The sequence below is a fragment of the Marinobacter sediminum genome (assembly GCF_016820575.1).
Lineage (GTDB): Bacteria > Pseudomonadota > Gammaproteobacteria > Pseudomonadales > Oleiphilaceae > Marinobacter > Marinobacter sediminum.
The window spans coordinates 1-57,039 of record NZ_JAEMQH010000004.1 but is presented as its reverse complement, the minus strand read 5'-3'; the positions used below and the strand labels follow the sequence as shown (position 1 = coordinate 57,039).

General features: G+C 57.1%; 48 protein-coding genes and 1 tRNA gene (1 of these 49 only partly in view). 19 read left to right on the top strand and 30 right to left on the bottom strand.

Annotated elements, in window-relative coordinates; all coding sequences use genetic code 11:
• Together FGO67_RS15715 and FGO67_RS15710 are read right to left on the bottom strand one after the other, a co-directional pair.
• A protein-coding gene (locus FGO67_RS15715; protein ID WP_203301635.1) for a response regulator transcription factor crosses the window boundary here: on the bottom strand, nt 1-506 show its 5' portion. 235 nt of this gene lie to the left of the window's left edge; 506 of the gene's 741 nt are visible here — the first part of the coding sequence; its start codon is at nt 504-506; its stop codon lies off the left edge, out of view.
• Nucleotides 507-619: 113 nt separating this feature from the next.
• A complete protein-coding gene (locus FGO67_RS15710) occupies nt 620-2,806 on the bottom strand; it encodes a DNA topoisomerase III (protein ID WP_203301634.1) in 2,187 nt (728 codons plus the stop codon).
• Nucleotides 2,807-2,932: 126 nt separating this feature from the next.
• On the opposite strand from FGO67_RS15710, the gene FGO67_RS15705 reads away from it, so the two are divergent.
• Together FGO67_RS15705 and FGO67_RS15700 are read left to right on the top strand one after the other, a co-directional pair.
• Nucleotides 2,933-3,289: a BolA family protein gene (locus FGO67_RS15705; RefSeq protein ID WP_203301633.1), complete on the top strand. Its 357-nt coding sequence runs from the start codon at nt 2,933-2,935 to the stop codon at nt 3,287-3,289.
• On the top strand, nt 3,286-3,909 hold the full coding sequence (locus tag FGO67_RS15700; RefSeq protein WP_041342551.1) for an L-threonylcarbamoyladenylate synthase: 624 nt from the start codon (nt 3,286-3,288) through the stop codon (nt 3,907-3,909). The genes FGO67_RS15705 and FGO67_RS15700 overlap by 4 nt, the downstream gene beginning before the upstream one ends.
• 21 nt (nt 3,910-3,930) lie before the next feature.
• On the opposite strand, the gene FGO67_RS15695 is transcribed toward FGO67_RS15700, so the two are convergent.
• The 3 genes from FGO67_RS15695 to FGO67_RS15685 form a co-directional block, all read right to left on the bottom strand.
• Complete coding sequence (locus FGO67_RS15695; RefSeq protein ID WP_203301632.1) at nt 3,931-4,596, bottom strand: hypothetical protein; 666 nt, start codon at nt 4,594-4,596, stop codon at nt 3,931-3,933.
• Nucleotides 4,597-4,728: 132 nt separating this feature from the next.
• Nucleotides 4,729-5,943, bottom strand: coding sequence for a hypothetical protein (locus tag FGO67_RS15690; protein WP_203301631.1), 1,215 nt, complete (start codon nt 5,941-5,943; stop codon nt 4,729-4,731).
• 256 nt (nt 5,944-6,199) lie between these two features.
• Nucleotides 6,200-7,393, bottom strand: a complete 1,194-nt coding sequence (locus FGO67_RS15685) for an MFS transporter (RefSeq protein ID WP_203301630.1) — start codon at nt 7,391-7,393, stop codon at nt 6,200-6,202.
• Between the two features lie 613 nt (nt 7,394-8,006).
• On the opposite strand from FGO67_RS15685, the gene FGO67_RS15680 reads away from it, so the two are divergent.
• A complete protein-coding gene (locus FGO67_RS15680; RefSeq protein ID WP_203301629.1) occupies nt 8,007-9,515 on the top strand; it encodes a reverse transcriptase domain-containing protein in 1,509 nt (502 codons plus the stop codon).
• A 55-nt stretch (nt 9,516-9,570) separates the two neighbouring features.
• Here the strand turns inward: FGO67_RS15680 and FGO67_RS15675 are convergent, their stop codons facing one another.
• Genes FGO67_RS15675 through FGO67_RS17385 form a run of 3 tightly spaced genes read right to left on the bottom strand, consistent with a single transcriptional unit; the run spans nt 9,571 to nt 12,190 of the window.
• On the bottom strand, nt 9,571-10,704 hold the full coding sequence (locus FGO67_RS15675; RefSeq protein WP_203301628.1) for a beta family protein: 1,134 nt from the start codon (nt 10,702-10,704) through the stop codon (nt 9,571-9,573).
• Nucleotides 10,701-11,924 (bottom strand): ImmA/IrrE family metallo-endopeptidase, encoded by a 1,224-nt coding sequence (locus FGO67_RS15670; RefSeq protein WP_203301627.1) that lies wholly within the window; start codon nt 11,922-11,924, stop codon nt 10,701-10,703. Before FGO67_RS15670 ends, FGO67_RS15675 begins: the two co-directional genes overlap by 4 nt.
• Nucleotides 11,921-12,190 (bottom strand): type II toxin-antitoxin system HigB family toxin, encoded by a 270-nt coding sequence (locus tag FGO67_RS17385; RefSeq protein WP_374787871.1) that lies wholly within the window; start codon nt 12,188-12,190, stop codon nt 11,921-11,923. The genes FGO67_RS15670 and FGO67_RS17385 overlap by 4 nt, the downstream gene beginning before the upstream one ends.
• Before the next feature lie 294 nt (nt 12,191-12,484).
• Here FGO67_RS17385 and FGO67_RS15660 point away from each other — a divergent pair, with 294 nt between their 5' ends.
• A complete protein-coding gene (locus tag FGO67_RS15660; RefSeq protein WP_203301625.1) occupies nt 12,485-13,108 on the top strand; it encodes a recombinase family protein in 624 nt (207 codons plus the stop codon).
• A 267-nt stretch (nt 13,109-13,375) separates the two neighbouring features.
• On the top strand, nt 13,376-14,647 hold the full coding sequence (locus FGO67_RS15655) for a hypothetical protein (RefSeq protein WP_203301624.1): 1,272 nt from the start codon (nt 13,376-13,378) through the stop codon (nt 14,645-14,647).
• A gap of 15 nt (nt 14,648-14,662) precedes the next feature.
• Here FGO67_RS15655 and FGO67_RS15650 read toward each other — a convergent pair whose 3' ends face one another.
• Together FGO67_RS15650 and FGO67_RS15645 are read right to left on the bottom strand one after the other, a co-directional pair.
• Nucleotides 14,663-16,045 (bottom strand): tyrosine-type recombinase/integrase, encoded by a 1,383-nt coding sequence (locus FGO67_RS15650; RefSeq protein WP_203301623.1) that lies wholly within the window; start codon nt 16,043-16,045, stop codon nt 14,663-14,665.
• A 78-nt stretch (nt 16,046-16,123) separates the two neighbouring features.
• Nucleotides 16,124-16,200, bottom strand: a tRNA-Arg gene (locus FGO67_RS15645).
• A gap of 86 nt (nt 16,201-16,286) precedes the next feature.
• Between FGO67_RS15645 and FGO67_RS15640 the strand changes: the two genes are divergently transcribed.
• Nucleotides 16,287-16,988 carry a TIGR04283 family arsenosugar biosynthesis glycosyltransferase gene (locus FGO67_RS15640; protein ID WP_238942510.1) on the top strand — a complete coding sequence of 234 codons (702 nt, stop codon included), beginning with the start codon at nt 16,287-16,289 and terminating at the stop codon, nt 16,986-16,988.
• Nucleotides 16,981-17,619: a TIGR04282 family arsenosugar biosynthesis glycosyltransferase gene (locus FGO67_RS15635; protein WP_203301622.1), complete on the top strand. Its 639-nt coding sequence runs from the start codon at nt 16,981-16,983 to the stop codon at nt 17,617-17,619. Before FGO67_RS15640 ends, FGO67_RS15635 begins: the two co-directional genes overlap by 8 nt.
• A 1-nt stretch (nt 17,620) precedes the next feature.
• Here FGO67_RS15635 and FGO67_RS15630 read toward each other — a convergent pair whose 3' ends face one another.
• Together FGO67_RS15630 and FGO67_RS15625 are read right to left on the bottom strand one after the other, a co-directional pair.
• Nucleotides 17,621-20,473 (bottom strand): insulinase family protein, encoded by a 2,853-nt coding sequence (locus FGO67_RS15630; RefSeq protein WP_203301621.1) that lies wholly within the window; start codon nt 20,471-20,473, stop codon nt 17,621-17,623.
• 35 nt (nt 20,474-20,508) lie between these two features.
• Entirely contained in the window at nt 20,509-20,808 is a 300-nt protein-coding gene (locus FGO67_RS15625) for a hypothetical protein (RefSeq protein WP_041342907.1), read from the bottom strand.
• A gap of 385 nt (nt 20,809-21,193) precedes the next feature.
• Here FGO67_RS15625 and FGO67_RS15620 point away from each other — a divergent pair, with 385 nt between their 5' ends.
• Entirely contained in the window at nt 21,194-23,179 is a 1,986-nt protein-coding gene (locus FGO67_RS15620) for an SDR family oxidoreductase (protein WP_203301620.1), read from the top strand.
• A 51-nt stretch (nt 23,180-23,230) separates the two neighbouring features.
• Here the strand turns inward: FGO67_RS15620 and rnt are convergent, their stop codons facing one another.
• Nucleotides 23,231-23,884 carry a ribonuclease T gene (gene rnt / locus FGO67_RS15615; RefSeq protein WP_203301619.1) on the bottom strand — a complete coding sequence of 218 codons (654 nt, stop codon included), beginning with the start codon at nt 23,882-23,884 and terminating at the stop codon, nt 23,231-23,233.
• 44 nt (nt 23,885-23,928) lie between these two features.
• Nucleotides 23,929-24,960: a dihydroorotase gene (pyrC, locus tag FGO67_RS15610; RefSeq protein ID WP_203301618.1), complete on the bottom strand. Its 1,032-nt coding sequence runs from the start codon at nt 24,958-24,960 to the stop codon at nt 23,929-23,931.
• Nucleotides 24,961-25,125: 165 nt separating this feature from the next.
• On the opposite strand from pyrC, the gene FGO67_RS15605 reads away from it, so the two are divergent.
• The gene (locus tag FGO67_RS15605; RefSeq protein WP_203301617.1) at nt 25,126-26,049 is read left to right on the top strand and encodes a flagellar protein MotY; all 924 of its coding nucleotides are present in this window, start codon (nt 25,126-25,128) and stop codon (nt 26,047-26,049) included.
• Here the strand turns inward: FGO67_RS15605 and FGO67_RS15600 are convergent.
• A complete protein-coding gene (locus FGO67_RS15600) occupies nt 26,046-26,972 on the bottom strand; it encodes a histone deacetylase family protein (protein WP_203301616.1) in 927 nt (308 codons plus the stop codon). The genes FGO67_RS15605 and FGO67_RS15600 overlap by 4 nt on opposite strands.
• 209 nt (nt 26,973-27,181) lie before the next feature.
• On the opposite strand from FGO67_RS15600, the gene FGO67_RS15595 reads away from it, so the two are divergent.
• On the top strand, nt 27,182-29,926 hold the full coding sequence (locus tag FGO67_RS15595; protein ID WP_203301615.1) for a bifunctional acetate--CoA ligase family protein/GNAT family N-acetyltransferase: 2,745 nt from the start codon (nt 27,182-27,184) through the stop codon (nt 29,924-29,926).
• Between the two features lie 21 nt (nt 29,927-29,947).
• On the opposite strand, the gene rdgC is transcribed toward FGO67_RS15595, so the two are convergent.
• From rdgC to FGO67_RS15555, 8 genes are all read right to left on the bottom strand, one after another.
• Complete coding sequence (gene rdgC, locus FGO67_RS15590) at nt 29,948-30,874, bottom strand: recombination-associated protein RdgC (protein ID WP_203301614.1); 927 nt, start codon at nt 30,872-30,874, stop codon at nt 29,948-29,950.
• A 104-nt stretch (nt 30,875-30,978) separates the two neighbouring features.
• Entirely contained in the window at nt 30,979-31,179 is a 201-nt protein-coding gene (locus tag FGO67_RS15585) for a DUF2788 domain-containing protein (RefSeq protein ID WP_138440459.1), read from the bottom strand.
• A gap of 25 nt (nt 31,180-31,204) precedes the next feature.
• On the bottom strand, nt 31,205-31,975 hold the full coding sequence (gene yaaA, locus FGO67_RS15580; protein ID WP_203301613.1) for a peroxide stress protein YaaA: 771 nt from the start codon (nt 31,973-31,975) through the stop codon (nt 31,205-31,207).
• 12 nt (nt 31,976-31,987) lie between these two features.
• Nucleotides 31,988-32,221: a glutaredoxin family protein gene (locus tag FGO67_RS15575; RefSeq protein WP_203301612.1), complete on the bottom strand. Its 234-nt coding sequence runs from the start codon at nt 32,219-32,221 to the stop codon at nt 31,988-31,990.
• Nucleotides 32,221-32,970 carry a YciK family oxidoreductase gene (locus FGO67_RS15570; protein WP_203301611.1) on the bottom strand — a complete coding sequence of 250 codons (750 nt, stop codon included), beginning with the start codon at nt 32,968-32,970 and terminating at the stop codon, nt 32,221-32,223. The genes FGO67_RS15575 and FGO67_RS15570 overlap by 1 nt, the downstream gene beginning before the upstream one ends.
• A 56-nt stretch (nt 32,971-33,026) precedes the next feature.
• Nucleotides 33,027-33,692, bottom strand: coding sequence for a phosphoglycolate phosphatase (gph, locus tag FGO67_RS15565; protein ID WP_203301610.1), 666 nt, complete (start codon nt 33,690-33,692; stop codon nt 33,027-33,029).
• Nucleotides 33,682-34,398 carry a bifunctional 2-polyprenyl-6-hydroxyphenol methylase/3-demethylubiquinol 3-O-methyltransferase UbiG gene (ubiG, locus tag FGO67_RS15560; RefSeq protein ID WP_203301609.1) on the bottom strand — a complete coding sequence of 239 codons (717 nt, stop codon included), beginning with the start codon at nt 34,396-34,398 and terminating at the stop codon, nt 33,682-33,684. Before ubiG ends, gph begins: the two co-directional genes overlap by 11 nt.
• A 33-nt stretch (nt 34,399-34,431) precedes the next feature.
• Entirely contained in the window at nt 34,432-35,772 is a 1,341-nt protein-coding gene (locus FGO67_RS15555; protein ID WP_203301608.1) for a TRZ/ATZ family hydrolase, read from the bottom strand.
• A gap of 108 nt (nt 35,773-35,880) precedes the next feature.
• Between FGO67_RS15555 and mtnA the strand changes: the two genes are divergently transcribed.
• Nucleotides 35,881-36,957 carry an S-methyl-5-thioribose-1-phosphate isomerase gene (gene mtnA / locus FGO67_RS15550; RefSeq protein WP_238942509.1) on the top strand — a complete coding sequence of 359 codons (1,077 nt, stop codon included), beginning with the start codon at nt 35,881-35,883 and terminating at the stop codon, nt 36,955-36,957.
• On the opposite strand, the gene FGO67_RS15545 is transcribed toward mtnA, so the two are convergent.
• The 4 genes from FGO67_RS15545 to FGO67_RS15530 form a co-directional block, all read right to left on the bottom strand.
• Complete coding sequence (locus FGO67_RS15545; RefSeq protein WP_203301606.1) at nt 36,946-37,746, bottom strand: helix-turn-helix domain-containing protein; 801 nt, start codon at nt 37,744-37,746, stop codon at nt 36,946-36,948. The two genes, mtnA and FGO67_RS15545, sit on opposite strands and share 12 nt — an antisense overlap.
• Nucleotides 37,747-37,763: 17 nt before the next feature.
• Nucleotides 37,764-39,938 (bottom strand): carboxy terminal-processing peptidase, encoded by a 2,175-nt coding sequence (locus tag FGO67_RS15540; RefSeq protein WP_203301605.1) that lies wholly within the window; start codon nt 39,936-39,938, stop codon nt 37,764-37,766.
• 238 nt (nt 39,939-40,176) lie between these two features.
• A complete protein-coding gene (locus FGO67_RS15535; protein WP_275297958.1) occupies nt 40,177-42,327 on the bottom strand; it encodes a 3-hydroxyacyl-CoA dehydrogenase NAD-binding domain-containing protein in 2,151 nt (716 codons plus the stop codon).
• A gap of 31 nt (nt 42,328-42,358) precedes the next feature.
• Entirely contained in the window at nt 42,359-43,567 is a 1,209-nt protein-coding gene (locus FGO67_RS15530) for an acetyl-CoA C-acetyltransferase (protein ID WP_203301604.1), read from the bottom strand.
• Nucleotides 43,568-43,756: 189 nt separating this feature from the next.
• Between FGO67_RS15530 and FGO67_RS15525 the strand changes: the two genes are divergently transcribed.
• Nucleotides 43,757-44,020, top strand: a complete 264-nt coding sequence (locus FGO67_RS15525; RefSeq protein WP_203301603.1) for a late competence development ComFB family protein — start codon at nt 43,757-43,759, stop codon at nt 44,018-44,020.
• A 9-nt stretch (nt 44,021-44,029) separates the two neighbouring features.
• Here the strand turns inward: FGO67_RS15525 and FGO67_RS15520 are convergent, their stop codons facing one another.
• Nucleotides 44,030-46,522 (bottom strand): DUF349 domain-containing protein, encoded by a 2,493-nt coding sequence (locus FGO67_RS15520; RefSeq protein ID WP_203301602.1) that lies wholly within the window; start codon nt 46,520-46,522, stop codon nt 44,030-44,032.
• A gap of 170 nt (nt 46,523-46,692) precedes the next feature.
• Between FGO67_RS15520 and FGO67_RS15515 the strand changes: the two genes are divergently transcribed.
• A complete protein-coding gene (locus tag FGO67_RS15515; RefSeq protein WP_203301601.1) occupies nt 46,693-47,169 on the top strand; it encodes a regulatory protein RecX in 477 nt (158 codons plus the stop codon).
• A 13-nt stretch (nt 47,170-47,182) separates the two neighbouring features.
• Here FGO67_RS15515 and mltF read toward each other — a convergent pair whose 3' ends face one another.
• Entirely contained in the window at nt 47,183-48,631 is a 1,449-nt protein-coding gene (gene mltF / locus FGO67_RS15510; RefSeq protein ID WP_420844522.1) for a membrane-bound lytic murein transglycosylase MltF, read from the bottom strand.
• A 336-nt stretch (nt 48,632-48,967) separates the two neighbouring features.
• On the opposite strand from mltF, the gene purL reads away from it, so the two are divergent.
• Nucleotides 48,968-52,876 carry a phosphoribosylformylglycinamidine synthase gene (gene purL, locus FGO67_RS15505; protein WP_203301599.1) on the top strand — a complete coding sequence of 1,303 codons (3,909 nt, stop codon included), beginning with the start codon at nt 48,968-48,970 and terminating at the stop codon, nt 52,874-52,876.
• A 417-nt stretch (nt 52,877-53,293) separates the two neighbouring features.
• Nucleotides 53,294-53,605, top strand: a complete 312-nt coding sequence (locus tag FGO67_RS15500; protein ID WP_203301598.1) for a YqfO family protein — start codon at nt 53,294-53,296, stop codon at nt 53,603-53,605.
• Here the strand turns inward: FGO67_RS15500 and FGO67_RS15495 are convergent, their stop codons facing one another.
• Nucleotides 53,606-54,163, bottom strand: coding sequence for an NUDIX hydrolase (locus tag FGO67_RS15495; protein WP_203301597.1), 558 nt, complete (start codon nt 54,161-54,163; stop codon nt 53,606-53,608). It lies immediately after the preceding gene.
• A gap of 98 nt (nt 54,164-54,261) precedes the next feature.
• Here FGO67_RS15495 and FGO67_RS15490 point away from each other — a divergent pair, with 98 nt between their 5' ends.
• Genes FGO67_RS15490 through purT form a run of 4 tightly spaced genes read left to right on the top strand, consistent with a single transcriptional unit; the run spans nt 54,262 to nt 56,816 of the window.
• A complete protein-coding gene (locus FGO67_RS15490; protein WP_203301596.1) occupies nt 54,262-54,849 on the top strand; it encodes an NUDIX hydrolase in 588 nt (195 codons plus the stop codon).
• A 10-nt stretch (nt 54,850-54,859) separates the two neighbouring features.
• The gene (locus FGO67_RS15485; RefSeq protein ID WP_203301595.1) at nt 54,860-55,393 is read left to right on the top strand and encodes a gamma carbonic anhydrase family protein; all 534 of its coding nucleotides are present in this window, start codon (nt 54,860-54,862) and stop codon (nt 55,391-55,393) included.
• Nucleotides 55,390-55,572, top strand: a complete 183-nt coding sequence (locus FGO67_RS15480) for a DUF1289 domain-containing protein (RefSeq protein WP_203301594.1) — start codon at nt 55,390-55,392, stop codon at nt 55,570-55,572. Before FGO67_RS15485 ends, FGO67_RS15480 begins: the two co-directional genes overlap by 4 nt.
• A 44-nt stretch (nt 55,573-55,616) precedes the next feature.
• On the top strand, nt 55,617-56,816 hold the full coding sequence (purT, locus tag FGO67_RS15475; protein WP_203301593.1) for a formate-dependent phosphoribosylglycinamide formyltransferase: 1,200 nt from the start codon (nt 55,617-55,619) through the stop codon (nt 56,814-56,816).
• Nucleotides 56,817-57,039: the final 223 nt, after the last annotated feature.

Here is a 57,039-nt window from a genome sequence, read left to right as displayed (position 1 = left end):
CGGCCCTGGTTCTGGAACAGGAACAGGGTCAGATCAAAATCTTTGTCGGTTAGGGTCAGTTCGTCCCCGTGCAGCGTGATGATTCGGCGCTGGGTGTTCACTTCGAAAGGACCGTATTTCAGAACTTCTTTTTCGCTGTCCGGGTTGCTGCGGCGAGCGAGGGCATTGATGCGAGCCACCAGTTCCGCAGCCCGGGCAGGCTTGGCCAGGTAGTCGTCGGCGCCGGCATCCAGTGCGCGCACAACATCGGCTTCGCTGTCACGTTGGGTCAGGAATACCACCGGAACCACCCAGTTGAGCTGTGCTCTGACACTTTCGAGTACGTCGATGCCGGTCATGTCCGGTATCTGCCAGTCGAGGATCAGCAAATCATAGCTGCGATGAAGAACGGCGCTGAGAAACGCCTGACCCGTTGGAAAAGTGTCGCAGTGGTGAGCACGCTCTGACAGCATCGACTGGACGTGCTGCGCCTGTTCGTATTCATCTTCAAGCAGAGCAATGCGCATCAGACCTCTCCATGGGTTTTGCGACTCTGACCGTGCCTAGTGCCCGGGCATGGAACAGATTACCGGTTTATATCAATTGATTATCACAAAAACTGACTGTTCGTTCAGTTTCGTTATGTAGAGTTGCGTAAATGAAGTGCTGGCTTTCCGTTGTCGTCATTGATTGTTTGTCGGCAAGCGGGGAAATTACTGCAGCCCCAGAACCAGCCTTTTTTCCCTTTCCTGCGGACCAGGGGGGAAAAGCAGTGGGGGCAGGGGATGGGTTTCTGCCCGGTGCCGTCTTCCGGCGCCGCATCCTCAAGAGGGCGGGTGCCCCGGCACTGGGGATAGCGTGTGCAGGCGAAGAAGCGACCGAACTTGCCATCCCTTTCGGTCATTGGCGCCCGGCATTTTGGGCAGTGTACCTGGCCATCCTGCGCCGGCTCGGCGCCATCCGAGGCTGGATCAACTTTAGGTGCGCCCTGAGGAAGATTGATGAAGCCCCGAACTTCCTGTTTCAGGGTGTCGAGGAATTCCCGTGGATCACCTTCGCCACGACGAATGCTCTCCAGGGTGGCTTCCCAGACTGCGGTCCGGTCGGGTTTGCTGACCGACTCCGGCAGGGCGGTAATCAATGCCTTGGCTTTTTCGGTGGCGCGAATATGGCGGCTGTCGCGGTACAGGTACTCCCGCTTGAACAGGGTGTCGATGATGGCGGCACGGGTGGCTTCGGTGCCAAGGCCGTCTGTTTCCCTTAAGGTTTTCCGCAGGTTTGGGTCAGTCACGAAGCGGGCAATGTTGGTCATCGCCGACAGCAGTGTGGCGTCGGTAAAGTGCTGTGGCGGCTGGGTCTTACGCTCTGCGATGGTGGTATCGCCGCACAGCACCGGCTCACCTTTGTCCAGGCGTGGCAGAGGTGCCTTTGATGGCTCGTTGCGGCCTTCGCGCAGCTTCAGTTCGAGAGTTTTCCAGCCTGGGACCAGAATGGCGGTTTCGGTGGCCCTGAACTGGTGGTTGGTCACCCGAACTGTGAGTTTACCTTCCCGATGTACCGCATCGGCGGAGAACTGCATCAGGTAGTAGCGACTGATCAGTCCATACAGTTTTTGCTCGGCAGCGGTCAGCGTCCCGTTCGGCGATGGGCGGCTGGTTGGAATTATGGCGTGGTGGGCATCAACCTGCTTGTCGTTCCAGGCTGCCGTGCGGCGCTCAGTATCGGCTTGCCGGCAAGCTTCTGCTAAATCTGGAGCTACTCTCGAAATGGCGCGAACAACCTGTTCCCTTTGCCCGAAATGGCCCTCGGGAAGGTAGCGACAGTCTGACCGGGGATAGGTGATCAGCTGATGGCGTTCGTAAAGATTCTGCGCGGTGTCGAGCACCTCTTTAGCGCCCATACGAAACAGACGGCCGGCCTCGATTTGCAGGGCCGAGAGTGACAGGGGGAGCGGTGGTGCTTCGGGGCGATCCCGGAACCGTGACTCGGTTATGGTGCCGGGGCGGCCGTGTACATCGGCGGCAATCTGATCCGCCGTGGCTCGGTCCAGCAGCCGGTTTTCTTCGTCGAGGTGCTCCTGGAATTGTTCATCGGGCAGCCAGCGGGCGGTGAAAGGGCTCTGGTCGGCCTCGTCTTCCTGGGCCGCGAACTGGGCTTCAATGCGGAAATAGGGTTTTGGTTCGAAATTCTCAATCGTGTTGTCACGCTCAACCACCAGCCCCAAGACCGGTGTTTGAACCCGTCCGACGGAATACACGCCTTGCTCGCCAGGCCGCTGGTAACTCAGGGTGTAAAAACGGGTCAGGTTGATGCCGTATAGCCAGTCCGCGCGTTGGCGGGCGAGGGCAGAATGCGAGAGCCGACGGAATTCACGGTTGTCTCTGGGTGCCTGTATGGCCCTGGCCACGGCTGCGGGCGTCAGGTCGTTGATCAGTACCCGTTGGACCGGCGCCTCGGTGCCAACGTAGCGGATTACCTCGTCCACCAGCAGCTGACCTTCCCGGTCGGGGTCGCCCGCGTGGACAATGGTTGTGGCCTGCCGGATAAGAGACTCGAGCACCTTTAATTGCTGGCGCACGCTGTCCTTGGGCATGACCTCCCATTTGTCCGGAAACATGGGCAGGTCGTCCTGGCGCCATTTCTTCCAGGCCGGGTTATAGCGGGCCGGTTCCGCGGGCTCCAGCAAGTGGCCTATGCACCAGCTGACGGTGGCGGCGGTTTCGCCATTGCCACAGCGGATCCAGCCCTGGCCTTTCTGGTGTGGACCGGGCAGGGCGGCAGCGATGGCACGACCGAGGCTTGGTTTTTCGGCGATGTACAGATGCATGAGCGTGTGTGCGGTTGAATCGGGATGGGAATGTGGCCGTTTGGCTCTTTCCTGTCAAGGTTCGGGTGGTTGGTGGTTTGTGTAGTAGACTGCAGTAACAGAACGTATTCGGAGAATGGACGAATTATGAAGATCCAGAACGCAATCGAAACAAAGCTGAATAAGGCTTTCGATGCCCGCCTCCTGCATGTGGAGAACGAAAGTCATAAGCACAGCGTGCCACCGAATTCGGAGACTCATTTCAAGGTAACCCTGGTCTCAGCGGACTTTGAAGGTCAGATGAAGGTTAAACGCCACCAGGCAATCTATCGGGTTCTGGCGGAAGAGTTGGCGGGTGAAGTGCACGCTCTGGCACTGCACTTGTATTCGCCGGAGGAGTGGGAGGCGACCGGTCAGTCCGCACCGGAGTCACCCAATTGTCTGGGTGGATCGAAAAAGGACCCCGCCATGACAGCGCCCACAGGTCAGGGAGAGGACGCATGAGCCAGTTTTTCCAGATTCACCCAGAGACCCCCCAAAAACGTCTGATTAATCAGGCCGTGGATATTCTCCGCCGGGGTGGGGTAATCGTGTACCCCACGGACTCAGCCTATGCCATTGGCTGTCACCTGGGGGACAAGCAAGCGGCGGATCGAATCAAGCGGATTCGACGCCTGGACGATAAGCACAACTTTACCCTGGTGTGTCGGGATCTGTCCGATATCGGCGTGTACGCCAAAGTGGATAATACCCAGTATCGCCTGCTCAAGAATTTCACGCCTGGGCCTTACACGTTCATTCTCGATGCCACCAGTGAAGTGCCGCGCCGGCTGTTGCACCCCAAGCGCCGCTCCGTTGGGGTTCGGGTTCCGGACAATGCCATTGTTCAGGAATTATTGGGGGAGCTGGGCGAACCCATCATGAGCAGTACCCTGATCCTGCCTGGCGAAACCGAGCCCATGACGGACCCCTACGATATCCGGGAAACCCTGGAACACGAGCTGGACCTGATCATCGACGGAGGTTTCTGCGGTATGGAGGCCACCACGGTGGTTGACTTCACCGGCGAGGCGCCGGCGGTCACCCGGGTCGGAAAAGGCGATCCCGCCCCCTTTAATGTCTAATGATCAGGCAATGTCTGACGATCAGGCGCGCGCGTTCAGATTGAACGCGTAGTTCCTGTTGTTGTCGGCCACCCCGAACTGTTCAGTGCCGGCGGAACGGCGCAGGCTGTCGTAACGGTGTACCAAGTCCTGCAGCCCGTTGAACTGCTGGTTTTCGCTGACCAGGGTGTCCAGCAGCGGGTTGTTCACGCCGTAGGCATGGTTAAGCTTAAGGGCGTTGTCCATGAATCCGAGCGTGGGCTCGTTGATGCTCAGCCGGCCGAACGCGTCCTTGAAGTTCTTGTTCACATTCAGATCGTTCTCAATCGAGGCTTTCGCCTGTTCGGGAATACCGCCCGAAACCTGAACGCCACCGGATTCACTCCGGTTCACACTGAGCGCAGTGCCGGGTTGCAGGTTGTACTCGGCAAGCTTGTGCCGCAGCGTTTCCCGCACAAAGGCAAGATCCTGCCCCACGGTTTGCTTGTACTCTGCCATGGCTAGCTTACGAGATTTCTGTTTGGCCAGGTCTGCAACGTTGTCACCGGATGGCGTAAAGCGGTCATCTCCGGGCGATCCAGCCGGCTGGGGCTGCGCCGCTTCTGCCTTCGCGGGAGCGCCTTGCCCCGAACCCTCGGGCGCTGGGCGCTTTTCCATAGCTTGCTGAAACTGGGTGCTGGCTCGAATCAGAGATGTCAGTAGCGACATGGCGTTGTGTCCTCCCTCGGCTCACGGTGTGGTGTGCCGGAAAATCGTCGTCTGAGGTGTTAGGAAGCACTTTTTGGGCCATTATCCAAAAACCGGTGAGTAAAACTTGGGGGGCAAAGCTTAAAGTCGGCGTCAGAACTCAAAGTGGACCAGGAATCCAGCCTTGTCAGTGTCTGTTTCCGGCTTTATGTCGGAGATGAAAGCGTAGTCAAAATCTGACTGCCGATAAAAGGCCGAGAATTCGACATTGCGATTAAGTTGATACGCGATACTCAGGATGTGATTGCGTTCTACAGAATTGAACGCCGGATGTGACGGGTCAAAGTTCGCAATACGATCCCATACCAGGGTGTCGATTCGGTCGAGTTCTTCGTAGGTGTAGGCAAGCTCAAATCTTGATCCGAATTCAACGACGCCAGTTACGAATAAACCCCGTTTAACCAGATCCTGGCTTTGGATCGGTGTGGAGCGGCCTTGCTCGCCTTTAGTAGTCAGTCCCAGTGTGTACTGACTGTATTGGGCGAGCAGGCGATAGCCGGTTATCAGCGACGACGTTGGTGAGTAGGTGAGATCCAGCCCAACCTGGGATCTTTCATCGTTGTGTTTACCGCTGTATAAGCTCCCTGCGGCAGAGCCGGTCTTGGTGTGGTGATAACCGCCATAAAGAGTTTGGGTGCTCCGTGTGCCTAGCCGCCGGTAGGCCAGTGTCGCTTCGAACAAAGGTGTGTTGTTGTCTTTAACGTTCGGGTCAGCTTGCCCGTCCATGTAGTAGTTGTATGAGCTGCCCGGATCGCCGCGACCGCCAAAAACACCGAGCGAAGCTGTCCATCGATGTATCTGGGTTTCCAGGTTGACGCCGCTCACTAATTCCTTGTCGATGTAATAGGCGTGGGGTGCGTCATGGCGATGACGGTAGGGTGCTTCGTCCAGTGACAGGCCATAGGGATTAATGATTCGACCGATGTCTACCGACCACCCATCCCCTTGATAGAGTGCGGCGGCTTCGCGTACCGGATGCTCACCGAAGTAGAGCAGGCTGGTTCCGATGTTCTTGTAATAGTCGCCGCATGTGGCGTTCTCTCGCTCAAAACATAGGTCGTCGGATAAAGGAAGCCATTCAATACGCGCTGACCAGGCAGAATCGTCAGCCGTGTAAGTCAGGCCAACCAGAACCTGTGTCATTTTCCAGATTTGGGTTTCCCGGCCAGAGGTGTTGGTTAGAGCCTCATCTGAAATGAAGCCTCCGGTTACCTCGCCATAGAGGTTGAACAGATCAGTCTGCAGTGCATGCGCTGTTGCACCAAGAGCCCAAAAAACTGCACCCGTAAAGAGCTGGCGACCTGTCATCGTCTTACAACCTCAGTGATGAGGAATAAAGAGCGGATGTCCGGAGGCTAGGCATTTTACACTTTATTGACCCATTAACGTCGTTCCGGACCCGTCGACTGAAGCATTTGGTGCAAGGAGTAAGCCATGGGCAATAAAATCCTTATTGTCCAATAGCTCTCGAGGGGTATTGGTGGAGTTGTAAAGTTAGTGAATCAGGTACTGTAAAAAAAATGGACAGATGTACCCATGGAATGCGCTTTGGTGTACCGGTCCCCTAGGGGGACAGCGTTTTCGGGCTACGGAGGGCAAACACAAGCACCACGGCAAGGCCCAAACATCCCGCAAGCCCGAGCAGTAATTCATAACTGTAAGTTTGAGCGATCATTCCGCCCAGCAAGCCAAACAGGCCCGCAATCACGACCTGAATGGACGCCTGCACGGTAAAGTCCGTTCCGGCCCACTGCTGCCGACAAAGATTCATCATCATCGCAAACAGCACTACTGTGGATGCGCCATCGGCCAATTGCTCGGCGATTCCAACCCCGTATACCAAGGCAGCACCGGTGCCCTTAACTGCGACCAGTGCCCAGGCGCTAATTGTCACGGCCTGGGCGATACCTGCCCAAATCAGGCTGCGCCGGCCGCCCAGTTTGGTGTAAAGCCATCCGCCGATGGCCGCGCCCAACAGGCCGGCCATGGTGGTGGCCAGTGTGAAATTTCCAATGGCCTCGGATGTCCAGCCACCGTCGGTCAGCATCGGGCGCACCATACCTGAACCCATCGCATCACCGACTTTGTAGCAGGCCACAACGCCCAACCAGAACAGCATCCCTGGCTGGCGAATGAGGCCGATGAATCCGTCGATGATTCCAGGCTCCGCGTCGCCTGCTGAACTAGAGGGAGGGTGCGGATTGCGAAGAATGGGGGCGCGAAAAACCAGCGCTAACAGCAGAATCAACAGACATGCTGGAAGTAGGAGGGCGGTTTGTGTGTCAACGTGGCTGGCCAGGATCAGCAAAAAAGCGCCGCCAGCTAACATGCCGATTTTGTATCCGGCCACCTGCAGGGTATTGGCCAGCCCTCGCCAAATCGCAGGTACATGCCGAACGGCGAGTCCATCGGTAATGACGTCCTGGGTCGCCATCAACAGATTGATCAACAAAATTGCAGCGACCGTCAGTGGCAGCCAGGGGCCTTGGGGGGTTAGGCCAACGATTCCAAGACCGATCAGACACAAGGCGGCCAATGATTGCAGCCCGAACACCCAGCGCACCGGAGCCACACTCCAAAGACTGCGATCAATGACAGGCGCCCACAAGGCTTTCAGAATCCAGGGCAAAGCCAGCAGTTTCAGCGCGCCGATCCAGGCCAGGCCGATGCCCGCCTCTCGCCAGAATACCGGCAGGGCGTGGGCGAATAATCCCGAAGGCAGTCCCTGGGCTATGTACAGTGCCAGAAGGGTGGCCATGGTCGTCTTTGGAAAGGCAGGCGCTGGTGGGACTTGTGAAGTCATAGGCCTGGACTTGAGTGGCAATACGCTGAATTTTTTACCATAAGATGGTCATAGGCTGGTACCCCCGGCAGGAGCAGGGCACCAACGGTATCATTTTTAGGTGGCTGAAAAGTAACGTTATATTGTTCTTTAGTGAGCCGTCAATGGTGCGCGTGTGATACCGATTGTGATACCGGTGGCATGATGCAGTGTGCCCTATAAATATGGGGTAGTTGGTGGTGCTCTGAGTTCCATGTCCACCGCCTGTCGCTGACTTCTATTCCCCGAAGCGTCCGACCGCAGTAAATCAGAAGCAAGCCTATCTTCAAAACTTTGCGGTGTTTTCTGAACCTGATGGCAGTTTAATTGGGGCAGATTGATTCAAAGCGAGCTTTTCCTATGGTAGTGTTCGAGTACGCCCCAATGAGGCGGAAAGCTCCGACGGGAGCGAAAATACGTTCCTAGGGAGCGAACGGGTGCCCAATAGGTTGACAGGGGAAGAGGCTTCTAGGCTTCGACCAAATTGAAACTTACTTTTACGTGGTTGCACCCGTGGGAGGCCCGTTCATTGGACGGGCTTTTTGTTTTTATGACTAACCGCTTTGAAGACTATCTCTGTTCTGTAATCACGGAAGAAGCAGAGAAACTAATCGAACGTTACCATTCCTATCACAATTTCCTGCACCTCGAGCATCAGAGGAACAAAGCTCGTGTTGATGATGCTCCTGAAAAGATAATCAAAAAGCCAGACTACTGGAGTCAGGATAAGAAGTTTAATCCCTTCTATGTGAGGAAGAAGAGAAAAGCCATCGCAAAGTCTATTACCAAGAAGCTGGCGAATGGGACATATAAGCCCAGCGAGCCGCACCAGAAGAAGATAGACAAGCCTGGCGGCGGAAAGCGAGTGCTTTCTATATATCAGTTGCCAGATGTCGCTGTTTCGCGAATTTTCTATGAGAGATTACTGGCAAAAAATAAGCATCGATTTAGCTCATTTTCCTACGCCTATCGAAATGATCGTAACGTACACTTCGCTATCCAGGATATTTCTGTAGACCTATCACTCAACGCAAGAGCATTCGTCGCTGAGTTCGACTTTTCTGATTTCTTCGGTTCTATCTCTCATGAGTATTTGCGTGAGCAGTTTGATTGCAACGGGTTTTATATAAGCGAGGAGGAAAGGAAAGTAATTGATGCATTCCTGGGAGAGCGCGAAGTAGGAATTCCTCAAGGGACATCTATCTCTTTGTTTTTAGCAAACCTCGTTTGTTGGAAACTTGACAAGACTTTGGAAGGCAACGGTGTGAAATTCGCGCGCTATGCCGATGACACGGTCATCTGGAGTTCGAGCTATCAGAAGGTGTGCGACGCTTTCACGGCGATAAACGATTTTTCAACTGCCGCTGGAGTAAAAATAAACGCGAAGAAATCAGAAGGCATCAGTTTGTTAACTCGAGAAGACTTGCCTTCTGAGCTCAGCAGCACCAAAAGTAGCATAGAGTTTTTAGGGTATGGAATATCGGTAGATGCTGTAAGTATCAAGCCTGCATCTGTAGAGAAGATTCAGAATCAAATTGCGTATATTTTGTATAGGAATCTCATACAACCGCTAAAGGGGCTGCGGCTAAAGGGCTTGAGAATTCCTTCTGGTGGAAGGGATGAGGCATTACTCTCTGCGATGATGCAGATTAGAAGATATTTGTACGGCGGATTGACGAGCCATCAATTAGAAAGCTATATCAATGGCCGCACCAAGAGAATCAAGTTCAAAGGTATTATGAGCTTTTACCCGTTGGTAGACGATTTTGAACAATTGAAACACTTGGATGGTTGGCTCGTATCTACAATCTTTCGGTCTCTGCGTTTGCGAGCGAAACTGTTAAACGGCTGGAAATATAATTGTTACGCCGATTTCCCATTTAACGTAAAGCGCAATGAGCTAGTCGAAGCCTTTCGAGAGAGAAAGATAGGGGCTCATGGAAAGCCTCTGCTAGAAGTGCCAAGCTTTCTATTAGTTCAGAAAGCCTTGCAGCTAGGGTTGAAAAATCGCGGCATTGAAGGGGTGATGAACCCAAAATCAAACGAATACAATTACTGACCCGTGATTTAGGTGAGAGGGCGCTCTTCCTTGAGCGCCCGGATTTGTTTGAAATTTATCGGCTCTTTTCTACATCTTTGGCGGTTGCCACAGTGAACTCCAAGACTTCAGTTGTGACTGCCCTCAGATGGTGGGTCGTATCGATAGTTATCCGAGTGGTCGGGTTGCCGCACCCGCCTTCGCCTTTTGCACAACAATAGATATGCTCGTCTCCATAGCTAAAATTCCTTCCAAGGAAATGGCTGCTATTGGCGACCACGGCTGAAAGCCTGTGGTACTGCTTGCCTTTGTCATGAAGCTGCATTGAGTGGCCACGGACTACGAAAAACTGATTCGTAATCGTGTATCTGATCTTTCCATTCGCATGAGTTGCCGGAACATCGTCAACAGCATTGGGGTTGCGAATGGCGTAATCAGAAAAAACAAGGTTCTTGGAAGGATATGCCTTTTTCAGGGCCTTCCATGTAAGCATCTCTTTTCTTGTGACGAAGCCAGTCGAGTTGATTTCTTCAACCGCGTCGTTTATCAGCGTCGGGATAGAACTGCCAGCGATGGCTATGTAAGCGAAACGCCAGCGAGATAGGGCGGCCAGACATTTCTCCACTTCCGCCTGCATGTCGATCACGGACAGAGGAGCTGTATCGCCGAAATCAATGAGAACGCAGATTCTTGCCTCTTCAAAGGCTGTTGACGCAATGATTTCCTCAAGTCGTTCCATGAAGTACTCAGGATCGTCTAGGTCTTCCATCGCGTCGGACTGTAGGCGAATGCACAAAGTTGCGTCGTTGCCGACTCCAGCATCTTTGAAAACTTCCTGATACTCTGGGTCGTCCCAGACATCGTAGTTAACCACGGGGTTAGAAAGGACACCGAGCGAAGCAAGTCGAGAGTGCACATAGCTAAGAACGTGCTCGCCATTCTCGAGGGTGGCATTTGGCGCCCAATGGCGTGCATCCACAAAGCACCGCCTTCCCTCCCAAACGTTCGCCATCTTGACCGCAAGCTCGTTGAGAAATGCAACTGTCGGTTGTGCGAGGTCTTGGAATCGTTTGGACTCTGCGATACTACCTGCGAATGCTGGCACCTCAAATAGCGGTTTCAGCCTCTCAGCCGTGCTAGGATTTGTATGCTTGAGAGCGTCAAATTCGCCCTTCTTGCCCTTCAATATGGGAATGTATGTGGGAATCATTTTTCGCCCTCTTCACCGCGATTGAATAGAACCTTACTGACTTCTCCGTGCCCGACTAGGTCAGCAAAAAGACGATAATTTCCTTTTTCTCGTCGGATGCGCCCCGCGATTATTGCTGGGCTTACTTTTAGTTTGCGCGATAGCTCATCAATAGCCTCTTTCGACGGAGAAAGATAGGCTTGGCTCCTTTTCCATGATACGCGTGGAATCAGGGCTTCGCGTGCCAATCGGTTTGCCTCAGCCTCTCTTTTGTCAGTCGAAGCTGATGAATCAAGGTCATCCATAAAGGTGTCATCTTCGCCAACGTGTTTCCAGATATGGACAACTTCATGCAGAAGCGTAAACCAGAAGTTGTCTAATCTGTCGTGACGAATGGTTAGGCCTATGACAGGTGTACCATCGGTATCCTTGAGGGCAGCGCCATCCAGCATAGTTCCTTTGAGATGAGGTTCTACCACGATACAGATACCGATCTTCTCTAAATACTCGATGGCTAGCTTGGGGCCATTTTCGAACCAGCTTAGCTGCGCAAGTTCTCTAAGCGTTTGGTTAGAAAGAGCTGATTCATCATATTTCCCGACAAACTGTTTTCGCTCTCTTGCCTTTTGGATAACGCGAGAAAGCCAGGCGTACAGTGAATATTTGGTGGTCGGCGAGAATGCTTCGCCAGATATGCTTCGCTTAAAAGCGGCATCGCCAAGTTGCCAACCGATTTGTGAGATGAATTCCTGTACTTGGTCTTCAATGCTTCGCTTGGCGCGTCCGGCAGCCTTTTGAATCCAGCCTCGCGCGACCATTTCTTTTGCCGGGAAACGGGACCAATCAATCTCTTGCTGTGTCGGTCTCTCTTTCTCTGGAAGGCCAATCAGCGTTTCCGCAGATATTCCCAGCCCCACCGAAAGTGCACGAATCATTTGAAGTGTTAAAGGGCGTTTGCCAGATAGAACCTCGGAAACTCTGCTACGCGTTCCAAAATAGGGAATTAAATCAGCTTGTTTAAGTCCCTTTTCTTGCATCCGAAACTTGATCGCAGCAATTGGATCGGGGGCTTCAACTGGATATTTCTGATTCTCGTAGTTTTCCAACAGTACAGTAAGCAATTCCAGCCTTTCGCTGTCTTCACTTCCTATCTCGGGGCTAGCCAACAGCAGCGACTGAACCTCACTCAGATAGCTCTGGTACTGGCCTTCAGTTTTTATGACCCTGGCTTGTTCGATCATCGTTCGTTACTTTCTTTGAAATTGAGAATACATGCGATTTTCTGTGGGAATGAAAAAAGAACTTCCAAAAACATGCCTCCGTCACCAACTGAAAACAGGAATACTCCTTTCCCCAAATCATGGGCGGATGGATAGTGGTCCAAGAGCTCAGATGGAGATGACCATTGGCTCTCGGAGACTTCTGACATCCATGCAGATAGCCACTCTTGTGTGGCTGTGTCGCTTACGTTGCAACTGAAGACCCTCTCGCGGCCCACTAACCTCATAACCTAAGATCTCTGAATATTCCCATATTGGGAACAATGTTCTCACCATTTGATGGCTTGGTCAAGAATAAATTCCCAAAACGGGAACACTTGATCACGCGAATGAAAAAAATTTGTTGGACTTTTACATGGGCTCGTCTCGGCGGTGTCCCCCGTAGGCCCCCTTTTCGTTATGTCTCAGCAAGGTATGTCTCCATGCGACCACCTGAGGTCCGACGAAAAGTAATTGCTTGACAACCTATATGAGACAGTAGATATTGAGACAACCTTAATGAGACACAGGGAGTCTACTGCATGTTTGTCCGTGCTTATCTGCGAGCCTCGACCGATGATCAGAATGCTGAGAGAGCGAGGGAGGAGCTGACTGCCTTCGCTGAGGAGCACGGGCGACGCGTCGCCTCGTACTACGTCGAGAACGTCTCAGGGGCGACGCTGGACCGCCCCGAGTTGCAGCGTCTGCTAAATGACTCACAGCCCGGTGACATCCTGCTTTTGGAGCAAGTAGACCGCCTAACGAGGCTCAAGGATGAGGATTGGCAGCGCCTCAAACGCCAGATCGAAGACAAGGGGCTTTCGGTGGTGGCCAAGGACCTCCCGACCTCCTACCAAGCGTTTAACGTGAAGGACGGCCAGGACTTTATGCAGTCAATGTTGAAGGCAATCAATACGATGATGCTGGATATGCTGGCTGCCATAGCCCGCAAGGACTACGAGGATCGGCGCAAACGTCAGGGGCAGGGCATTCAGAAGGCAAAGCAGGAAGGCAAGTACAGGGGGCGACAGGCAGACTCCAAGCGGCATCAGCGCGTTATCGAGTTGCGGGATGCTGGGCATACTTTAAATGACATCGCCAAGCTGTCTGGGTATTCCAAAGCAACCGTGTGTCGGGTGCTGGCAGGTGCCAAAGAAGCCAAGTGAGCTGGTTATTTGATAACCCACACCTTAGGGAGAAAAGCTGGCAGCAGCTTCATGCCTGTGTCTAGCACCCTGTTGTTATCAAGGTATATGAAGGGGTTATTCATCTATATCAATAACCCTTTGTAGAGCCATTAGTGCCTAAAGGGTAAACTCCACGCCCCCTTTGACTCATAAAGAAATCACTTAGAGCCCGTGTTTAATTTGCCCCCCCGAATAGCGAATATCGAGCGGAACTCCGTTTGGGAGACCAGTCACCACAAACAGTCCATGCCAGAAGGTGGTCGAAAGGAAGTTTGGTCCTTTCTTCCCGATTTCGGAGCAGGGCTTGATGGTGCCTGCGTTGATGAACTTTTCGGTTTTCTGTTTCCAGCGATTGGCAATCGAGGAAAGCGAGGACAGAGACAGGCGTTGATGGCTGCATTGCTTATGTTGGCGCAAGCCGCTGACTTTGGGGAGCTTAAAGGGGCTCTTTGCGGCTTTATACACAAGCGGTCAACTTCTCGCGTAAGCGAGCCTGATCGTTACCGAGTCTGCGATTTCAGCACGACGCAGTTTACAAAGGCACTGGATGCGTTGGTGGCTATTGAGTTTGCGGAATGTTGGAAAGGCTTCAAAGGGGCAGACTCTCCTAAAGGTGTAGCCTCACTCTGGCTGCCTACACGGTCGCTTAAAAGTTGGCTTTTTGAGCATTCCGAGGACGTTATGGCTGTCACTCTGAGAGAAAGCGGCGAAACCATTGTCCTGAAAGACGGTGACAAACGGCTTCAGGATTACGTAGACGAAGCGTTGACTTTGGCGATGCGTGAGCGAGTCGATGCGGCAAACAGTCTTCGGTTTCTGTACGCGTGGTCGTACGTGCCAATGATAGACAAACAGAGCTACCTTGAGAGCGATGAACGGCGTGCGATTCCGACCAGCAGTCTCAGATGCTACCGAGTGTTCAGCGGCGATTTCAGGTCCGGTGGACGCTTCTATTGCGGTGCTCAGGGACTGAGGAAAGGCGAGAGAGCGACTATTACGGTGGACGGAAAACCGACCGTTGAACTGGATTACAAAAGCCTTCACCCGCGTTTGCTATACAACGCAGAGGGTATAGCAGCTCCAGAAGACTGTTATTCCTCAGGAAGCCGCCCCCGCGAGCTGACGAAGCTGGTCAGCCTGCTTAGCATAAACTGCGATTCTTTCAGGCAAGCTCATCGAGCATTGATGCGTAACGCTCAGCTTAACTCGGATGAAGCCCGCGAACATCTCGAGACCTACGCTGAGGAGCATCCGGAAATATCTCATAGGTTTTTCCAGTCGGACTGGAAGCGCCTTCAGTACCTCGATAGCCAGATTGTTGATGCTGTGCTGACGAAAGCCGTGGCCTTGGAAATCCCAATTCTTCCGGTTCACGACAGTTTTATCGTCGCAACTGAGCATGCCTTCTGGGTAATGGAAGCCGCCGCCGAGAGTTATCGAGAGTTGACCGGTTTCGATGCGGTGATTGATTGGGAGCCAATGCCGGACATTGAGGCCCTGCTGGTAGCAGCCAGTTAGTGAACGAAGCGGTCTCTATGACCCTTCAGTACTAGCTGACAGTGATCTGATCAAGGCTGCATGCATGTTCTTCAGTGCTGTCTGTTCGCCGTAGTGGTGCGCCATTGTGTCCCGGCTGCGCCAGCCTTGGATTTCCTCTATGCGATCCAGAGAGACGTCAGCATTAGCAAGCCGTGTCTTCATGGTGTGTCGCATCTGGTGCGCCGTCCCGCATTTCAGCTTTGCAAGCGCCTTGTTGACCGAGGCGGACGCAGCGTCGTTCTTGACCCGCTCGCCTGTCATATATCGCGGGAATAGGTATTGGTCACTGGCCGTCTTGATGGCTCTCTGTGCGGCGAGCAGGGCATGACCCACGAGCGGAACTTTGCGCCTCGATGCTTTGGTTTTCAGACCGCGTAGGGGGTTCTCCTTGATGACAATATGAGGAGTCTCAGCGTCTAACACCACGTCCTCTCGCTGCATCCCGACAACCTCAGAGATACGCGCCCCTGTGTCTAGCAATAGACCGATGATGTTGCTGGTGTCGCCTTCGGTTTTACCAGCATGCTCACGCAGTCGCTCGACTTGTGCATCATTCAGGCCCTCGCGCTTTTCTTCGTCTTTCCCGTAGTTGGGTATCTCAAAGCCAGTGAAGGGGTTGCGTACGTCTGCCAGTTCATATTCACGAATCAAATCATTGATAGCAGCTCGGACAGTGTTAAGCCGTCTCCGTATTGAGGTGGTCTTGAGGCCCTGTTCCAGTGCTTTTTCAATGACACGGGTGACATCTCGGCGACGTACACGCCTGATCTCATTGTCTCCTGTTTCATTGATGACAAGATTGAAGGCTAGGACGGCATTATTGTGTATCCGCTTGGTGGCCCCGATAGGTGTGAGCGCCCCCCGTTTCTTCAAGTAGACCTGCTTAGCGTCACTCAGCGTGAATGACTCTCGACCTTGAATGATGGCCAGCGCCCGTAGCTCTGCGTCTGTCAAGTGTGGCTGTACGCTGGTAGCGTCGCCTGGAACTTTCTTTTCGAGGGCTTCGATGAACAGCTCATGGCCAATGTCAGCATAGGGGCCAGTCTGTTCTGCTATCGGCTCAGGCTCAAGATTGAAGCGCTCAAGTAGTTTTTCTGCGTCTCCCCGAGACCCGCCTAATCCTGTGCCTTCTCTGAGTTGCTTCCAGTGCGCATCGTCAGCTTTGGCAAGGCTGTCAATCAGTTTGGCTGCTGCCATCTTGTCATATGTCTTCAAGGCGACCTGACGGACTTTCTTGCCGATGCGCGGCGCTATGTCCTTGGGCACTCGGCGTCGGTAGTAATAAGGGCCTTTGGTGTGCTTTTGCCACAGATAGTCGATTGTCACTGTTAATGCGCCGGAGCGGTGGAGTACGTTAGGCATGGTGGTATCACTCATCGTGTCCCAGATGTGATACCGATACGGCGGGATTTTCCGTTAAAACCTCAATGAAAACAAGAGTCTGAAGTTTTAAGCTGGTACCCCCGGCAGGACTCGAACCTGCTACCTTCCCCTTAGGAGGGGGACGCTCTATCCAGATGAGCTACGGGGGCAATTTCTCAGGAAGGGCGGTATGATAGCGGTCTGAAGCGGGCGGCTCAAGGTGTAGCCCTGATTCCTAGGTATCCCGGAGTGAACGTTGCCTGATCAGTTTTCCCTTAGTGTGGTGATGCCGGTGTGGAACGAAGCAACCGGCATTACAAGTACCCTCGAAGCGCTGGCGCCGCTGCGACGAGCCGGCCATGAAGTCATTGTGGTGGATGCTGGCAGTGACGATGGCACCGCTGCGCTCGCACGGCCACTGTGCGATCGGGTTGTCGATGCCGAAAAGGGCCGCGCCGCCCAGATGAACGCCGGTGCAACGGTCGCCCGTGGCCATATGTTGCTGTTCCTGCATGCCGATACCCGGCTCCCTTCCGATGCGCTCCCGCGTTTACAAGCTTTTATGGCAACTCGCCGCGCTTGGGGTCGGTTCGATGTGCGCCTGAGCGCGCAGCGGCCTCTGTTCCGAGTGATAGCCTGGTTCATGAACACCCGGTCCCGGCTGACGGGAATCTGCACCGGCGATCAGGCGATATTTGTTCGCCGGGATGTGTTTGAAGCTCTGGGTGGCTTCCAGCCGCTGCCACTGATGGAGGACGTCGAGTTTTCCCGGCGCCTGCGTCTGGCCTCCCGTCCGTTTTGTGTTCGGTCGCCAGTGATCACCGACAGCCGGCGCTGGGAAAAACTGGGGCCGTGGCGTACGATTTTTCTGATGTGGCGGTTACGCTGGCGCTACTGGCGCGGCGAGTCGCCGGAATCCCTGGCCCAGGCCTACCGCTCGGATGTCCGCAATGCCTGATACCAACTGCCCGAACGCAGTGTTAATGCAATTCGCTAAATGGCCGGAAGAGGGCCGGGTGAAGACACGTTTGATGCCGGCGCTCGGTGCCGGGGGTGCTCTTCGCGCTCACGTTACCCTGACTCTGGCGGTTCTCGACAATCTCTGTGCCACCGGTTATCCGGTGCAGTTCTGGTGGGATCGCGAGCTTGAACGGATCCCTTTGGAAGCCGATTCCATCGTGCACAACCTGGAATGCGCTGGCCTGGAGCAGAAAATCCAGCAAGGTGGAACTCTGGGCGACCGGATGCTGGCCGCTTTGACATCTTCTCTGGAGCAGCACTCCCGGGCCGTGGTGATTGGCAGCGATTGCCCCTCGGTAGATCCCCAGTATGTGCGTCAGGCGCTGGAAAAGCTGAACGAGTTTGATGTGGTGCTCGGTCCGTCGGACGACGGCGGCTATGTCCTGATCGGCGCCAGCCGCGTGATGCCGGGTATGTTGGATGATATTGACTGGGGCAGTGAGCGGGTTCTGAAGCAAACCCAGGCCCGGCTTAAACAGCTGGGGCTCCGCGTCAGTTTGCTGGAGCCCCGCTGGGATGTGGATGAGCCCGAAGACTGGGCCCGTTTTCAGCGCCTGATTGACGCCTAATTCAGCTGGCCGGCACCGGTGGCCGGGTCATCAAGCGGGTCAGGCTGCTGTCGGCATTCGCTTTATCCTGGCCCGTGACCACCCGCAAGGCGCGCTGCCGTTCCATAATTGCCTGCTTGAACGTCTCCAGCAGTTCCGCTTTGGTTACGGATGCAATGGCGTTGGCCAGTTTCTCACGGGAGTCAAAGCTGTCGGCGTTGCGGTCGATTTCACGCCAGTAACGGCTGGAAATGTCGCCGAGCTTGCGGTCGCGTTCCAGTAATTTGCTGATCACCGCCTGCTTCTCGCGCTTCAGATTGGCCTCGTCCAGGCCAGCGATAGTCGCTTCAAACCCTTCGGAAAATTCTCGCACGGCTTGATCAATTTGCGTTGGGCTGGCGCCTGGGGACTGCACCACAAAACCCAGGGCCGGGGTTTCCAGCATCTCGAAGGGCGTCGCGTAAACGATGTACCCTAACTGCCGGTTGGTGCGCAGTTCCTCGTAGAACGGGCTGCTGATGATTTGCGCCAGCAGGCGGAAGCGAGCGCGCTCTTCGAAGCCGGTATTGTCGCCTTGCATGTAAAGGGTGTAGCCGGTGTCTGGATGTTCAACGTCAAGGGTCACCTGGGTTTCCTGTGCTGGAAGCTGACGTACTCGGCTCCGATCGACGGTGGCTATGGTGCTGTCATCAAGAACTACCGCCCGAACCTGCTGCGCCAGGTTGAGAGCGTAGGCGTGGGTGAGGTTGCCATGGGCCAGCATCACCGGGTCCACCTCGGCCAGCAATGCCTCTGAGAACGACTTCAGTTCGTCTAGGCTGACTTCCCGGGCCGCTTCCAGTTTGTCCTCGGTGCTCCAGGCACCTTCAATAAGCGCGGTCTGGATGAACTCGGAGGTTTGTTCCACCGGGCGATTCTTGGCTTTGTTCTCCAGGCTGTCCACCAGATTCTGGCGGGCAATTTCAAACCGTTGGCGGGTCAGCGTCGGCTCTGCCACTTGCATCAGAATGCGGTTCATCAGTGTGTGGAGTTTGTCGCTGTAACCGCCGACACGCACGGTCACGCCGCGCAGATGCGGGTACACGCTGTAGTCCAGGCCGGCGAGACGAGCCGAGTAGGCCCAAGCGTTCAGGTTAGTGTTCACCGCATCCACCAGCAATTGCGTCAGCACGGTGCTGCGGGCCGACACCCGCGCCGCGGGGGTTCGCAGGCTCAGGAAAACGTTGGCCTTGGGCGTATCGAACCGGGTATCCCGGGCAAACCAGATTTCCAGGCCGTCGCGACTGGCCAGTTGGGTCGGTTGGTTCATGCTTGGGCCGGACACCATGCCCAGGTCTTCAGGCACAAACGGGTTTGGCTGGGGCAGGCGAAGCTGGGTTGCCAGTTCTGGCAGCGCATTGCGTTGCAGTCGCTCCGGCTCAAGGGCCTGCTTTTGCCATTCAGCGCCGTACCAGGCGGTCTGCTGCGGGTTCTCAAGGGCCGGTTCCGGATCCAGCACAAACACCATCAGGTTGTCTGGGGTGAGGCGATCAAGAATGGCCGAATATTGCTCTGGGGCGTAGCGCTCCAGCAACCAGGGCGCACTGAGAACATCTTTTGCCGGGTAGTATTGCAGCTGCCGGGACAGTGACATGACCTCATGGATGGGGTCGCTTTGTTCCCGGAACCGGAAATCGATCCGGGCCAGTTGCTGCATTTCCTGGAAGCGTTGTTCGTTGATGCCGTTGGCTCGAATCTGGTCAATGTACTCGAACACCAGCGGAAGAATGTCGTCATGGCGGCGCAATCCTTCCGGTGTCAGCGTCATGCTGATTTCCAGAGTGGCGCTCTCGCCGGTATCCATGCCCAGCCCGGCGGACAGGCTTTCCACCAGTCCCGCGCGCTTGAGTACATCAAACAGACTGCCCGGGCCTTCGTGGCCCAACAGGTTGGCGATGTAGCTTGCCGGTTTGGTGCGGTAATTCGCTTCCTGGGACGGAATGGGGAACGACAGGGTCAGGCTGCGCACATCTTTGATAGCGTCAGCGGTGACTTTGGCCGGCAGTGTTTCAGGGAGGTAAAAGGCAGCCGGATGTGGTTTCTGGGTGAGCTGGCGGTTTTCAATGGCATCGAAGCGACTGCGTACCATCTGCTCCAACTCATCCAGCGTTTGTGGACCGTACACTGCCAAGGTCATCAGATTGGCGGAGTAGCTGTCTTTCCAGAACTGGATCAGATCTGGCCGCAGTGGGTTGTCCTCGGTGTTCTCCAGCGTACTGAGGTTACCCACTGCAAACTGGTTAAAGGCGTGCTCGGGGTTGCTGGCCGCCTTTTTGACCGAGTAAAAGCGCCGACCGTCTTCCTTTTGTTTGGAGCTGAACTCTGAATGCACGGCATTGCGCTCGCGGTCTACCAGGTCAGCGGTAAACAGAGGGGCCGCAAACTGCTCGGCAAACCGGTCCAGCGCAGGCTCCAGAAACTGGGCCTCGACATCAAAGAAATAATTGGTGTCCTGGAAAGCGGTGAACGCGTTGTGACTGCCGCCGTGGCTCTTGATGAACTGCTGGTATTCGCCGGGCTCCGGATACTTTTCAGTACCCAAGAACAGCATGTGCTCGAGGAAATGGGCAAGTCCCTCACGGTCGGCCGGGTCGTCTCCGCTGCCGACCGCGACATTCAGCGAGGCAGCTGCTTTATCGGCGTCCTCATCCGAGACCAACACCGCGCGCAGGCCGTTATCCAGTTCCAGGATGCGATAGTCATTATCGTCGTTCGGGCTCTTGGTGGGCGGTTCGGCGGCAACGGCCAGGGCGCTGCTGAAGAGCAGGGCAATCAAAGCCAGGGTGCCGGCGAAACGTGGGCGCGTGATGGTGGTATGGAGGGTGCCAGTGCTCATAATGCCTCGATTGTTGATTGCGAGTTCAGGAGTGCTCAGTGCATCAGGGCGTTGCGAGTAGTCTCCGGCTGCTGGTCGAGCGTTTTCCGGGCCAGGTCTGCGGCGCTATCGGCATCAAGCTGGCCGGATGCGATACGTTCCAATACGGTGGCCATGATGGCAACGGATTGCCGGTACTCGGAGAATTCAGCCTGGAACGCCGAATCAATGGCTTGGTACACCGCTTGAATCTTTTCTTCGCGGCTACCGGAATGTTCGGCGGTGTCGTTGATGGCCTTGAGGCAGGCGCGGGCGATGGTGATGTAGCGTTCGGCGTTGGGATCGTCTTTGTTCATGATGGTTTCCGCAAGTGCTGGATTGGAGCTTGTGTTGATGACGCCAGGCGGCGCATTAAGTTCCCGATTATGTCATTGCTGGCGAGGTGTTTCATTGCTTTCCGGCAATCGAACGCGAGGGCGTGCAGTGATCGTTTGATGTGCTAATCTCTGAACCGTTGTGTCGGCATGGCAGACAGGCGCCCCAAGCGGCTCCCTGCCCAGAGTTAGAGTAATAGCTCTAATAAAAACAACAAGTTACAGAGTAAAAGCTCTAAAAAAGTTCGATACATAAAAGTTGCAATTAAGTACAATGCCGTCATTCCCGGCAATTCTTACGACTAAAGTCTAAGAGGGTGCCGGCATGGATAGACAATAAATAGGCAACAAACAGGGTGGAGAATTGATGAACTATTTCCTGACGGGTGGCACCGGATTCATTGGCCGTTTTCTCGTTGAAAAGCTGTTGGCACGTGGGGGCACAGTTCACGTACTTGTGCGCGAGCAGTCTCTCGGCAAGCTTGAGCAGCTGAGAGAGCGCTGGGGTGCAGACGAGTCGCAGGTGAAGGCCGTTATTGGCGACCTCACCAGCAAGAACCTTGGTATCGATGCCAAGGCCATGAAAGAGCTGGAAGGTAATATTGATCATTTCTTCCACCTGGCTGCCGTGTACGACATGGGTGCCGACGAGGAAGCCCAGCAGGCGACCAACATCGAAGGCACCCGCGCTGCGGTGAATGCTGCTGAAGCCATGGGAGCCAAGCACTTCCATCACGTGTCCTCCATTGCCGCCGCCGGCATGTTCAAGGGCACCTTCCGCGAAGACATGTTCGAAGAAGCGGAGAAGCTGGACCATCCCTACCTGCTCACCAAGCACGAGTCTGAAAAGCTGGTGCGCGAGGAGTGCAAGGTTCCGTTCCGCATCTACCGTCCGGGAATGGTCATTGGTCACTCCAAGACCGGTGAAATGGACAAGGTTGATGGTCCTTATTACTTCTTCAAGATGATCCAGAAGATCCGTCACGCGCTGCCGCAGTGGGTTCCTACTATTGGTATCGAAGGTGGCCGACTGAACATTGTACCGGTCGACTTCGTGGTTAACGCCATGGACCACATTGCCCACCTGGAAGATGAAGACGGCAAGTGCTTCCACCTGGTGGATTCCGATCCGTACAAAGTTGGCGAAATCCTGAACATCTTCTCGGAAGCCGGTCACGCGCCCAAGATGGGTATGCGCATTGACTCCCGCATGTTCGGATTCATCCCGCCGTTCATCCGCCAGAGCCTGAAGAATCTGCCGCCGGTGAAGCGACTGACCAGCGCCGTGCTGGATGACATGGGCATTCCGCCCTCCGTCATGTCTTTTATCAACTACCCAACCCGTTTCGATGCCCGTGAAACTGAGCGCGTGCTGAAGGACACCGGTATTGAAGTGCCGCGGTTGGATGAATACTCCGCAGTAATCTGGGATTACTGGGAGCGCAACCTGGATCCGGACCTGTTCAAGGACCGCACCCTGCGCGGAACCGTTGAAGGACGCGTGTGCGTGGTTACCGGCGCAACCTCCGGTATCGGCCTTGCCACAGCGCAGAAGCTTGCGGACGCAGGTGCCATCCTGGTGATCGGTGCCCGTAAACCGGAGCGCCTGAAAGAAGTGGCCGAGGAACTTGAATCCCGCGGCGCCAGTGTGCACGCCTACCAGTGTGACTTCTCTGAGATGGAAGACGCCGATCGTTTCGTGGAAACCGTTCTGGATAACCACGGCCATGTCGATGTTCTGGTCAACAACGCCGGCCGGTCAATTCGTCGTTCCCTGGACCTGTCCTTCGACCGTTTCCACGATTTCGAGCGCACCATGCAGCTGAACTACTTCGGCTCCGTGCGCCTGATCATGGGCTTCGCGCCTAAGATGCTGGAGCGTCGTCGTGGACACGTGATCAACATCTCCTCCATCGGTGTACTGACCAACGCGCCGCGTTTCTCCGCGTACGTTGCGTCCAAGTCCGCTTTGGATGCGTTCAGTCGCTGTGCCGCGGCCGAGTGGTCGGATCGCAACGTCACCTTCACCACCATCAACATGCCGCTGGTGAAGACGCCGATGATCGCGCCGACCAAGATCTACGATTCGGTGCCGACTCTGACTCCGGACGAAGCAGCCGACATGGTTGCCGAAGCCATTGTCTACCGTCCGAAGCGCATTGCTACGCGTCTGGGTATCTTTGCCCAGGTGCTGCATGCACTGGCGCCGAAGATGGGTGAGATCGTGATGAACACCGGCTACCGCATGTTCCCGGATTCACCGGCAGCGGCAGGTAGCAAGTCTGGCCAGAAGCCGAAGGTGTCGTCTGAGCAGGTGGCCTTCGCGGCGATCATGCGCGGCATCTACTGGTAAGCCACGCGCTGCAATGAAAAACCCCGCCTTGGCGGGGTTTTTTTATGGCTATTATTCCGATTCTTCCACCGGTGGTGGTGGAAACCCACCCAACTCTTTCCAGCGGTTGACGATGCCGCAGAACAGATCGGCGGTTTTTTCGGCATCGTAGGCGGCGGAGTGCGCCTCCTTATTGTTGAAGGGAATCCCGGCCAGTTTGCAGGCCTGGGCCAGAACTGTGTGACCATAGGCGAGACCGGCCAGGGTAGCGGTGTCGAACGTTGAGAACGGGTGGAACGGATTGCGCTTGATGTCCGAACGCATGGCCGCGGCAAAAACGAAATTATGATCGAAGGTGGCATTGTGGCCCACCAGCACCGCTCGCTTGCAGTCAAAGGCTTTCACTGCCTTCCGAATAGGGGTGAAAATTTCGCTCAGGCCTTCCCGCTCCGGGACGGCTTCCCGCTCCGGATTCCAGGGATCAATGCCGGTGAAGTCGAGGGCCGACTGTTCCAGGTTGGCGCCTTCAAACGGATCTATCTGTTGTACGTGGGTCTCGCCACGCACCAAGTAGCCGTCTTCGTCCATGGTCAGCAGCACGGCGGCCACTTCAAGGAGGGCATCCCGTTCCGGGTTGAAACCTGCGGTTTCCACGTCAACAACCACGGGTAAAAAGCCGCGAAAGCGGCGGGACATCGGATGCGGTTCTTTGTTTTCGTCAGTCACTCAAACTCCGGTCGTGCCAGGTGATAAAAGGTCAGGGTGATTTTTTACGCAAGGCGCCAGTGAACGGTTTCACCCGCCTTCAGTGGCACGATGTGGCCGTTGGCCAGCGGTAGCTGGTCCGGCATGGTCCAGGGCTCGCGCACCAGGGTAACGGTGTCGCGGTTGCGCGGCAGGCCGTAGAAGTCTGCGCCGTTGAAGCTGGCGAATGCTTCCAGTTTGTCCAGAATGCCAAGCTCTTCGAACACATCTGCGTACAGGCTCAGTGCGCCGTAGGCTGAGTAACAGCCGGCGCAACCGCAGGCGGCTTCCTTGCGGTCCTTGGAATGGGGCGCCGAATCGGTACCCAGGAAGAAACGCTTGTCACCGCTGGCAACGGCATCGCGCAGGGCCTGTTGGTGGCGGTTACGCTTCAGAATTGGCAGGCAGTACAGGTGCGGCCGAATACCGCCCACCAGCATGTGGTTGCGGTTGTACATCAGGTGTTGGGGCGTCAGGGTTGCGGCCAGGTTGTCACCCTTGTGTTGCCGCACAAACTCCGCGGAATCCGCGGTGGTGATGTGCTCCAGAACCACCTTCAGGCTGGGGAAGGCTTCCATGGTAGGGGTCAGAACTCGCTCCAGGAAGACCTTCTCACGGTCGAAAATGTCGATGTCCGCGTCGGTGACCTCGCCGTGAACCAGGAGCAACATGCCGCATTCGGCCATGGCATCCAGTACAGGGTAGATGTTGCGAATATCTTTCACGCCCGACGCCGAGTTGGTGGTCGCACCGGCCGGGTAGAGTTTTGCAGCCACCACGCCCGCAGCCTTGGCTTCTCGGATAGTCTCTGGCGTGGTTCCCTCGGTCAGATACAGAGTCATCAGCGGCTGAAATTCGGTGCCCTCGGCGGCCGCCAGGATCCGGTCCCGATAGGCCGTCGCGTCCGTCGCCGTAACGACCGGCGGTACCAGGTTCGGCATGATGATGGCTCGCCCGAAGCAGGCGGCGGTGGCTGGTACCACGTCGGCGAGAATGTCGCCATCGCGAACGTGCAGGTGCCAGTCGTCGGGTCGGGTGAGGGTGATCTGATCGGTCATGGGCGGTTTCCGCGATTCGGTCAGTGGGCCATGGCCCTGAGAAAATTTTGCGGATTATAGCAGAAGGGGCGAGTGTTTGTTTTTGTATCCGGCGCTAAAGTCAGTGCCGCGGGCGCCGTTAAACAGGCTATATGCTGAAATACTCAAGAGCGTCGGTAAACCGTTATGGCATCCAGCTTTCCCAAATTATTTCCGAATCTGCTCGGCGCCTTGACGCTTGGGGTGTCGGCCTCTGTTGATGCCGCGAGCTTCGGTGCCGGTATCGAGAACAGTCAGTGGTACCTGTCAGAGTCCGTCTTCGAATGCGCCCTGGTGCATGAGGTTCCCGGATACGGCAAGGCGGTGTTCCGGCATCGGGCAGGGGAACAGCTGACGTTTTTCCTCGAGTCCTCATCCCCGCTGATGCGACCGGGCCGGGGCACTCTGGTGGTGGAAGCACCGGCTTGGCGGCCAGGTGTCGCGCCCAGGTCCATGGGCAAAGTGACGGTGTCGGACAGTAATCGTCCGGTGCTGCTCGATACCCGTCAGGCTATGGTGTTGGTTCAGGGCTTGTTGCAGGGTATGCGTCCCACCGTCAGCCGGGAATCCTGGTTCGATGGTCGCCTGGTGCGAGTGCATGTATCTAACGTCAATTTCTCCGGGCAGTTCCAGAACTACCAGGCCTGCACCGCGAATCTGCTGCCGGTGAATTACGATCAGATCCGCCGTTCCCGCATTCCGTTCGCCAGTGGCAGTGCCAGTCTCTCCAACGGCGATCGGGCATTGCTGGACAACGTAGTCGCCTTTGTTATGGCTGACCCCAGCGTCGAAAGGGTGTTCGTTGATGGCCACAGTGACCGTCTGGGCAGCCGGATCGACAACCGGGCACTGTCCGAAAAGCGCGCCAATGTGGTGGCGGACTATCTGAAGGCCCGAGGTGTGTCCGAGGATTTGATTACCGTGCGCGCCCATGGCGACCAATACCCGGTTTCACGGCGCCCGGCGGACAACCGCCGGACCAACATTCGCTTGCAGCGTGAGGGCGAGCGCCCCGAGCTTCAGCAGGCCAACGGTTATGGCGGTGATTCAGCCCAGGATGGCCCGGGTTAATTGACCGACTTCAGCACCTGCACATGAGCCGCAACGCTCTCAGCGAGGGCCTTGAGGTGATAGCCACCTTCCAGGGTTGAAATGACCCGGTCATTGGCGTGGTCACGGGCCACGCCGACAATCATTTCCGTCAACCAGCGATAGTCGTCCACTTCCAGATTCAACTCCGCCAGGGGATCCAGCGCGTGGCCATCGAAGCCGGCTGAAATCAGGATCAGTTGAGGATCGAAGTCTCGCAGTCTTTGCATCCAGGCATTCTCGATGGTCTTGCGGTATTCGATGGCAGCGCAGCCAGCGGCAATGGGGGTGTTGATGATGTTGCTGGCTTGTCTGTGAACGTGGGAGTGGGGATAGAACGGATGCTGGAAGCTTGAGCACATGAGAATGCGCTCATCACCACCGACGATATCTACCGTGCCATTGCCCTGGTGCACGTCGAAATCTATGATGGCCACTCGTTCCAGCTGGTGGAAGGTCAGGGCCCGCATCGCGGCCAATGCGATGTTGTTGTAGAAACAGAACCCCATCGATTTTGCCCGTTCGGCATGATGCCCGGGTGGACGCGCACAGACAAAGGCATTCGTTACCTGGCCACTCATAACCATGTCTACGGCCTGCACACTGGCGCCAGCTGACAGACGAGCGGCCCGCAAGGTATCCGGCATCATTGCGGTATCAGGGTCGGTAAACACCCGGCCGCGGGTCGGCTGCATCAGGTCGAGCTGGTGCAGGTACTTTTCAGGATGTACGGTTAGCAGTTGATCACGGGTGATTTCCTCAGGCCGGACCCAGTCCAGGTTCTGGTCCAGACCGGTTTCGGCGAGGTAGCTGAGAATGGCTGAAATCCGCTCCGGGCATTCCGGATGTCCCGGACCCATGTTGTGCTTCAAACAGTCGTCGTGGGAAAAAAATGCCGTGGTCATACGTGTCTGACGCCCTGAATCTGCTTGTATTTTCACCAATGTTATCAGGGAATAAACGAGACTGCCGTGTTTCTTTGGTCGTAAAGCCAGGGCTAGCCGTTTTACATCGATCGATCAGGGCCTAAGATAAGAAGGTCAGTCATAACTCACCTGATTTCTGAGAGTTACCACCTTTAGGGCCAAGCGCCTGGCACCCAAGGAGAGTCTGTTTGAGTACCCGATACCTTGAAAGTCTGTTTAATCCCGCCTCCATCGTGGTAATTGGTGCGTCGGAGCGGTCGAACAGCCTTGGTGGCATGGTGCTGCGAAACCTCATGGGCGGCGGCTATCCCGGCAAGCTGCTGGTGGTCAACCAGAACGATTACGACAACGTTCATGGCGTGCCCTGCGTCAAAAAGGTCGCCAAGATGGACTTTTCGCCAGAGCTGGCGATTATCTGTACGCCGCCGGACACAGTTGCCAAGACCATCAAGCGGCTGGGCGAAGCGGGTGTGCGTACGGCCATTGTAATGACCGGGGGCATGTCCCGAACCCACAGTAAAACCGGGCAGCCGCTGATGTATTCGGTACGCGAAGCCGCGCGGGAAACCGGCATTCGCGTGCTGGGGCCGAACACCATCGGGCTGATGGTGCCGGCCCGGAGTCTGAACGCGACATACGCCCATATGGGTGCGATTCCCGGCAAGGTGGCGTTCGTTGGCCAGTCAGGCACCATCGCCAGCTCGGTAATAGACTGGGCCTTCGCCCGGGGGGTGGGTTTTTCCTATTTCCTGACTCTTGGTGACGGTATGGACATCGATCACGATGACCTGATTGATTACCTGGCTCAGGATACCCAGACCCGCGCCATCCTGTTGCACATTGAGAATATTCCCAACCCGCGCCGGTTCATGTCAGCGGTCCGGGTAGCGTCCCGGACCAAGCCCGTGATCGCGGTGAAATCCGGTCGCGTGCCGGAGTCGGAATGGTTTGCCCACCAGCTTCCGGCGGGTTTGCATCGAAGTGATCCGATCTACGACGCTATGCTGCAACGAGCCGGTGTGTTGCGGGTGGATGGCCTCGGCCAGATGTTCGATGCCCTGGAAACACTGACCCGGATGCGGCCACTACGCCGTGAAACCCTCGCCATCATGGCCAATGGGGTAGGGCCGGGTGTGTTGGCGGTCGACCGGCTGGCGGATCTGGGCGGCGAACTGGCCCAGCTATCAGATCAAAGTATCAACGCGCTGGCCGAAATGTTGCCACCTTACTGGACCCGCCGAAACCCCGTCGACCTCAACTACGATGCCTCGCCCGAGCTGTACGCTAAGGCCATCAAGGTGCTGGCCAAAGACCCGGAAGTGGCCAACGTGCTGGTCATGTACGCGCCCAGTCTGACTGAAGACAGCCTGCAGATCGCCGATGCGGTGGTCCAGGCAGCAAAGGGTACGCGCTTGAATGTGTTTACCTGCTGGCTGGGCCAGAGCACGGTGATGGATGCCCGGGACGAGTTCTATCGGGCCGGGGTGCCTTCTTTCTTTAGTCCGGAAAAGGCGGTCATGGCCTTCATGCAACATGTGCGGCATCAGCGGGTGCAGCGCTTGCTGACTGAAACCCCGGAGTCGTTCACCGATCATTATGCCGATCGTGGTCATACCCGGCGGGCAGTGCTCAGGGCCTTGCGTGCCGGTCGCAATCACCTGTCGAACCAGGAAGCGCGGGAGTTGACTGCTGATTACGGCATTAAAACCATCGACACCATGTACTGTGACGACATGGAAGAAGTGCTCGAGGCCTTTGCGGTGGAACGCCGGCCGGTGGATGTCACCATCATTCACGAGCAGGCCTGTCAGCCGTTCGTCAAGCTTAGCCCCAGTCAGCGTCGCTACAAAGGCACCATGCAGAAGCTGAACGGCGAGCCGGCTATCATCGACGCCTGCCGTTACTTGATGGAGGAGTACCGGCTGCATTTTCCCGATAGCGGCTTCCTGGGATTTGCCGTCCAGTATTCGTACCAGCACGTCGGTGGCGTCGAATTCAGCGTTGGCATTACCCGGGATTCGCTGTTCGGGCCATTGGTGGTGTGCGGGGCCTCTGGTGCCGAGATCAACGTTACCACCGACCGCCAGATTGCCTTGCCACCGCTGAATATGGTGCTGGCGAGGGAGCTGCTGCGCCGCACCTACATGTATAAGCTACTGAAAGAAAACAGCCTGCAACCGGAAGAGGACGTGCGGGCAGTGTCCGAAACCCTGGTGACTCTGTCCCAGATCGTGATCGACATTCCCGAAATTCAGGGCCTGGAAATTTCGCCGCTGCTATTTAACGAGCAGGGTGCCGTTGCCGTTAATATCGCTATCAGTGTTTGTGATGAGGCGAGCCAGCCGATCATTCAGGCCTATCCCCGGGAGCTGGAGGAGTGGATCGTGCTGCCGAAATCCGGACGCCGGGTCATTATTCGCCCGGTGCTGGCCCAGGACGAGCCGGCCCACCGCGCCTTTCACGAGCTGCAGTCACCTGAATCCATTCGTTACCGGTTCTTCCAGTATCGCAAACACTTTTCACGGGAAGACGTGGCGCAAATGGTGCAGATTGATTACGACCGCGAGATGGTGTTCATTGCCAATGCGCCCCGTGAAGACGCCGAGGGCGAGGAAACCCTGGGTACGGTCCGCACCTGGACCGACGCCGACAACCTGCAGTGCGAATTCGCGGTGATGGTACACGACAAGATGAAAGGCGAGGGCCTGGGGGTCGCGCTGATGCAGAAGATGATCGATTACTGTCGAGCCCGCGGCACGGTGGAAATGGTGGGTAATGTTCTGCCCGATAACCGGCCAATGCTGCAACTGGCCGAGCATCTGGGCTTTGAGGTCAAGTACAACCTGGAAGAAGAAGTGATGGATCTCCGGCTGGTGTTGAACGAGCCGGAGAAGGATTGGCAGCGGGAGCGGCTGGGCAAGAGCTCCCACTAGGGAAGCTCCTGCCCGCAAGACTTACTCCTCGACGATGGCCGAGCGGTCCTCGCCACCCATGGCTTCGAGCAGGCCCGGAATCAGCCGGGACAGCTCCAGGGTCATCAGGGTGAAGGCTGCGTCGAATTTGGCAGCGGCATCATCGGCATCGACGTCATCCAGCTGCTCCTGCAGGGTCTCACCAAATTTCAGGCGTTTAATGCCGAGCTCTTCGTCCAGCACGAACGACACGTTATCGTCCCAGGTGAGGGAAAGCTTGGTGACCTGCATGCCGGCATCCAGGTGGTTGCGGATTTCGTCGGCCTTCAGGTCCAGCCCCTTGCAACGCACCACACGGCCGTCCTCCGACGGATCTTTCAGCTCACACTCGTTGCCCAGAACCACCTTGCCGGGAATGTCGATGCTTTCGTTCAGCCAGCCAGTAAAGGTAAACGCCGGTGCCTGTTCCACCGCTGGCGGCCGTACCGGCAGCGAGCCGAGGCTCTTGCGCAGGGTTGAGGCCAGATCCTCGGCCTGCTTGGCAGAGCCGGCATCGACCACCAGAACGCCGTCTTTCGGAGCCAGGTAGGCAAAGCTGCGGCGGTTCTTCGAGAACGCCTGGGGCAGCATTTCAAGCATGACCTGTTCTTTGATTTCATCTTTTTCTTTGCGACGAACCTTCCGGCCCTGGTCAATTTCGATCGCTTCCGCCTTCTCCTCAACGGCTTCTTTGACCACCGCGCCGGGCAGGATCTTTTCTTCTTTGCGCAAGGCGATCAAGTGGTAGCCGTCGGCACTGTGAACCAGCAGCTCACCGTGCTTGCCGAGCGGAGGCACCCAGCCTTGCCGGGTAGTTTCCTGAGGGCCACAGGGCTTGAAGGTGTCGGCCTGGAGTTTTTCTTCCAGCTCTTCAGCTGAGATATCAAAGGGTTTGGTAAATCGGAAAACACGGGCATTACGAAACCACATCAGGCTTGTTCCTTGCGTTTAAAAGATTAGACGATTCAGAAAACGAAAAAGGGGCAGGGATGATACGGCCACCGGTTAGTGGCCGTAAAGTGACGACTCAGGCGTCAGAGGTTCATGATCTCCACCATCACGGTCTTGACCAGAAAGCCGACCACCCCGGCTCCCAGCACAGTAAAGAGTGCCAGGGTCCCAAACTTACCAGCCTTGGATTTCTTGGCTAGGTCCCAGACGATGATGCCCATCCAGACAATTAGCCCGGTCAGTAGCACCAGCATGGCGATTTGTGAAAACACTGCTTCATTCATCGGGTAAAAAACCTTGGTTCAATAGCTAAGCTTGGTCCCGCAGGAACACCCAGTTATTACCTTCGGACTGTTCCTCGCTGAAGTAATAGCCGTCGAGGTTAAAGCCTTTCAGGTCATCGGCCTGGGTGATCCGGTTTTCGATGGCAAAGCGGCACATCAAGCCCCGGGCTTTCTTGGCGTAGAAGCTGATCATTTTGTACTGGCCATTTTTCCAGTCCTTGAACTGCGGCGTGATCAGACGAGCATTCAGTTCTTTCTTCTTGATGCTCTTGAAGTACTCGTTGGAGGCCAGGTTCACCAACACTCCATCGTCGGAGGCGAGCAGGCGGTTAAGCTCCTCGGTCAGGATGCTGCCCCAGAAGGCATAAAGGTCTTTGCCGCGGCTGTTCTCAAACTTTGTACCCATTTCCAGCCGGTAAGGCTGCATCAAATCGAGCGGCCTCAGCAGGCCATACAGCCCTGAGAGCATGCGCAGGTGGTTCTGTGCAAAGGCAAAATCGTCCTCGCTGAAGCTCTGGGCGGCCAGCCCGGTGTAGACATCGCCTTTGAACGCGAGCGAAGCCTGGCGGGCATTCTCCAGGCTGAACGGCGTGTGCCAGTTCTGAAAGCGCTCGGCGTTGAGCTGGCCCAGTTTTTCGCTGATGCTCATCAGGTTGCTGACCTGGTGAGGCTCCAGTTCCTTGAGCTGATCGATCAGCTCGCAGGCGTGATTGAGAAACTCCGGTTGGGTATGGGATTCCGTTGCCAGAGGACTCTCGTAATCGAGGGTCTTGGCAGGAGAAATGACCATAAGCATGTCAGGCAATCCTCATTGAAGAAACGTGAGTAACTGATCCCTGGTGAATGGCCAGTCCAGTTCGGCGCCGGTGTCGTTGCGGCGCAGGACCGGTATGCGCGTTCCATAACGCTCAACCAGTTCTTCGGACTGGACAATGTCCACAACGTCGACCGGAATCGGCGCGGGCATAGGCGTATTGACCAGCAGCGCTTCGGCCAGCTCACACAGGTGGCACTGGGTGGTGGTGTAGAACAGCAGCTCCATTATTTTGGCTGCGCGTCCAGTTGTTGACCGTTAACGCCCTGGCTGTCTTTACCCATCAGGTACAGGTAAATGGGCATCAGCTCCTCGGGCGCGGGATTCTGCTGAGGGTTCTCGGCCGGATAGGCGTGCGCCCTCATATTGGTACGGGTAGCGCCGGGGTTCAGACTGTTCACTCGCACGTTGTGGCGCTCGTCATCCAGCTCATCAGCCATCAGTTGACTCAGGCCTTCGACGGCAAACTTGGACACCGCATAGGCGCCCCAATACGCCTTGGCTTTCCGGCCGACACCGGAGGAGGTGAAGATCACCGAGGCGTCGGTGGATTTGCGCAGCAGGGGAATCATCGCGCGGCTCAGGAGGAAGGGCGCGGTGGCATTCACGTGCATCACCTTGTTCCACATTTCCGGGTCGTACAACTCAACCGGACTGCGGTCTCCGAGGATGGCGGCATTGTGGAGAATGCCATCCAGGTGGTCGAAGTTGTCTTCCAGGGTCATCGCCAGTTCTTCGTAGTCCTTAACCGCAGCGCCCTCGAAGTTCATCGGCACAATGGCGGGCTTCGGGTGGCCGGCGGCTTCGATCTCGTCGTACACCGCTTCCAGTTTGGAAACGGTACGGCCGACCAGGATCACGGTAGCGCCGTGGGCTGCGTAGGTCAGGGCAGCTGCCCGGCCAATACCGCTGCCAGCCCCGGTCACCATGATGATGCGGTCTTGCAGAAGATCGGCGGGCGCTTGGTAATCGTGCATAACCTGTCTCCGTGTCAGGCAGTTGCCGGTTTGGGAACCGGGTTCAAATCTGGCGGTTATTGTAACAGCTTTGCCAGGTCGCTGACGGTGTCGGCGATGATGTCGGCCTGCCAGCGGTCAACGGACGCCGGCTCTTCGATATAGCCGTAGCGCACTGCGATAGTCTTCATCCCGGCGTTGCGCCCGGCTTCGATGTCCCGCTCATGGTCGCCCACATAGATAGCCTGGCCCGGCGCTACACCAATCTGGTCGCAAGCCAGGAACAAGGCTTCCGGGTGGGGTTTGCGCTCGGCCACATGGTCCGGGCAGATTACCGCCGCGCAGCGTTGGGCCAGGCCCAGGGCCTGAACCAGTGGCGCAGCAAAGCGCACCGGTTTGTTGGTGACAATGCCCCAGGGAATGCCGCGCTGCTCCAGCCCCAGCAGGATCGGGTCCATACCCTCGAACAGGCGGGTTTCCACGGCAACTCCTTCCTCATAGAGATCAAGAAAGGCGGTGTGCTTGGCGAGGTAGTCCGGGTGTTCCGGCTCCAGGCCAAAGCCTACCCGTACCATGGCACGGGCGCCGTTGGAGACGGACCGGCGAATGTGAGCTGCCGGCAGGGGTGTCAGCCCATGCTGCTGGCGCAGCTGGTTCAGGCACCTGATAAAGTCCGGGGCGGTATCGATCAGCGTACCATCGAGATCAAACAGGACGGCTGAAGGGTTGGCGTCAGGCTTCACGGTCGTCTCGGGAATGCATCATGTAATTGACGTCGACGTCGCGGCCCAGTTTGTAAATCTTGGTGACCGGGTTGTAGGTCATGCCGGTCAGCTCCAGCACTTCCAGCCCGGCGTGGCGCAGGTGATCGGACATTTCCGAGGGCCGAATGAATTTCTTCCACTCGTGGGTGCCCCGGGGCAGCAAGTTCAGTACATACTCCGCACCGACAATCGCGAACAGGAAGGACTTGGGGTTGCGGTTGATGGTGGACACGAACAGATGGCCGCCAGGTTTGAGCATGGCAGAGCAGGCTTTGATCACCGAAGCCGGGTCGGGCACGTGCTCGAGCATTTCCAGGCAGGTGACGACGTCGTACTGACCAGCGTGGTCGGGGTCCTCGGCCAGCTCCTCAACGGTGATTTGCCGGTAGTCGACGGTGATGCCGCTCTCCAGGCCATGCAGCTTCGCCACCGACAGAGGCGCTTCGCCCATGTCGATACCGGTGACGTGAGCGCCGCGCTGGGCCATGCCTTCGGATAACAGGCCGCCACCGCAGCCAACGTCCAGCACGCGTTTGCCGGCAAGCGGCACCCGCTCATCGATGTAGTTCAAGCGCAACGGGTTGATGTCGTGCAGCGGCCGGAATTCACTGGTGGGGTCCCACCAGCGGCTGGCCAACGCCTCAAACTTTGCAATTTCATTCCGGTCTACGTTCTGGTTTGTCATGGTCTGCTGCCTGAGAAATCCTTCGAAGTATGGTTATTTGGCCTGCTGCTGACGGATGCGTTCCTTCCAGCCATTAACCCTTAGCATCAGGTCAGCTACATCAATGCGGGTGAGCCGGCCATCCTGTAATTGAGGTACGCCGTTAATCCAGCTATGGCTTACTGCCCGGCCGTGGTTGCTGTAGACCAGGTGGGATGCGGGGTCGTAGACCGGCTGCAGGAACGGGTCGCTCAGGTCCACGGCAATCAGGTCCGCCAGTTTGCCCGATACCAGTGAGCCAAGCTCATGGTCACGGCCAAGGGCCTTGGCGCCGTTCAGCGTGGCCATGGTGAGAGCCTGGTGGGCAGACAGGGCGGAGGCGTCACCAGCAACGACCTTGGCAATCATCGCCGCGGTGCGCAGTTCGCCGAACAGGTCCAGGTCGTTATTGCTGGCAGCGCCGTCGGTGCCGATCGCGACATTGATCCCGGAGTTCATCAGTTGCTGAACCGGGCACAGGCCACTGGCCAGCTTGAGGTTGGATTCGGGGCAGTGGATGACGTGGGCGCCGGATTGGGCGACCGCTTCCCGGTCCTGATCGTTCACCTGGGTCATGTGCACGCACTGGGTGTTTGGCCCCAGGAGTCCAAGATCGGCCAGGCGCGCCAACGGGCGTTGGCCGAGTTTCTCAGTCGCGTCGGCGACTTCAAACTCGGTTTCATGCAGGTGGATCTGGATCGGTGCGCCGGTGCTGGCGGACAGTGAGATGGCGCCCTGCATGGGGCCGTCGGAGACGGTGTAAGGCGCGTGGGGCCCAATGGCGGGGGTAATGTAATCGTCGTTTTGCCAGCTGTTGATGAAGGCTTCGCCCTTGCTCAGGTACTCGTCGGGCCCGGAGCCCCAGGACGTCGGGAAATCCAGCAGCGGAAAGGCAATCTGGGCGCGCATACCAACATCGTGGGCGGCCTGGGCGGCGATTTCCGGGAAAAAGTACATGTCGGAAAACGTGGTGGTACCGGTGCGCAGCATTTCGGCCATGGCCAGTTGGGTGCCGTCGGCAATGAAGTCTTCATTGATGAACTCACCCTCGGCCGGCCAGATGTGGTCATTAAGCCAGGTCATCAGCGGCAGGTCATCGGCCATGCCCCGGAACAGCGACATGGCCGCATGGCCATGCAGGTTGATCAGGCCAGGCATTACCACGTGATGATCCAGATCGACGGTCTCACGGGTTCGAAAGCGCTCATCGGCCTCCTGTCGGGAGATCACCGCGGCTATCCGGTTGCCCTGGATAATGATGGCCTGGTGCTCCAGGACCGTGGCTTCAGGTTCGATGGGGATCACCCAACGGGCGTTAATGCGGATATCGGCTGCGGTGATGGTGTCTGCCGTCATTTACCTGCCTTCAGAGCCGGGCGCGGAGTTCCGCGCTTTGAAAATGTAGCCCGGAAGTATAAACGTTATACTGGCGCTTTTCAGCGTTTCAGAACCGGAGCTGTTTTTATGTCGAGTCCCTCTTCACCCGTTTCCTCTCCCGCCCCTTCACGAGCGGTTGGAACCGTGGCAATGCGTTGGCATGAGCACTGCCTGGAGTTACTGGACCAACGGCTCCTGCCCGCAGAGGAACACTGGATAACGCTGGAGGGCGCATCCGGCGTGGCCCAGTCTATTCGCGACATGGTCGTGCGGGGTGCTCCGGCCATTGGCATCAGTGCCGCCTACGGGGTTGCGCTGGCGGCCCGCCATGCCGGGAGTGGCGACTGGAAAGCTGAAATCCAGCAGGCAATCGGCGAGCTGGCGGCGTCCCGGCCAACAGCGGTCAACCTGTTCTGGGCGTTGCAGCGCATGGAGAAGGTGTTCCACGGCTGCCATTCACTGGCTGAAGCCTGCGAGCGCCTGGCGGCCGAGGCCGTGGCGATCCACCAGGAAGATCTGGCTGCCAACCTGGCCATGGCTGATCACGCCCTGGCAGCCATGCAGCCGGAGCAGCCGCTGTCGGTACTGACCCACTGTAACACCGGGGCTCTGGCCACCGGCGGCTATGGTACGGCTCTGGGCGTGATTCGCCGGCTGCATGAGGAGAAATTACTGCACAGGGTGTACGCGGATGAAACCCGCCCCTGGCTCCAGGGAAGCCGTTTGACTGCCTGGGAACTGGCGCAGGAGGGCATTCCGGTCACCCTTAACGCCGACGGTGCGGCAGCTTCCATCCTGGCGAGCGAGAAAGTGCGGTGGGTGGTGGTTGGCGCTGATCGCATCACCGCCAACGGCGACGTGGCCAATAAAATCGGAACCTACAGCCTGGCCGTGCTGGCCCGTCACCATCGCGTTGGTTTTATGGTGGTAGCTCCATCCAGTACCGTGGATATGGCGCTGGCGTCGGGCAAGGACATTCCCATTGAGGAGCGCGACGGAACAGAGATCCGGGAGTTCCGTGGCATCCCGATTGCGCCCGGGGGCGTAGACGTTTTCAATCCGGTGTTCGACGTCACGCCGGCGAATCTGATCGACGTGATCGTTACCGAAAAAGGGGTGGTTCACAACCCGGACAACGCCGGGATGCGTCAGTTATTTGGCTGAGGGCTTGCTACCCCGGGTGGCTGGCGGTTTTTTGCCAGGCTTTGTGGTTTCGGCCGCTGGTTCGGGGAGGTTTTCGGTATAGGCGGCTTTCAACTCGGCCACCTGCTTTTCCTGTTCCTCAACAAAGTGCAGGGACATTTCAAAGCTCTGCCGGGTGAAGTCCAGCACCTTCTGAAAACCTTCATCGGACAGGTTCCGCGCGTCATCGTGCCGCCGGAAAATGTTGATGAACTCCCGTTCCCGCTCGAACTGCAGCGGCAGACGGCCAACCCCCCAATCGTTCAGCATCTGCCAGACTTCGGGGTTGTAGTTGCGGGTGGTGCGCATGATGAACGGGATGGGGTCGTTCCGGGCAATCAGGGCGGCAAGGCGGAGGATCAATTCGAAAGACAGTGTGCTGGTGCCGTCTTCGATAGCCTCAAGCACCGATTTGTCCCTGAGATCCAGCGCTTCGCTCATCTCCGATAGGGTCAGGCCGGCCACTTCGCGGATGTCTTTGAGGGACTGACCCGCGGTGAGCATGGCTCGGAGCTGGTCCTGGGAGTTAATCAGCGCACGGCCAACGCGCATGGAGGTATCGGTAGCCCGAACGCCAAAGCGGATGGCCGAGCCGGTAAGATTGGTCAGCCGGTCAATCAGGCCTTCGGAGTCCTTGGGTTCCTGATCATTGGCGGTTTCCAGCTCCTTGATTTCCTCCATCGACCGCATCGCGTGCAGGGCATCCAGCAGGGTGTCCTGAAGCGCGCGTCGTGAAGCTCGGGACGGCTGGTCCTTGTCGTTCTCTGACATATTCCATCCCGTTCCGATTATTGGGCTGGCGCCTGCGCCGCGATTTGACGCGGCGTCAGAATGGAGGCCATCCGCCGATCCAGCTCCAACATGTCCGCCATGATGTGTCCGCCTTCACGAATGACAAAATCCAGCTCTTCGTCAGTATTGTCCAACTCAGCGGCTTGCTGATCCTGCCAATCTTCGAGGTCTTCCAGGGTCGCAAAGGGCTCATCACCACGCAGTTCGCGACGGGCATTGGCGATGTTCAGCCGGGTCCGCTCGATCTGGTCGTGCTGGTTCTTGCGGATGTCGAAGTTCAGGCTCACGGAATCCAGATTGCGCTGCTCTTTCAGGAAGTTGATTTCCTGTTGCAGCAGGCTGAATTCGGGGCTGTCTGAGAATCGTGCCTCGTGGCGGTCTCTCAGCTCATCGATAATACCGCTGAAATCGAAGTAACGATTGTGAGGAACTGCCTCGATCTGGTCCCAGGGCAGGGCGTGGTCAAGCGCGTCCTCGCCGATACGGTTGTTATCGATCCGGGACGGTATTTCGATGTCCGGGATCACGCCCTTGTGCTGGGTGGATCCGCCCGATACCCGGTAGAACTTGGACTGGGTGATTTTCAGTTGGCCATGGTTCAGAGGCCGAACTGCCTGCACCGTGCCCTTACCGAAGGTTTGCGATCCCACGACCAGGCCGCGGCCATAATCCTGAATGGCGCCCGCGAAAATCTCGGATGCAGAGGCGCTCATCCGGTTAGTCAACACCACCAGCGGACCATCGTAGGAGACCGACGGGTCCTCGTCATTAAGCACCTGAACGTCGTTGTTGGCGTTGCGGATCTGAACCGTCGGACCCTTATCGATAAACAGGCCAACCAGATCGTTGGCTTCGTGCAGGGCGCCACCGCCGTTGTTGCGCAGATCAATGACCAGACCATCAACGCCGTCTTCCTGTTCCAGTTCGGTGATCAGGTTGCGTACGTCCCGGGTAGTGCTCTTGTAGTTCGGATCACCGGCCTGCATCGCCTGGAAGTCGGCGTAGAAGGTAGGGATGGTGATCACGCCCACGGTGTAGTCTTCGCCGCCGCGTTCAAGCTCAATCACGTCCTTGCTGGCGCTTTGCTCCTCCAGTTTGACCTCGTCGCGCTTGATGGCAATGGTCTTGGTGATGGTTTCATCGCTGGCGTTGGCGGGAATTACCTCCAGGCTAACCACGGAATTCCGTGGTCCGCGAATGAGATCGACAACCTCATCGAGGCGCCAGCCAATTACATTGACCGGTTTTTTGTCGTCCTGGGCTACAGATACGATGCGGTCGGCGGGCTGCAACTGACCCTGCTTGGAGGCCGGGCCTCCCGGAACCAGGCGAACAACCTTGGTGTATTCGTTATCAGACTGGAGCACCGCACCAATACCTTCCAGCGACAGGCTCATGTTGATGTTGAAGTTCTCGGAGGTGCGTGGCGAGAAGTAGGACGTGTGCGGATCCCACATGCCGGTGAAGGCATTCATGTAAGCCTGGAAGGCATCTTCGCTACGCGCCTGATAGGCCCGCTTAAGTTGGCCTTCGTAACGGCGACGCAGGTTCTCTTCGATCGTTTCGTCGTCGGTTCCGTTCAGGCGCTGCGCCAGCACCGCGTTCTTGATGCGCTTGACCCAGAGTGCGTCCAGTGCCTTGGTGTCGGCCTCCCACTCGGCTTCGGCGCGATCCAGCAGAATGCTCTCATCGACACTGAAATCCAGTTCGGAAACGCCGTCGTTGATCAGATTCAGGGCGAACTGGAGCCGCTCGATGACCCGCTGCTGAACCAGGTTGTAGATATCGAACCCGGGCTGGAGCTGGCCGGTTTTCAGGGCCGCGCCCAGCTGGCTCTTAACCCGGTTGATCTTGTTCAGGTCCTGCTGGGTTAGATAAATCCGTTGGCCATCCAGGTATTCCAGGTAGGCGTCAAACACATCGCCGGATAGTTCGTCGCTGATGCCCAGATCCCGGAAATGGGTGAACTGCAGCTGGCGGGCGATCAGGATGTTGGCTCGGGCCTGATCGATGGTTGGCGAGACGGGCTCATAAATCAGCGACTCATCGACCTTCGCCTGCAGCCCCCAGGGCACCGCGACCAGCAGAGCCATGGTCAGGGCCTTGCAGAGTCTGGTTTGGGTGGGTCTGGCTGGGGTGTGCTTGGCGACAAATCTTTCCGCGATGGTCATAAATACTTACCTGACGGTGCTGGGCGCCGGTCGCAATTACAGAACCGTTCAAACCCGTTGGCGAATGAATTTATTGTAGGCAAGCGCTATCACCGTTGCCATAGGCATATGGTTTCGGTTCGTGACAATCTGTCCATGAAATTGTCATGTATGACATCGGACAGTCGGTGTGGAGGAGAGAAGATGAGCGGTGAAGTGATAGCAAAAAGAGAGGGGCAGGGCCCCTCTCACAGGGTGGTCAGGAGAACGGGGTGTTGGCCTCGGCCTGGTCGAGCAGCAGTTTCGGCGGTGCAAATCGCTCGCCGTGCCTCTGCGCCAATTCCCGGGCCCGTTCGGTGAACGCACGAACGCCATACTGATTGATGAACTGGATAGCGCCGCCGGTCCAGGGCGCATAGCCGATTCCGAAGATGCTGCCCACATTGGCGTCTTCGATGGTGCGCAGTACCCCTTCCTCCAGGCAACGAACGGTTTCGATGGCCTGAATAAACAGAATCCGATCCTTAAGATCCTGCAACGCCACCGAGCGGGCCTTGCCAGCATCGACGAACTGGGTTTCCAGCTCAGGCCACAGGTGCTTCTTGCCGTTGGCCGGGTACTCATAGAAACCGGCGCCGGCGGCTTTACCCTTGCGAGCGTGCTGATCCAGCATCTGATCGATCACGGCCTCGGCCGGGTGCGGGCGCCACGTATTGCCAGCCGCCTCGGTGTCCTTCTTGCTTTGGTCGCGGATGTGACGCATCAGGGTCAGGCTGACTTCGTCGGAAATAGCCAGAGGGCCAACCGGCATGCCGGACAGAACACCGGCGTTCTCGATGCTGGCGGGGTGAATGCCCTCGCCAAGCATGCAGATGCCTTCATTCACAAAGGTGCCAAACACCCGGGAGGTGAAGAAGCCGCGACTGTCATTCACCACAATGGGGATCTTGCCGATTTGCTGCACGTAATCGAACGCCCGGGCCAGGGTGTCATCGGAGGTGTTCTTGCCCACGATAATTTCCACCAGCTGCATTTTGTCCACTGGTGAGAAGAAGTGCAGGCCAATGAAGTTTTCCGGAGCGTTGGAGGCGTCAGCCAACTGAGTAATGGGAATGGTTGAGGTGTTGGAGGCGAAGATGCCATTGGGCGTAAGCCTCGGCTCCGCCTCCTGGGTGACCTTGGCTTTCAGGTCGCTGTCCTCGAACACCGCCTCGATGACCAGATCGCAGCCGTCCAGATCGTCAGCACTGTCGGTGGCTTTGATGCGGCCAAGAATCTCTGCCTTCTGCTCTTCCGTCATCCGGCCCCGGCTGACTTTCTTGGCCAGCAGCTTGTCCGAATAACTTTTACCCTTCTCGGCGTTTTCGACCGAAACGTCTTTCAGCACCACCTCAATGCCTCGGGTGGCGGTGGAATACGCAATGCCCGCACCCATCATGCCGGCGCCAAGCACACCGACCTTCCGGAAGGTTTCCTTCTCAATGCCTTCGGGACGGCTGCCGCCGGCCTTGATGGCATTAAGCTGAAACCAGAAGGTGCCGGTCATGTTCTTGGCGACCTGGCCAATAACCAGCTCGGCAAAGTATCGGGTTTCGATCAGGCTGCCGTTATCAAAATCGACTTGAGCGCCTTCAACGGCTGCCGACAGAATGCGTTCCGGCGCTGGATAGCAGCCTTTGGTCTTCTGTTTCAGCATGGCGGGCGCAATCGCCAGTTTTTGCGCCATGGCAGGATGCTGTGGCGCACCACCGGGCAGCTTGAAGCCTTTCTGATCCCAGGGCTGCTGGCAGCTGGGGTTGGCTTCGATGAAGGCCCGGGCACGGGTGATCAGATCCTCTGGCGTGTCGGCCAGTTCATCGACAATGCCGGCCTTCAAGGCTGCGGCCGGATTCACTTTCTTGCCTTCCATCAGGTAGGGGAACGCCGCCTCAAGGCCGATCATCCGGGGCAGACGCTGGGTGCCGCCACCACCTGGCAGCAGGCCGAGGGTGACCTCGGGCAGGCCCAATTGCAGTTTGTCGTCGTTCAACGCCACTCGATGATGACAGGCGAGGGCGATTTCCAGTCCGCCGCCGAGGGCGCTGCCGTTGATGGCGGCAACCACGGGTTTGCCGCAGGTTTCAAGCGCACGCATGTCGGCTTTCAGGCCGTTCACCATGTTTTCGAACGCCTGCGCATCGTCGCGGGTGACCTTGTGCAACTCTTTCAGGTCGCCACCGGCAAAAAAGGTTTTCTTGGCCGACGTGATGATGATGCCGCGCAGATCGTCCAGGTCGCGCTTCACTCCTGCGACGGTCTCGGTCAGCGCTTCGCGGAACGCGCCATTCATAGTGTTGGCCGACTGGCCCGGCATATCGATGGTGAGGGTCAGAATCTGGTCTGAACCCAGGTCGTAACGGATAGCACTCATAATCAGTTCTCCTGTCGGAAAAGGGTCGGGTTCAGACGCGTTCAATGATGGTGGCAATGCCCATGCCGCCGCCCACACAGAGCGTGGCGAGGCCAAAGCGCAATTTCCGGCGTTCCAATTCGTCCAGAAGCGTACCCAGGATCATGGCCCCGGTGGCACCCAGCGGGTGACCCATGGCAATGGCGCCGCCGTTCACGTTTACCTTTTCATCCGGAACCGACAGTTCCCGCTGGAACCGCATCACCACCGAGGCGAAGGCCTCGTTCACTTCGAACAGATCAATCTGGTCGACCGTCATGCCGGCCTTCTCCAGGGCCTTGCGGGCCGCTGGTGCAGGGCCGGTCAGCATGATGGTGGGGTCGGTGCTGGTGACGGCGGTAGCGACAATCCGGGCACGGGGTGTCAGGCCCATGGCTTTGCCCTTGGCTTCACTGCCGATCAGCATGGCCGTGGCCCCGTCGACAATCCCGGAGGAGTTGCCGGCATGGTGTACGTGGTTAATCTTCTCGACGTAGTGGTATTTTTCCCGGGCCACGCCGTCAAAGCCCATCTCGCCCATCATCTGGAATGACGGTTTCAGGCCGGCCAGGGAATCGACGGAGGTGTCAGCGCGAACCTGTTCGTCCCGGTCGAGAATGGTGACGCCATTCTGATCGGTTACCGGAACGATGGATTTGGCGAAATAGCCGTTGGTCCAGGCATTGGCAGCTTTCTGCTGGGACTTCACGGCAAAGCCGTCCACGTCTTCCCGGCTGAATCCTTCCAGGGTGGCAATCAGGTCGGCGCCGATGCCCTGGGGCATGAAACCGGTGTGCAGGTTGGTTTCGGGGTCGGAAGCCCAGGCGCCGCCGTCGGAGCCCATGGGTACTCGGGACATGGCTTCGACACCACCGGCTACCACCAGGTCCTCCCAGCCTGAGCGAACCTTCATCGCCGCCAGGTTGACGGCTTCCAGGCCAGAGGCACAGAACCGGTTCAGGGTCACACCGGCCACTTTCTCATCCCAGTCCGCGGCCAGGGCCGCGGTCTTGGCAATATCCGCGCCTTGGTCGCCAACGGCGGTGACACAGCCCATGACAATGTCGTCAACCTGCGCGGTATCCAACTGGTTTCTCTGCTGCAGTGCGTTTAACACGGTGGTAAGCAAGGTGATTGGCTTGACGCTGTGCAGCGAGCCGTCTTTCTTACCCTTTCCTCGCGGGGTGCGGACCGCGTCGAAAATATACGCCTCGGTGGTCATGGTCTGTCCTCTGATCGTTGTTGTTACGGATAAACATGCTGATGGCGTAACCATAGCGGTTTGAGGGGAGTGGGGGTAATGACGGGGGCTGCCAATCGAATTGGCGAAATTGCTCAGCCAATATGACAACGCCAGTGGGGGCTTCTATGGTTAGTGGTAAGTGCATGAAGCCACAAGAGGCGCAGTGACATGTCCCTTCGAGATGCCATCGACAATTTTTACGAACGGCTGGTGTTGGACGCGATAGACGCCACGCGACAGGAGGCGGATACCGCCGACTATCTGACCGATGTGATGTGTGTGGCGTTAAACCGTCTTCCCAACCGGTATTACCGACATTCCATCGATATGATGTTCTACCTGGCCGATGAGGAACTCAAGAGTATGAAAGAAAAATCCCTGGCAGAGGTCATGGCCGCCAGGGATTTCGTTCGGGAGCATCAGCGTGAGTGAGCTGGCTGTTCAGTCTGAAGCCACGGCGGCCAGAGCGTTATTCAGTCGTTTCGCCAAGGCCTGATCCGGCGCCTGCCCCGAGGACTTGAGGCACCAGTTAGCGACCAGTTTCTCCAGTTCCACCATCTGATCGGTATTCTGTTCTGAAGACCCCATGCCTTCTGCCAGGCGCTGCACCTGAATTTCCATGCGGCGCTGCCGGTCCGAGGCGGGCGAATCGACGCCGCCGAGGATTTCGGCTCGGATCACCAGTTCGCCGTGATCACACGCCTGCTGTTCTGCCGCCAGATCCGGCCAGTGCTTGGGTACCTGCTCCGGCTCTGGCTGCCCGTTGGTGCGAGCCAGCACCAGCGATTGCCAGGTGCTGATATCGTGCAGCATGTGCTGATCGGCCACGGCCTTTTTTAATCGCCGCTTCTCTTCCTGAACTCGCTCCTTTACGTCGGATGACAGTGCCGGCATTTGCAGGTTGTTTAGCGTACTCAGGGCTTCGGTCAGCACGCTGACATCCTGTCCACGTTGAATGCCCTGGGTTTCCTGCAGTGCTGTCACAGCGGCGTCATCGGCCGCCTGGGTAGCCTGTTGTTGCTCACTACGCTGGGCATCGCGCCGGGCGAAAATCTGGTCGCAGGCCTTACGGAAGGCCTGCCAGAGTTTGCGATCTTCACGGTGCCGGGTAATGCCAATGGCTTTCCAATCAGACTGCAGGTTTTTCGCCTGGTTCATGGCATCTTGCAGAGGCTCGTGATCGATCAGGGCAACGGCCTTGTCGACGATTTCTTGCTTCAGCGCTTCGTTTTTCTGACGTTCCTCATCCAGCGGAGCTTCCAGTTTTTTAAGCAGGCTGTCGAAATGCTTCTGCACCTGTCGGTTCTCCCGAAACTCCACAGGCCAGGCGGCTTTCCATTCCTGGCGTGCCGTCAGGTGGATCTTTTCAGCGGCTTTCCAGTCGATGCTGGACCAGTCGGCATTAGCGAGGAAAGATTCCAGCTCAGCGCAGATCTCCCGGCGTGTATTCAGGTTGGCGCGTTTGAGTCCGGATTTCGCGGAAAAGTATTCCTTGCACGGCTCGTAAGCCTTGTCCGAGGCGGCCTTGAAACGTGACCAGAGTTCCCGGTCTGAAGAGCCACCAAGATTGCGCCATTCGTTCTGGAGTTCCTTGATGCGCTCTGCCTTGGCTTCCGGTTCTATGGGCTGTTCGGCCAGGTGTTCCATCTGTTCGCAAAGGGCGATCTGTTTCGGTTCCGTGGCAAAGCCGAGCCAGTCGCTGAGTTCCCGGAGCTGGCCGGTCAACAGTTGCATTCGAGCCTGGAACGGCTTGCCGTGGCGATGATCCAGAGATTTGAACTGCTGTTGCGCGGCTTTGAACAGCTGCCGCGATTCTTTCAGTTGTTTGGCTTCTAACGCCGTTTCCAGATTGGCAATGGTGGTGTCCAGGTCCGCAGCGATGGTTTTCTGCTTGTCCAGATCTTCCGCCTTGGGCGGTGCCGCCTGTTTGCGCTGGCCGGCCAGCTTGTGAGCCGGAATCAGCAGGGACGGCATCGGGAAGCCGTCGGGCCAGTTAATTTCCTGGCTCAGGGTCTTGGCCTGGGTGCGCTGCTCATCGGAGACGGTTTCAGAAGCGGCTGCATCGGCCAGCTCTGTCAGGGCTTCCCTGGCCTGACCAATCTGGCGAATGGCGCTGACGTAGTTGCGCAGGGCCAGCATGGTGGCCTCGTAGGTTTTCTGCTGCTGCTTGTCCACCTGTGTGTCGCGAGTGGCTTCAAGCCAGCGGTTTTCCTGCGTTTTTTGCAGGGCATCCAGAGACGCCAGGGAGGGCAGGGTGTCCGGGGATTGGCCGCGCAAGTCTTCCAGGGTGGTGGACAGCAGGCTCAGGGTCTCTTCCCGTTGCCTTGTCTGTTCCAGATGGCGCGCCTCTTCGTCGCGGGCTGCCTGAATGGCCTGCAGCCGTTCCTTGCAGCGGAAGCTGGCTTCGAGGAACGCTTGGGCCTGTTCTTCGGTCGCGTGTGCTTCCAGTTCGGCCCATTTCTGGTTCAGGGTTTCCAGGCGTGCCTCGTAGAGCTTGGTGTCCTCGCTCCGGGCTTGATCGTTGGCGTTGCTGATCAGCGTAGTGATGGAATCTGAAATGGCCTCAAGCCGGGCCTGCTCCTCACGAAGGCTCTGCAGCGACTGCCGGACCGCCTGATAGACGCTTTTGTCCCGGCCTTTTGCTTTTTTCTGAACCTCTTGCAGGCAGTCGCCGTCGGTCAAACGGGTCGCTGCATTCAGGCGCACTTCGGCGGTGACACCGCTGATGGCCAGTTCGGCAAGGTCTTTCTGAGTCGGTGAACCCTCAAGAGCCTTCAGCTGGGATGCCCTGAGGTTGGCTCGTGCCTCGTCCTTTTCGGCTTTTTCCGCTTGCTCGGCTTTCTCAACGTCCGGCGTCCGGGGCTGGTTTTGCGGTTTGGCATTGGCGCCCGGTGATTTGCGGGATTTAAACAGTTTCTGGAGGAATGCGGCCATGAGGGTATCCTTTAGGATTGAAACCAGTTCACGGTGTCGGGCAAAGTAAGCCGCCACCGGCCATCGGCTTTCAAATCGGAAAGCCGGGTACGGCCTGCCGGTGTGCCTCCGGCAGGAATGAATTTGGTGGCTAGTCTAGCGTTTTGAAGACGCGCGCGGGAAGGGTTTGAATGGCAAAACCGGAAAATCAGGACGATCAGGAATACAAGGCCCGCTCGTCGGCGTTGAGGCTGCTGGCCAGGCGCGAGCACAGCCGGCTTGAGCTGTCATTGAAACTGCGCCAACGCAAGATCGAATCGGCCATTATTGAGGCGGTACTGGACGAGTATGAGGCCGAGGGTTGGCTGGACGACGACCGGTTTGCGGATGTGTACGCCCGGCAGCGGATGGACATCGGTTACGGACCGCTGCGCATTCTGGGGGAGCTTCAGCAGCGGGGTGTGCACCGTACGCCGGAGTGCCTGGATGAAATGACCGAAGAGGACTGGTGTCGCCGCGCTGTGTTGCTCAGGGAAAAGCGGTTCGGCCTGGAAGACCTGCAGAATGACTGGGATGAGAAGGTACGTCAGGCCCGATTTCTGAATCGTCGCGGTTATTCCGGGAGTCAGGTCGAGCGCGCGCTGGAAGCAAGGGCTCCCGAGCAGTAGCCGTCGGCGATTGCTAGAGCGTGGGCGGGATCATTCCCAATTCGGGCGGCAGGCTTGCCCGCATGTCTGGCTGGCTCTGAGGGTCTGAAGCGGTTTCCGGGTTCCGGGGCTCCAGGCTCACCACCTCAGCGGGCGGAGTAGCATCAGGCTGTGCTCGCTCGGTAATCCGGGCCAGGACGTCATAATAGCGGCGGATATTCTGCACGTAGAGCACCGGCTCGTGGCCACGGGCGAAGCCAAACCGTGTCTTGGTGTACCACTCCTTCTGAGCCAGCAGCGGCAGGAACTCTTTAACGTCCATCCACCGATCTGGATTCTTGCCGGCGCTTTCAGTCAGGCGGCGGGCATCCTCAAGATGACCAAAGCCGACATTGTAGGAAGCCAGCGCGAACCAGGTGCGGTCCGGTTCCGGTATTCGCTTAGGGATCTTTCGATGCACCATCCGGAAATACTTGGCACCACCCTGAATGCTTTCCTCGGCATCCATCCGGTTATTAATGCCGATATAGCTGGCGGTATTCCGGGTCAGCATCATCAGCCCACGCACACCCGTTGGCGAAACCGCATTGGGGCGCCAGTGAGATTCCTGGTAGCCAATGGCGGCGAGTAAGCGCCAATCCATCCCGAAATCGCTGGCGTAGTCCTGAAACAGCGCCTCGTACTTGGGCAGGCGGTTGTCGACGTGATGCATGAAGGTTCGTGCGCCGACATAGTTAAGCTGGTCGAGGTGGCCGTAGAAGCGTTCAGCGAGTTGGTCCAGGGTGCCATCGGCCTTCAATTTGTCCAGGAACTCGCTGGCGGCATTCACCAGTGTGTTGTCCTGGTCGGTGGGGAAGAGCCAGGCCAGTTCTTCCGGCTCACCCAGATAAAAGGCTTTCTTCACATGGGGGTAGAAGACGTGGTTCAGCTCCAGTTCGTTGGATGACACCACGGCATAGGCAAACTCACCGCTTTCCACCCGCGCCAGCACACCGGCCGCATCAATGCTGGGATGAACCTGCCAGTCAAAACCTTGATCCTTATCGGCGATCAGATGCTCATGATTGCTTTCAGCAACCAGGTGGAGCGTTTGGCCGGTCAGGTCTTCGAGGGATTCCGGGCGCATGTGGTCCCGATGGTAAACCACCACTGACTGCGCAGTGATGCCGGTGGGCAGCACCCGGTATTGGCCAGCAATGCCCGGCTGCCCCGATAAACCGGCGAGGCCGATGTGGGCGTAATTCCTGGACAGTACGGACAGAATTTCGGTGTTATCTTCGGCCACGCGAACCCGCAGCTCGACGCCGAGTTCATCGGCAAACCGTTTTGCCAGTTCGTAATCATAGCCGGTCGCACCGTCTCGCCCTTGGTAATAAATCGAGGGGGCTTCACGGGTAATTACATGCAAAACGTCCTCTGCGAGAACTTCCTGCAGTGTACTGGGGCGCGAGCAGCCAACTAAGGCCACAGCTGCACTGATCAACAGGATTACCTGAACCGGTGCGGCTGCGAAAGCAGTCAAGAATCTGAGCAATTCCCTGGACTCCCTTACAGCTGAATCGTCGGGATACGTCAGTGTATGAGTATTGGACGCATCCGGTGTCACACTCGGTGTAGCTTCCGTTGCCACGCCTTTATGATCGTCGCTGCCGGTAAGCGGGTCAACAAAGCTGATCAGTTTATATGCAAAACAATGTCAATTGTACTCGGGGGAATTCCCTACCGCGGCGCTGTATCCCGACCTCGCTTTCGAGTATCATGTCGGCCTTTCAAAATTGCACCCAGCCATCCCCCGTTTCGCGCGATACAGGTTGATATCATGCTTGAACTTCGCGGCGCTCCCGCGCTTTCGCCATTCCGCTCCCGCAAATTGCACGCTCGTATCCAGGATGCTGTTCCTGAAGTTGAGCATGTATACGCCGAGTTCATGCACTTCGTGGATCTGGAGGACAGCCTGTCAGCGTCTGAACAGGCCGTCCTCGATCGATTGCTGACCTATGGTCCCAGCGTTCCCGTTGAGGAACCTGACGGCGTCCTGTTCCTGGTTGTTCCCAGGCCCGGCACCCTGTCACCCTGGTCCAGCAAGGCGACGGACATCGCCCGTAACTGTGGTCTGCGCCAGATTCACCGTATTGAGCGTGGTACAGCTTTTTATGTTCGTGCCAGCAAAAAGCTGGGGCTGGCTCAGCGCGAGAAAATTGCGGCACTGCTGCACGATCGCATGACCCAGAAAGTATTTCATGAGATGGGTGGCGCCGAACTGCTGTTCAGCCATGAAGAGCCGCGTCCGCTTGGCCGGGTGCCGGTTCTGGCGGGCGGCCGCACCGCCCTGGTTGAGGCTAATAGCCGCTTGGGCCTGGCGCTGGCCGAAGACGAGATTGATTACCTGGCAAAATCGTTCACTGATTTGCAGCGGGACCCAACCGATGTTGAGCTGATGATGTTTGCCCAGGCCAACTCGGAACATTGCCGGCACAAGATTTTCAACGCCTCCTGGGATATCGACGGTGAGGGTCAGGAAAAATCGCTGTTTGCGATGATCCGCAACACTTTCGAGATGAACAGCGAAGGGGTGCTGTCTGCTTACAAGGACAACGCGTCCGTTATTCGTGGCAGCCGTGGTGGTCGCTTCTTCCCGGATCCTGAGACAGGTGTCTACGGTTACAACCAGGAAGACATCCACATCCTGATGAAGGTGGAAACCCATAACCACCCGACCGCGATCGCGCCGGCCGCAGGCTCGGCCACCGGCTCCGGTGGTGAAATCCGCGATGAGGGTGCCACCGGGCGTGGTTCCAAGCCTAAGGCGGGGCTGAGCGGATTCACGGTGTCCAACCTGAACCTGCCGGGTGACACCCAGCCGTGGGAAATTGGCTACGGCAAGCCAGAGCGCATTGCTTCGGCCTTGGACATCATGATTGAGGGGCCCATTGGAGGCGCTTCCTTCAATAACGAATTTGGCCGCCCGAACCTAGCCGGCTACTTCCGTACCTTCGAGGAAAAAGTACCGGGTGCGGCGGGCGACGAAGTACGCGGTTATCACAAGCCAATCATGATTGCCGGTGGTCTGGGCAATATTCGTGAAGATCACGTTGAGAAGGGCAATATTCCGGTTGGCGCCAAGCTGATCGTGCTGGGTGGTCCTTCCATGCTGATTGGCTTGGGTGGTGGTGCAGCTTCGTCCATGGATTCTGGTTCAAGTAACGAGAACCTTGATTTTGCATCGGTTCAGCGCGACAACCCGGAAATGGAACGTCGCTGCCAGGAAGTGATCGACCGCTGCTGGCAGATGGGTGACCACAACCCGATCTGCTTTATCCATGACGTTGGCGCAGGTGGCCTGTCCAATGCGATGCCCGAGCTGGTGAAAGACGGCGGCCGGGGCGGCAAGTTCGAGCTGCGGGATATCCCCAGCGACGAGCCCGGCATGTCACCGCTGGAGATCTGGTGTAACGAATCCCAGGAACGCTACGTAATGGCGGTTGCACCGGAAAATCTGGACCGGTTCGACGCGCTTTGCCGTCGTGAGCGTTGCCCGTACGCCGTGATCGGTGAGGCCACCGAGAGCCATCACCTCGAACTGGGCGATTCCTATTTTGATGACAAGCCGGTCGATCTGCCGATGGACGTGCTGTTTGGCAAGCCGCCACGCATGCACCGCAGTGTCAGCCGCGCCTCCTTTACCAAGCCGATCTTTGATTCCACCAAGATTGACCTGAACGATGCCATTCGTCGGGTTCTGCGGTTACCGTCGGTGGGCTCCAAAAGCTTCCTGATCACCATCGGCGACCGGACCATCACTGGCTTGGTCGCCCGAGATCAGATGGTTGGCCCTTGGCAGGTTCCGGTCAGCGATGTGGCGGTTACTTCCAGTTCCTTCGATGTCCGTGCCGGTGAAGCCATGGCCATGGGCGAGCGCACTCCCGTTGCGGTTATCGATGCGCCGGCCTCCGGCCGTATGGCGGTTGGTGAGGTGATCACCAATATGGCGGCTGCCCCGATCAGCCAGCTTTCCGACATTCGCCTGTCCGCCAACTGGATGGCCGCTGCCGGTCATCCGGGCGAGGACGAAAACCTGTACGAAACCGTTCGGGCTGTCGGTATGGAGCTGTGCCCCGAGTTGGGTATCACTATCCCGGTGGGCAAGGACTCCATGTCCATGAAGACCATGTGGGAGGAAGAGGACAGCGGTGAGCAGAAGAGCGTTACAGCGCCACTCTCCCTGGTGGTTAGTGGCTTTGCGCCGGTCACCGACGTTGCCAAGACCCTGACTCCGCAGCTGATTACCAATGCTGGCGACACCGACTTGATCCTGGTCGATCTGGCTGCGGGCCAGAACCGCCTCGGTGGTTCAGCGCTGGCCCAGGTGTATCGCCAGGTAGGCGCGGTGGCCCCGGATCTTGATGATCCGGAAGACATCAAGGCGTTCTTTGCGGTTATCCAGGGTCTGATCAGCGATGCCAAATTGCTGGCCTACCACGACCGCTCAGACGGCGGCCTGTTTGTCACCCTGGCCGAAATGAGCTTCGCCGGCCGTACCGGCGTTGACGTCAAGCTCGATGGGCTGGCGGAAGATGCATCGCAGTTCGCCCGGGAACTCTTCAATGAAGAGCTGGGTGCGGTTATTCAGGTTCGCCGTGAAGATACCGACTTTGTGCTGCAGCAGTTCTCTGGCGCCGGCCTTGGCGACCATACCAGTGTGATCGGTACCCTGAACGATGACGATCAGCTACGGCTGAGCTTCGAGGGTGAGTCCGTGGTGGACGAGCCACGTGTTGAACTGCAGCGTCTGTGGTCTGAAACCAGTTACCGTATTCAGTCCCTGCGTGACAATGCCGATTGCGCTCAGGAAGAATTCGACAACCTGTTGGATGCCGACGATCCGGGCTTGAGTGCCGAGCTGACTTACGACATCAATGAGGACATCACCGCGCCTTACATCAATTCAGGCGCGCGTCCCAAGGTTGCAGTGCTCAGAGAGCAGGGCGTTAACGGCCAGACAGAGATGGCCGCTGCGTTCGATCGGGCCGGTTTCGAATCAGTCGACGTTCACATGAGCGACCTGCTGTCCGGACGGATCACGTTGGAAGGCTTTAACAGTCTGGTGGCGTGCGGTGGATTCTCCTACGGCGACGTGCTTGGTGCCGGTGAGGGCTGGGCCAAGTCCATTTTGTTCAGTGACCGGGTGCGGGATCAGTTTGCCGGTTTCTTCAACCGCCAGGACACGCTCGCACTGGGTGTCTGCAATGGTTGCCAGATGCTGTCCAATCTGCATGAACTGATTCCCGGTAGCGAAGGCTGGCCGCGGTTTGTGCGCAACCAGTCAGAGCAGTTCGAGGCCCGGCTGGTGATGGCAGAAGTCATGCAGTCGCCGTCGGCGTTCCTTGATGGCATGGCGGGCTCACGCATGCCCATAGCAGTCGCTCACGGCGAAGGCCGGATCGAGTTCAACGGCGGGGGCAATGCTGCTACCCTCACCGAAAACGAACTCGTAGCCCTGCGTTATGTCGACAATCGTGGTCAGGCAACGGAGCGCTATCCGTTCAACCCGAACGGCTCTGAGGGCGGAATTACAGGCCTGACGACCCGCGATGGCCGGGTGACCATCATGATGCCTCACCCGGAACGGGTATTCCGTGCTGTGCAGCATTCCTGGCGTCCTGAGGGCTGGGAAGAGGACGGTCCCTGGATTCGCATGTTCCGGAATGCGAGGCACTGGTTCGCCTAAAACCGCGGACTGAACAAAACCGGCCCTGGAGGTGTCTGAAGAAGATATTTTCCACGGCCGGTTTTTTTGTGTCATGGATTCCCGTAATTGACGCCAATATCAAGGCCCAAAACCCGGAATTTTGGCAAAATAGCCCTTGACTCATTTGTTTTATGCACACTGTTGGTGCCTGGTTGTGCGTTCTGTGAACAAAGAGTGAGAAACAGGTTCAATTTTTGGGCGCCGAATATAAGGTATTGAAAAATATAAATAAAATCAATCGGGTGATTTTGTCGCCAATTTAACACAAGTGCAGTAATTCCGGGGTTTTGGGGCGTGTTCCCAAAAACTTTCCCCAGAGTTATCCACAGATTCTGTGGGTAAGTTTCTAAGCTATTAATCTGTACAAAAAATATCCGAATATTCAGGGGGAATGCCATGTATAAATTGTGCTATTTCGTGCCCGAGACTCATTTGGAACAGACTAAGAATGCACTGTTCAATTCCGGTGCAGGCCGGATCGGTGATTACGACAGCTGTGCCTGGCAATGTCTGGGTCAGGGTCAGTTTCGACCGCTGGCAGGCAGCGACCCATTCCTGGGCAATCAGGGGGAGCTGGAGGTAGTAGCGGAGTACAAGGTGGAGCTGGTGTGTGAAGACGCCCTGGTCGGTGAGGCGCTGAAGGCACTGAAGCAGGCCCATCCCTATGAAGAGCCTGCCTACGAAGTGTATCGAATGGAGGAGCTGTAATCAGTCTCTGCGGGTTGATGAAGACATCGGGTGCCGAATGTCCTGCACGTGGACGCCAAAGGACTCTTTTCGGAAGTCCTCAAGAAACAGTTCCAGGGTTTTTCGGACCGTTGGAAAGGAGAGTTCGTTCCACGGAATGTCATCAAGGGCGAACAGCTGGGTTTCCAGGGATTCCTCGCCCGCCCCGAATTCGCCGTTTTTCAGGGTGGCACGGTAGAACATGTGCACCTGGTTGATATGAGGAACGTCGATGATCGAGTACAAGCCCTCGATGTCGACCTCGGCCAGGGCCTCTTCCCGTGTTTCCCGTTCAGCGGCCTCTATGGTTGTCTCGGCGTTTTCCATGAAACCTGCGGGTAAGGTCCAGTAGCCATACCGGGGTTCGATGGCGCGGCGGCAAAGCAGGATCTTGCCCTGCCAGATGGGAACCGTGCCGGCGACAATGCGAGGGTTCTGGTAATGTATGGTCTCGCAGCTTACGCAAACATAGCGGTGGCGGTTGTCGCCCTCGGGGATGCGTTGTTCAACCAGATGGCCGCATGTGCTGCAGTACTTCATGTGTTTCCCCGTATACTGGAAATTGGTTTGGTAGTCAGTTTAACGATCGTGGCTGCCTCTGTCTCATCCAACCTGCGATGTACTCCTGGAGCGACAATTTGCGCGATTTACTTGCCGAACGTCTGGCGGGCTATGCACCCAGGCAGCTGGCACTGGATTATCCGGAAGCCGGTATCCTCGTGCCTATTACAGACGATCATCGTAACCCTGAAATGATTTTTACGTTGAGGTCCTCGAATCTGAACACTCATCGGGGCCAGGTTGCCTATCCCGGCGGCAAGCGGGACCCGGGGGACCCATCGCTGGCAGCCACCGCGCTACGGGAAACTCACGAAGAAATTGGCTTGCCCCCTGAGCAGGTGCAGATCATTGCTCCCTTGAGCCAGGTGATGTCCCGATACGGCATTCTGGTCACACCTTATGTTGGCGTGATACCCGTGGACCACCCCATGGAACCCAATCCATATGAGATTGAGAGCGTATTTCGTGTTCCCTTGTCGTTTCTACTTGAGGACAGGCGTGAACGCACGGACGCTTTGAACTTCCTCAACCATACCTTTTACGTACCCTGTTATCGCTGGGATCGTTATCAGATATGGGGGTTGTCGGCGGTGGTTCTGGTTGATTTTATGAACGCTGTGTACGATGCCGGTATCGATTTGCTGGAACCGCCCAATGCAGGCTAAGGAGGCTGACATGTTTTACCAGCTGGAAACGCGTATCCCCGAACTGAGTGGTGAAGGTCAGTTTGTTGCGGACAACGCATCAGTTATAGGCAGTGTGCGCTTGATGGATAAGTCGAGTGTTTGGTTCAACGTGGTTATCCGCGGTGACAACGAGCTAATCACTATTGGCCCGGAAAGTAATGTCCAGGATGGCTCGGTGCTGCATACCGATCCGGGTATTCCGCTGACCCTGGGGCGGGGCGTTACCGTTGGCCACAAGGCGATGCTGCATGGTTGCGATATCGGCGATTACAGCCTGATTGGTATTAACGCGGTGGTGCTCAACGGCGCAAAGATTGGCAAGCACTGTTTGATCGGGGCCAATACCCTGATTCCTGAAGGCATGGAGATTCCTGATGGATCGATGGTGGTTGGCTCGCCCGGCAAGATCAAACGGGAGTTGAATGACAACCAGAAAAAGATGCTGGAGATGAGTGCGCAGCACTATGTGCAGAACGGCGCTCGTTACCTGGCCAAGCTGAAACCTTGTGAGCCATCCCGATGAGTGTGGCCGATAAAGTGCGCTCACCCTGCGTCCAGGTATGCGCCCTCGATGAAAACGACATGTGCATTGGTTGTCAGCGTACCGGCGATGAGATTCTTCGCTGGACACAAATGACAAACGACGAGCGCAGGGAAGTGCTGCGTAATGTTGCCGTGCGCGAAGAAAACGTGGCGCTGTGACCCAGGCTGCAGCAACTCCCTTCAACTGAAAGACAGGCTCAGGCATGACAGAAACAACCGGCACGGTTCGAATTGGCACTCCATATAAAGACGGCGCATTCAAGGTTTTGTTCTGCGGCGCAGGTGAGTTGGGTAAAGAGGTGGTGATTGAGCTTCAGCGTTACGGTGTGGAAGTGATTGCCGTTGACCGTTACGCCGACGCGCCCGCGATGCAGGTGGCACATCGTAGCCATGTTATCGACATGTTGGATGCCGACAGTTTGCGCCGGGTTATTGAGCAGGAGCGGCCCCAACTCATCGTTCCTGAAATCGAAGCCATCGCGACGCCAGAGTTGGTGAAGTTGGAGGACGAGGGCTATCGGGTAATCCCAACCGCTCGTGCGGTCAATTTGACCATGAACCGCGAAGGTATTCGCAGGCTTGCCGCTGAGGAGCTTCGGTTGCCAACCTCACCTTACCGGTTTGCGGGCACCCGGGATGAATATCTCGCTGCCATTAAGGAAGTAGGACTTCCGCTTGTGGTCAAACCGGTGATGAGTTCGTCTGGTAAGGGGCAGAGTACCGTAAGGAGTGAAGAGAGTGTGGATGCTGCCTGGGACTATGCCCAGTCCGGTGGGCGTGCCGGAAAGGGGCGGGTGATTGTCGAAGGCTTTGTCGATTTCGATTACGAGATCACCCTGCTGACAGTGAAGCACCGGGATGGCATTTCCTTCTGTGATCCGATCGGACATCGCCAGGAAGACGGCGATTACCGGGAGTCCTGGCAGCCCCAGCCGATGTCGCCCCTGGCGCTGGACCGTTCCATGGAGATTGCCCGTGCTGTCGTCGACAATCTGGGTGGCTACGGACTTTATGGTGTAGAGCTGTTTGTTAAAGGTGACGAGGTCTGGTTCTCGGAAGTCTCGCCGCGTCCTCATGACACCGGTCTTGTTACCCTGGTTTCCCAGGAGCTGTCTGAGTTTGCCCTTCATGCAAGAGCGATCCTTGGTTTGCCCATTCCGGTGATCAGGCAGAATGGCCCGTCGGCCTCCGCGGTTATCCTGCCCGAGGGGGAATCTGACAACGTTCGTTTCTCTGGTCTGGAAAATGCTCTGGCTCAGGCAGATACCCAATTGCGACTGTTTGCTAAGCCGGAACTGAAGGGGCGTCGGCGCATGGGTGTGGCTCTGGCTCGTGGGAAAACCGTTGAACAGGCGCGCGACCAAGCGCGTGCGGCAGCAGCGGCCGTAAAGGTGGAACTCTAGCCAGGCGGGACTATCTATAGTGGTCTATAATAGAGGCCCCTGTGAGAGGGTGGTTTGAGGCGGTCAGAAACGGTTTTTGAAAAAAGTTAAAACCAACCGTTGACACCTCTCAGCAGGTCTGTAGAATGCGCATCTCTTCTGAGGGACAAGCCACTGACACAGCGGCTACCGAGGAAGGCAACCGTTTGAAATTGTTGAAGAAATTGAGTTTCAAATTTCTTCA

Bases quoted from the DNA above. Each gene is read 5' to 3' on its own strand.
- FGO67_RS15520 (WP_203301602.1), bottom strand. From the start codon at position 46,522: ATGGCCGCATTCCTCCAGAAACTGTTTAAATCCCGCAAATCACCGGGC.
- FGO67_RS15710 (WP_203301634.1), bottom strand. From the start codon at position 2,806: ATGCATCTGTACATCGCCGAAAAACCAAGCCTCGGTCGTGCCATCGCT.
- FGO67_RS15635 (WP_203301622.1), top strand. From the start codon at position 16,981: ATGCCTGATACCAACTGCCCGAACGCAGTGTTAATGCAATTCGCTAAA.
- ubiG (WP_203301609.1), bottom strand. From the start codon at position 34,398: ATGACAAACCAGAACGTAGACCGGAATGAAATTGCAAAGTTTGAGGCG.
- FGO67_RS15485 (WP_203301595.1), top strand. From the start codon at position 54,860: ATGTTTTACCAGCTGGAAACGCGTATCCCCGAACTGAGTGGTGAAGGT.
- FGO67_RS15605 (WP_203301617.1), top strand. From the start codon at position 25,126: ATGGCATCCAGCTTTCCCAAATTATTTCCGAATCTGCTCGGCGCCTTG.
- purL (WP_203301599.1), top strand. From the start codon at position 48,968: ATGCTTGAACTTCGCGGCGCTCCCGCGCTTTCGCCATTCCGCTCCCGC.
- FGO67_RS15690 (WP_203301631.1), bottom strand. From the start codon at position 5,943: ATGACAGGTCGCCAGCTCTTTACGGGTGCAGTTTTTTGGGCTCTTGGT.
- yaaA (WP_203301613.1), bottom strand. From the start codon at position 31,975: ATGCTTATGGTCATTTCTCCTGCCAAGACCCTCGATTACGAGAGTCCT.
- FGO67_RS15700 (WP_041342551.1), top strand. From the start codon at position 3,286: ATGAGCCAGTTTTTCCAGATTCACCCAGAGACCCCCCAAAAACGTCTG.
- FGO67_RS15620 (WP_203301620.1), top strand. From the start codon at position 21,194: ATGAACTATTTCCTGACGGGTGGCACCGGATTCATTGGCCGTTTTCTC.
- FGO67_RS15480 (WP_203301594.1), top strand. From the start codon at position 55,390: ATGAGTGTGGCCGATAAAGTGCGCTCACCCTGCGTCCAGGTATGCGCC.
- FGO67_RS15660 (WP_203301625.1), top strand. From the start codon at position 12,485: ATGTTTGTCCGTGCTTATCTGCGAGCCTCGACCGATGATCAGAATGCT.
- FGO67_RS15535 (WP_275297958.1), bottom strand. From the start codon at position 42,327: ATGAGTGCTATCCGTTACGACCTGGGTTCAGACCAGATTCTGACCCTC.
- FGO67_RS17385 (WP_374787871.1), bottom strand. From the start codon at position 12,190: ATGAGGTTAGTGGGCCGCGAGAGGGTCTTCAGTTGCAACGTAAGCGAC.
- FGO67_RS15650 (WP_203301623.1), bottom strand. From the start codon at position 16,045: ATGAGTGATACCACCATGCCTAACGTACTCCACCGCTCCGGCGCATTA.
- FGO67_RS15585 (WP_138440459.1), bottom strand. From the start codon at position 31,179: ATGAATGAAGCAGTGTTTTCACAAATCGCCATGCTGGTGCTACTGACC.
- mtnA (WP_238942509.1), top strand. From the start codon at position 35,881: ATGTCGAGTCCCTCTTCACCCGTTTCCTCTCCCGCCCCTTCACGAGCG.
- pyrC (WP_203301618.1), bottom strand. From the start codon at position 24,960: ATGACCGATCAGATCACCCTCACCCGACCCGACGACTGGCACCTGCAC.
- FGO67_RS15570 (WP_203301611.1), bottom strand. From the start codon at position 32,970: ATGCACGATTACCAAGCGCCCGCCGATCTTCTGCAAGACCGCATCATC.
- FGO67_RS15600 (WP_203301616.1), bottom strand. From the start codon at position 26,972: ATGACCACGGCATTTTTTTCCCACGACGACTGTTTGAAGCACAACATG.
- FGO67_RS15680 (WP_203301629.1), top strand. From the start codon at position 8,007: ATGACTAACCGCTTTGAAGACTATCTCTGTTCTGTAATCACGGAAGAA.
- FGO67_RS15675 (WP_203301628.1), bottom strand. From the start codon at position 10,704: ATGATTCCCACATACATTCCCATATTGAAGGGCAAGAAGGGCGAATTT.
- rdgC (WP_203301614.1), bottom strand. From the start codon at position 30,874: ATGTGGTTTCGTAATGCCCGTGTTTTCCGATTTACCAAACCCTTTGAT.
- FGO67_RS15545 (WP_203301606.1), bottom strand. From the start codon at position 37,746: ATGTCAGAGAACGACAAGGACCAGCCGTCCCGAGCTTCACGACGCGCG.
- FGO67_RS15630 (WP_203301621.1), bottom strand. From the start codon at position 20,473: ATGAGCACTGGCACCCTCCATACCACCATCACGCGCCCACGTTTCGCC.
- FGO67_RS15685 (WP_203301630.1), bottom strand. From the start codon at position 7,393: ATGGCCACCCTTCTGGCACTGTACATAGCCCAGGGACTGCCTTCGGGA.
- FGO67_RS15655 (WP_203301624.1), top strand. From the start codon at position 13,376: ATGCCAGAAGGTGGTCGAAAGGAAGTTTGGTCCTTTCTTCCCGATTTC.
- FGO67_RS15575 (WP_203301612.1), bottom strand. From the start codon at position 32,221: ATGGAGCTGCTGTTCTACACCACCACCCAGTGCCACCTGTGTGAGCTG.
- FGO67_RS15695 (WP_203301632.1), bottom strand. From the start codon at position 4,596: ATGTCGCTACTGACATCTCTGATTCGAGCCAGCACCCAGTTTCAGCAA.
- FGO67_RS15705 (WP_203301633.1), top strand. From the start codon at position 2,933: ATGAAGATCCAGAACGCAATCGAAACAAAGCTGAATAAGGCTTTCGAT.
- FGO67_RS15500 (WP_203301598.1), top strand. From the start codon at position 53,294: ATGTATAAATTGTGCTATTTCGTGCCCGAGACTCATTTGGAACAGACT.
- purT (WP_203301593.1), top strand. From the start codon at position 55,617: ATGACAGAAACAACCGGCACGGTTCGAATTGGCACTCCATATAAAGAC.
- FGO67_RS15495 (WP_203301597.1), bottom strand. From the start codon at position 54,163: ATGAAGTACTGCAGCACATGCGGCCATCTGGTTGAACAACGCATCCCC.
- FGO67_RS15530 (WP_203301604.1), bottom strand. From the start codon at position 43,567: ATGACCACCGAGGCGTATATTTTCGACGCGGTCCGCACCCCGCGAGGA.
- FGO67_RS15555 (WP_203301608.1), bottom strand. From the start codon at position 35,772: ATGACGGCAGACACCATCACCGCAGCCGATATCCGCATTAACGCCCGT.
- FGO67_RS15670 (WP_203301627.1), bottom strand. From the start codon at position 11,924: ATGATCGAACAAGCCAGGGTCATAAAAACTGAAGGCCAGTACCAGAGC.
- FGO67_RS15540 (WP_203301605.1), bottom strand. From the start codon at position 39,938: ATGACCATCGCGGAAAGATTTGTCGCCAAGCACACCCCAGCCAGACCC.
- FGO67_RS15525 (WP_203301603.1), top strand. From the start codon at position 43,757: ATGTCCCTTCGAGATGCCATCGACAATTTTTACGAACGGCTGGTGTTG.
- FGO67_RS15625 (WP_041342907.1), bottom strand. From the start codon at position 20,808: ATGAACAAAGACGATCCCAACGCCGAACGCTACATCACCATCGCCCGC.
- FGO67_RS15515 (WP_203301601.1), top strand. From the start codon at position 46,693: ATGGCAAAACCGGAAAATCAGGACGATCAGGAATACAAGGCCCGCTCG.